At 60.4% G+C, this 52135-nt stretch carries 67 protein-coding genes (1 of these 67 cut by a window edge); 37 read left to right on the top strand and 30 right to left on the bottom strand.

The window, feature by feature from the left end:
• Positions 1-204: 204 nt before the first annotated feature.
• Both istA and istB read left to right on the top strand, forming a co-directional pair.
• On the top strand, positions 205-1719 hold the full coding sequence (istA, locus tag ACTJJX_RS21665; RefSeq protein ID WP_146537839.1) for an IS21 family transposase: 1515 nt from the start codon (positions 205-207) through the stop codon (positions 1717-1719).
• 17 nt (positions 1720-1736) lie between these two features.
• Complete coding sequence (gene istB / locus ACTJJX_RS21670) at positions 1737-2492, top strand: IS21-like element ISPpu7 family helper ATPase IstB (RefSeq protein WP_045107743.1); 756 nt, start codon at positions 1737-1739, stop codon at positions 2490-2492.
• On the opposite strand, the gene ACTJJX_RS21675 is transcribed toward istB, so the two are convergent.
• From ACTJJX_RS21675 to ACTJJX_RS21700, 6 genes are all read right to left on the bottom strand, one after another.
• Positions 2484-4019, bottom strand: a complete 1536-nt coding sequence (locus ACTJJX_RS21675; protein WP_440782020.1) for a hypothetical protein — start codon at positions 4017-4019, stop codon at positions 2484-2486. The two genes, istB and ACTJJX_RS21675, sit on opposite strands and share 9 nt — an antisense overlap.
• Before the next feature lie 12 nt (positions 4020-4031).
• The gene (locus tag ACTJJX_RS21680; protein ID WP_023082725.1) at positions 4032-5447 is read right to left on the bottom strand and encodes a hypothetical protein; all 1416 of its coding nucleotides are present in this window, start codon (positions 5445-5447) and stop codon (positions 4032-4034) included.
• A 42-nt stretch (positions 5448-5489) separates the two neighbouring features.
• The gene (locus ACTJJX_RS21685) at positions 5490-6518 is read right to left on the bottom strand and encodes a helix-turn-helix transcriptional regulator (RefSeq protein ID WP_003150515.1); all 1029 of its coding nucleotides are present in this window, start codon (positions 6516-6518) and stop codon (positions 5490-5492) included.
• Between the two features lie 639 nt (positions 6519-7157).
• Positions 7158-8051 carry a hypothetical protein gene (locus ACTJJX_RS21690; protein WP_023082722.1) on the bottom strand — a complete coding sequence of 298 codons (894 nt, stop codon included), beginning with the start codon at positions 8049-8051 and terminating at the stop codon, positions 7158-7160.
• Positions 8051-10612, bottom strand: a complete 2562-nt coding sequence (locus tag ACTJJX_RS21695) for an autotransporter family protein (RefSeq protein ID WP_023082721.1) — start codon at positions 10610-10612, stop codon at positions 8051-8053. The genes ACTJJX_RS21690 and ACTJJX_RS21695 overlap by 1 nt, the downstream gene beginning before the upstream one ends.
• 196 nt (positions 10613-10808) lie before the next feature.
• Positions 10809-11255, bottom strand: a complete 447-nt coding sequence (locus ACTJJX_RS21700) for a hypothetical protein (RefSeq protein WP_003150509.1) — start codon at positions 11253-11255, stop codon at positions 10809-10811.
• A gap of 138 nt (positions 11256-11393) precedes the next feature.
• On the opposite strand from ACTJJX_RS21700, the gene ACTJJX_RS21705 reads away from it, so the two are divergent.
• Positions 11394-11741, top strand: coding sequence for a helix-turn-helix domain-containing protein (locus tag ACTJJX_RS21705; RefSeq protein ID WP_003150507.1), 348 nt, complete (start codon positions 11394-11396; stop codon positions 11739-11741).
• A 29-nt stretch (positions 11742-11770) separates the two neighbouring features.
• On the opposite strand, the gene ACTJJX_RS21710 is transcribed toward ACTJJX_RS21705, so the two are convergent.
• The 7 genes from ACTJJX_RS21710 to ACTJJX_RS21740 all read right to left on the bottom strand — a co-directional run bounded on the left by ACTJJX_RS21710 (position 11771) and on the right by ACTJJX_RS21740 (position 16452).
• Positions 11771-12106, bottom strand: coding sequence for a hypothetical protein (locus ACTJJX_RS21710; RefSeq protein WP_003150505.1), 336 nt, complete (start codon positions 12104-12106; stop codon positions 11771-11773).
• A gap of 85 nt (positions 12107-12191) precedes the next feature.
• Positions 12192-12374, bottom strand: coding sequence for a hypothetical protein (locus ACTJJX_RS21715; protein WP_003150502.1), 183 nt, complete (start codon positions 12372-12374; stop codon positions 12192-12194).
• 46 nt (positions 12375-12420) lie between these two features.
• On the bottom strand, positions 12421-13341 hold the full coding sequence (locus ACTJJX_RS21720) for a recombination directionality factor (RefSeq protein ID WP_003150500.1): 921 nt from the start codon (positions 13339-13341) through the stop codon (positions 12421-12423).
• Between the two features lie 79 nt (positions 13342-13420).
• Complete coding sequence (locus ACTJJX_RS21725) at positions 13421-14425, bottom strand: YqaJ viral recombinase family nuclease (RefSeq protein ID WP_023082720.1); 1005 nt, start codon at positions 14423-14425, stop codon at positions 13421-13423.
• A 131-nt stretch (positions 14426-14556) separates the two neighbouring features.
• Positions 14557-14958, bottom strand: a complete 402-nt coding sequence (locus tag ACTJJX_RS21730; protein ID WP_023082719.1) for a hypothetical protein — start codon at positions 14956-14958, stop codon at positions 14557-14559.
• Between the two features lie 154 nt (positions 14959-15112).
• Positions 15113-16081 (bottom strand): DUF932 domain-containing protein, encoded by a 969-nt coding sequence (locus tag ACTJJX_RS21735; RefSeq protein WP_023082718.1) that lies wholly within the window; start codon positions 16079-16081, stop codon positions 15113-15115.
• 98 nt (positions 16082-16179) lie between these two features.
• The gene (locus ACTJJX_RS21740) at positions 16180-16452 is read right to left on the bottom strand and encodes a hypothetical protein (RefSeq protein WP_228381288.1); all 273 of its coding nucleotides are present in this window, start codon (positions 16450-16452) and stop codon (positions 16180-16182) included.
• A 418-nt stretch (positions 16453-16870) separates the two neighbouring features.
• On the opposite strand from ACTJJX_RS21740, the gene ACTJJX_RS21745 reads away from it, so the two are divergent.
• A complete protein-coding gene (locus tag ACTJJX_RS21745) occupies positions 16871-18841 on the top strand; it encodes an ATP-dependent nuclease (RefSeq protein WP_023082716.1) in 1971 nt (656 codons plus the stop codon).
• On the top strand, positions 18838-20757 hold the full coding sequence (locus tag ACTJJX_RS21750; RefSeq protein WP_023082715.1) for a UvrD-helicase domain-containing protein: 1920 nt from the start codon (positions 18838-18840) through the stop codon (positions 20755-20757). The genes ACTJJX_RS21745 and ACTJJX_RS21750 overlap by 4 nt, the downstream gene beginning before the upstream one ends.
• A gap of 93 nt (positions 20758-20850) precedes the next feature.
• Here ACTJJX_RS21750 and ACTJJX_RS21755 read toward each other — a convergent pair whose 3' ends face one another.
• From ACTJJX_RS21755 to ACTJJX_RS21835, 17 genes are all read right to left on the bottom strand, one after another.
• Positions 20851-22107: an integrase domain-containing protein gene (locus ACTJJX_RS21755; RefSeq protein ID WP_031668879.1), complete on the bottom strand. Its 1257-nt coding sequence runs from the start codon at positions 22105-22107 to the stop codon at positions 20851-20853.
• Between the two features lie 324 nt (positions 22108-22431).
• Positions 22432-22821, bottom strand: a complete 390-nt coding sequence (locus tag ACTJJX_RS21760; protein ID WP_126453026.1) for a hypothetical protein — start codon at positions 22819-22821, stop codon at positions 22432-22434.
• Positions 22818-23435: a type II toxin-antitoxin system MqsA family antitoxin gene (locus ACTJJX_RS21765; RefSeq protein WP_071575326.1), complete on the bottom strand. Its 618-nt coding sequence runs from the start codon at positions 23433-23435 to the stop codon at positions 22818-22820. The genes ACTJJX_RS21760 and ACTJJX_RS21765 overlap by 4 nt, the downstream gene beginning before the upstream one ends.
• A complete protein-coding gene (locus ACTJJX_RS21770) occupies positions 23432-23689 on the bottom strand; it encodes a hypothetical protein (protein ID WP_023123406.1) in 258 nt (85 codons plus the stop codon). The genes ACTJJX_RS21765 and ACTJJX_RS21770 overlap by 4 nt, the downstream gene beginning before the upstream one ends.
• A gap of 420 nt (positions 23690-24109) precedes the next feature.
• Positions 24110-25252, bottom strand: a complete 1143-nt coding sequence (locus ACTJJX_RS21775) for a tyrosine-type recombinase/integrase (RefSeq protein ID WP_320535495.1) — start codon at positions 25250-25252, stop codon at positions 24110-24112.
• Between the two features lie 202 nt (positions 25253-25454).
• Positions 25455-25784, bottom strand: a complete 330-nt coding sequence (locus tag ACTJJX_RS21780; protein WP_023127405.1) for a hypothetical protein — start codon at positions 25782-25784, stop codon at positions 25455-25457.
• Positions 25777-26496, bottom strand: coding sequence for a hypothetical protein (locus ACTJJX_RS21785; RefSeq protein ID WP_023127404.1), 720 nt, complete (start codon positions 26494-26496; stop codon positions 25777-25779). The genes ACTJJX_RS21780 and ACTJJX_RS21785 overlap by 8 nt, the downstream gene beginning before the upstream one ends.
• Positions 26493-26684 carry a hypothetical protein gene (locus ACTJJX_RS21790; protein WP_003085682.1) on the bottom strand — a complete coding sequence of 64 codons (192 nt, stop codon included), beginning with the start codon at positions 26682-26684 and terminating at the stop codon, positions 26493-26495. Before ACTJJX_RS21790 ends, ACTJJX_RS21785 begins: the two co-directional genes overlap by 4 nt.
• Complete coding sequence (locus tag ACTJJX_RS21795) at positions 26684-26806, bottom strand: hypothetical protein (RefSeq protein WP_023127403.1); 123 nt, start codon at positions 26804-26806, stop codon at positions 26684-26686. The genes ACTJJX_RS21790 and ACTJJX_RS21795 overlap by 1 nt, the downstream gene beginning before the upstream one ends.
• On the bottom strand, positions 26803-27870 hold the full coding sequence (locus ACTJJX_RS21800; protein WP_320535496.1) for a hypothetical protein: 1068 nt from the start codon (positions 27868-27870) through the stop codon (positions 26803-26805). Before ACTJJX_RS21800 ends, ACTJJX_RS21795 begins: the two co-directional genes overlap by 4 nt.
• Positions 27867-28202: a hypothetical protein gene (locus ACTJJX_RS21805; protein WP_058131138.1), complete on the bottom strand. Its 336-nt coding sequence runs from the start codon at positions 28200-28202 to the stop codon at positions 27867-27869. The genes ACTJJX_RS21800 and ACTJJX_RS21805 overlap by 4 nt, the downstream gene beginning before the upstream one ends.
• 2 nt (positions 28203-28204) lie before the next feature.
• A complete protein-coding gene (locus tag ACTJJX_RS21810; RefSeq protein ID WP_023123400.1) occupies positions 28205-28435 on the bottom strand; it encodes an Arc family DNA-binding protein in 231 nt (76 codons plus the stop codon).
• A 79-nt stretch (positions 28436-28514) separates the two neighbouring features.
• Complete coding sequence (locus tag ACTJJX_RS21815) at positions 28515-29282, bottom strand: Rha family transcriptional regulator (RefSeq protein ID WP_021205286.1); 768 nt, start codon at positions 29280-29282, stop codon at positions 28515-28517.
• Entirely contained in the window at positions 29279-29545 is a 267-nt protein-coding gene (locus ACTJJX_RS21820) for a hypothetical protein (RefSeq protein WP_058032686.1), read from the bottom strand. Before ACTJJX_RS21820 ends, ACTJJX_RS21815 begins: the two co-directional genes overlap by 4 nt.
• A 519-nt stretch (positions 29546-30064) precedes the next feature.
• Positions 30065-30298: a hypothetical protein gene (locus ACTJJX_RS21825; protein ID WP_021205288.1), complete on the bottom strand. Its 234-nt coding sequence runs from the start codon at positions 30296-30298 to the stop codon at positions 30065-30067.
• A gap of 2 nt (positions 30299-30300) precedes the next feature.
• The gene (locus ACTJJX_RS21830; protein WP_033869211.1) at positions 30301-30681 is read right to left on the bottom strand and encodes a response regulator transcription factor; all 381 of its coding nucleotides are present in this window, start codon (positions 30679-30681) and stop codon (positions 30301-30303) included.
• A 154-nt stretch (positions 30682-30835) separates the two neighbouring features.
• Positions 30836-31495: a LexA family protein gene (locus ACTJJX_RS21835; protein WP_033869212.1), complete on the bottom strand. Its 660-nt coding sequence runs from the start codon at positions 31493-31495 to the stop codon at positions 30836-30838.
• Positions 31496-31604: 109 nt separating this feature from the next.
• Between ACTJJX_RS21835 and ACTJJX_RS21840 the strand changes: the two genes are divergently transcribed.
• From ACTJJX_RS21840 to ACTJJX_RS21995, 32 genes are all read left to right on the top strand, one after another.
• Entirely contained in the window at positions 31605-31910 is a 306-nt protein-coding gene (locus ACTJJX_RS21840) for a helix-turn-helix transcriptional regulator (RefSeq protein ID WP_126590151.1), read from the top strand.
• Positions 31907-32245, top strand: a complete 339-nt coding sequence (locus ACTJJX_RS21845) for a hypothetical protein (RefSeq protein WP_019396629.1) — start codon at positions 31907-31909, stop codon at positions 32243-32245. Before ACTJJX_RS21840 ends, ACTJJX_RS21845 begins: the two co-directional genes overlap by 4 nt.
• 340 nt (positions 32246-32585) lie before the next feature.
• Positions 32586-32903: a hypothetical protein gene (locus ACTJJX_RS21850; RefSeq protein ID WP_126590152.1), complete on the top strand. Its 318-nt coding sequence runs from the start codon at positions 32586-32588 to the stop codon at positions 32901-32903.
• Positions 32900-33187 carry a DUF3077 domain-containing protein gene (locus ACTJJX_RS21855; RefSeq protein WP_003119033.1) on the top strand — a complete coding sequence of 96 codons (288 nt, stop codon included), beginning with the start codon at positions 32900-32902 and terminating at the stop codon, positions 33185-33187. The genes ACTJJX_RS21850 and ACTJJX_RS21855 overlap by 4 nt, the downstream gene beginning before the upstream one ends.
• Positions 33184-33492 (top strand): hypothetical protein, encoded by a 309-nt coding sequence (locus tag ACTJJX_RS21860; protein WP_019396626.1) that lies wholly within the window; start codon positions 33184-33186, stop codon positions 33490-33492. Before ACTJJX_RS21855 ends, ACTJJX_RS21860 begins: the two co-directional genes overlap by 4 nt.
• 8 nt (positions 33493-33500) lie before the next feature.
• Entirely contained in the window at positions 33501-33764 is a 264-nt protein-coding gene (locus tag ACTJJX_RS21865) for a hypothetical protein (protein ID WP_260601412.1), read from the top strand.
• On the top strand, positions 33761-34252 hold the full coding sequence (locus ACTJJX_RS21870) for a hypothetical protein (protein WP_169878841.1): 492 nt from the start codon (positions 33761-33763) through the stop codon (positions 34250-34252). Before ACTJJX_RS21865 ends, ACTJJX_RS21870 begins: the two co-directional genes overlap by 4 nt.
• On the top strand, positions 34249-35013 hold the full coding sequence (locus ACTJJX_RS21875) for a Rha family transcriptional regulator (RefSeq protein WP_034034632.1): 765 nt from the start codon (positions 34249-34251) through the stop codon (positions 35011-35013). The genes ACTJJX_RS21870 and ACTJJX_RS21875 overlap by 4 nt, the downstream gene beginning before the upstream one ends.
• Positions 35010-35240: a hypothetical protein gene (locus ACTJJX_RS21880; RefSeq protein WP_003085718.1), complete on the top strand. Its 231-nt coding sequence runs from the start codon at positions 35010-35012 to the stop codon at positions 35238-35240. Before ACTJJX_RS21875 ends, ACTJJX_RS21880 begins: the two co-directional genes overlap by 4 nt.
• A complete protein-coding gene (locus ACTJJX_RS21885; protein WP_058164400.1) occupies positions 35237-36076 on the top strand; it encodes a helix-turn-helix domain-containing protein in 840 nt (279 codons plus the stop codon). Before ACTJJX_RS21880 ends, ACTJJX_RS21885 begins: the two co-directional genes overlap by 4 nt.
• Complete coding sequence (locus tag ACTJJX_RS21890) at positions 36057-36872, top strand: ATP-binding protein (RefSeq protein ID WP_024928447.1); 816 nt, start codon at positions 36057-36059, stop codon at positions 36870-36872. The genes ACTJJX_RS21885 and ACTJJX_RS21890 overlap by 20 nt, the downstream gene beginning before the upstream one ends.
• On the top strand, positions 36869-38266 hold the full coding sequence (locus ACTJJX_RS21895; protein ID WP_015648202.1) for a replicative DNA helicase: 1398 nt from the start codon (positions 36869-36871) through the stop codon (positions 38264-38266). Before ACTJJX_RS21890 ends, ACTJJX_RS21895 begins: the two co-directional genes overlap by 4 nt.
• Positions 38263-38541, top strand: a complete 279-nt coding sequence (locus ACTJJX_RS21900) for a hypothetical protein (protein ID WP_015648203.1) — start codon at positions 38263-38265, stop codon at positions 38539-38541. Before ACTJJX_RS21895 ends, ACTJJX_RS21900 begins: the two co-directional genes overlap by 4 nt.
• Complete coding sequence (locus ACTJJX_RS21905) at positions 38538-38927, top strand: antiterminator Q family protein (RefSeq protein WP_023124656.1); 390 nt, start codon at positions 38538-38540, stop codon at positions 38925-38927. The genes ACTJJX_RS21900 and ACTJJX_RS21905 overlap by 4 nt, the downstream gene beginning before the upstream one ends.
• A 453-nt stretch (positions 38928-39380) precedes the next feature.
• Positions 39381-39716: a phage holin, lambda family gene (locus ACTJJX_RS21910; RefSeq protein WP_003119044.1), complete on the top strand. Its 336-nt coding sequence runs from the start codon at positions 39381-39383 to the stop codon at positions 39714-39716.
• Positions 39713-40330, top strand: coding sequence for a glycoside hydrolase family 19 protein (locus ACTJJX_RS21915; protein WP_282503358.1), 618 nt, complete (start codon positions 39713-39715; stop codon positions 40328-40330). The genes ACTJJX_RS21910 and ACTJJX_RS21915 overlap by 4 nt, the downstream gene beginning before the upstream one ends.
• Positions 40330-40800 carry a lysis system i-spanin subunit Rz gene (locus ACTJJX_RS21920; protein WP_058198605.1) on the top strand — a complete coding sequence of 157 codons (471 nt, stop codon included), beginning with the start codon at positions 40330-40332 and terminating at the stop codon, positions 40798-40800. Before ACTJJX_RS21915 ends, ACTJJX_RS21920 begins: the two co-directional genes overlap by 1 nt.
• Positions 40797-41540 (top strand): hypothetical protein, encoded by a 744-nt coding sequence (locus ACTJJX_RS21925; protein ID WP_058148004.1) that lies wholly within the window; start codon positions 40797-40799, stop codon positions 41538-41540. The genes ACTJJX_RS21920 and ACTJJX_RS21925 overlap by 4 nt, the downstream gene beginning before the upstream one ends.
• A gap of 151 nt (positions 41541-41691) precedes the next feature.
• Positions 41692-42237: a terminase small subunit gene (locus ACTJJX_RS21930; protein WP_015980902.1), complete on the top strand. Its 546-nt coding sequence runs from the start codon at positions 41692-41694 to the stop codon at positions 42235-42237.
• Positions 42209-44188, top strand: a complete 1980-nt coding sequence (locus ACTJJX_RS21935; protein ID WP_015980903.1) for a phage terminase large subunit family protein — start codon at positions 42209-42211, stop codon at positions 44186-44188. The genes ACTJJX_RS21930 and ACTJJX_RS21935 overlap by 29 nt, the downstream gene beginning before the upstream one ends.
• Positions 44179-44394 carry a hypothetical protein gene (locus tag ACTJJX_RS21940; protein ID WP_015980904.1) on the top strand — a complete coding sequence of 72 codons (216 nt, stop codon included), beginning with the start codon at positions 44179-44181 and terminating at the stop codon, positions 44392-44394. The genes ACTJJX_RS21935 and ACTJJX_RS21940 overlap by 10 nt, the downstream gene beginning before the upstream one ends.
• Complete coding sequence (locus tag ACTJJX_RS21945) at positions 44394-46040, top strand: phage portal protein (protein ID WP_033985256.1); 1647 nt, start codon at positions 44394-44396, stop codon at positions 46038-46040. Before ACTJJX_RS21940 ends, ACTJJX_RS21945 begins: the two co-directional genes overlap by 1 nt.
• Positions 46012-48093, top strand: a complete 2082-nt coding sequence (locus tag ACTJJX_RS21950) for a ClpP-like prohead protease/major capsid protein fusion protein (RefSeq protein WP_320535499.1) — start codon at positions 46012-46014, stop codon at positions 48091-48093. Before ACTJJX_RS21945 ends, ACTJJX_RS21950 begins: the two co-directional genes overlap by 29 nt.
• 66 nt (positions 48094-48159) lie before the next feature.
• Entirely contained in the window at positions 48160-48477 is a 318-nt protein-coding gene (locus tag ACTJJX_RS21955; protein WP_003129701.1) for a DUF2190 family protein, read from the top strand.
• Positions 48474-48803, top strand: a complete 330-nt coding sequence (locus tag ACTJJX_RS21960; protein ID WP_010791970.1) for a hypothetical protein — start codon at positions 48474-48476, stop codon at positions 48801-48803. The genes ACTJJX_RS21955 and ACTJJX_RS21960 overlap by 4 nt, the downstream gene beginning before the upstream one ends.
• The gene (locus tag ACTJJX_RS21965; RefSeq protein WP_015980907.1) at positions 48800-49270 is read left to right on the top strand and encodes a hypothetical protein; all 471 of its coding nucleotides are present in this window, start codon (positions 48800-48802) and stop codon (positions 49268-49270) included. The genes ACTJJX_RS21960 and ACTJJX_RS21965 overlap by 4 nt, the downstream gene beginning before the upstream one ends.
• A gap of 3 nt (positions 49271-49273) precedes the next feature.
• The gene (locus ACTJJX_RS21970; RefSeq protein ID WP_015980908.1) at positions 49274-49468 is read left to right on the top strand and encodes a DUF7210 family protein; all 195 of its coding nucleotides are present in this window, start codon (positions 49274-49276) and stop codon (positions 49466-49468) included.
• A 1-nt stretch (position 49469) separates the two neighbouring features.
• The gene (locus tag ACTJJX_RS21975; RefSeq protein WP_015980909.1) at positions 49470-50222 is read left to right on the top strand and encodes a hypothetical protein; all 753 of its coding nucleotides are present in this window, start codon (positions 49470-49472) and stop codon (positions 50220-50222) included.
• Positions 50223-50303: 81 nt separating this feature from the next.
• Positions 50304-50825 (top strand): GspH/FimT family pseudopilin, encoded by a 522-nt coding sequence (locus ACTJJX_RS21980; protein ID WP_050397059.1) that lies wholly within the window; start codon positions 50304-50306, stop codon positions 50823-50825.
• Between the two features lie 71 nt (positions 50826-50896).
• Positions 50897-51424, top strand: coding sequence for a DUF4124 domain-containing protein (locus ACTJJX_RS21985; RefSeq protein WP_071534544.1), 528 nt, complete (start codon positions 50897-50899; stop codon positions 51422-51424).
• 64 nt (positions 51425-51488) lie between these two features.
• A complete protein-coding gene (locus tag ACTJJX_RS21990) occupies positions 51489-51791 on the top strand; it encodes a phage tail assembly protein (protein ID WP_031630424.1) in 303 nt (100 codons plus the stop codon).
• Positions 51792-51893: 102 nt separating this feature from the next.
• On the top strand, positions 51894-52135 hold the 5' end (the start) of the coding sequence (locus ACTJJX_RS21995; RefSeq protein WP_010791965.1) for a tape measure protein. The gene runs 2242 nt beyond the window's last position; the window shows 242 of its 2484 coding nt (coding positions 1-242); the start codon lies at positions 51894-51896; its stop codon lies beyond the right edge, outside the window.

Consider the following 52135-nt stretch of genomic DNA (forward strand, 5'->3'; position numbering starts at 1 on the left):
TGCGGATTCCACGGTCATCTGGCCACCCATTCCATGAGCATCTGACCACCGATTCCACGGTGATCCGGCCACCCATTCCACGCGCATCCGGCCACTGATTCCACGGCCATCCGGCCACTCAACCGGGCAGGCAGTAACGCAGGATTTCTTCACTACCATCGACCTCTTTTTCGAAGCAGAGAGGTCGTCGTGGAGCGTTTATCCATGCGTAAGATTCGCGAAGTACTACGTCTCAAGTTCGAGGTCGGACTATCGGCTCGCCAGATTGCGGTCAGCGTGCAGGTCGGTCGTGTCACCGTCGGCGACTACCTCAATCGTTTTGCCGCCAGCGGTCTCAGTTGGCCCTGTTCGTTGTCCGATGCCGAGTTGGAGCAGCAACTGTTCCCGCCGGCCCCGGCGGTTGCCAGTGAGAAGCGGCCTTTACCCGATTGGGCATGGGTGCATGCCGAACTGCGCCGCCCCGGGGTGACCCTGGCGCTGCTCTGGCAGGAGTACCGCCTGAGCCAGCCTCAGGGCTTTCAGTACAGCTGGTTCTGTGAGCACTACCGAGCCTGGCAGGGCAAGTTGGACGTGGTGATGCGTCAGGAGCACCGCGTCGGCGAGAAGCTGTTCGTCGACTATGCCGGCCAGACGGTGCCGGTTATCGATCGCCACAGCGGCGAGATCCGCCAGGCGCAGGTGTTCGTCGCGGTGCTCGGCGCGTCCAGCTACACCTTCGCCGAAGCCACCTGGTCGCAGCAGCTGCCGGACTGGCTAGGCTCCCATGCCCGCTGCTTCGCCTTCCTCGGCGGCGTGCCGGAGATCGTGGTGCCGGACAACCTGCGCAGCGCGGTGAGCAAGAGTCACCGCTACGAGCCGGACATCAACCCCAGCTACCGCGATCTGGCCGAGCACTATGGCGTGGCGGTGGTGCCGGCGCGGGCACGCAAACCGCGCGACAAGGCCAAGGCCGAAGTCGGCGTGCAGGTGGTCGAGCGTTGGATCCTCGCCGCACTGAGGAATCGGCAGTTCTTCTCCCTGGATGAACTCAACACGGCCATCGCCGGGCTGCTGGAGCGGCTCAACCAACGCCCGTTCAAGAAGCTGCCGGGCTCCCGGCAGTCGGCCTTCGACAGCCTGGATCGTCCGGCGCTGCGCCCCCTGCCGGAGCAACCCTACGTCTACGCCGAGTGGAAGAAGGCGCGGGTGCACATCGACTACCACGTCGAGGTCGATGGGCATTACTACTCGGTGCCGTATCAACTGGTGAAGAAGCAGCTGGAGGTGCGCCTGACGGCGCGCACCGTCGAGTTTTTCCACGCCAACCAGCGAGTGGCCAGCCACCTGCGCTCAATGCACAAGGGCAGGCACAGCACGCAGGCCGAGCACATGCCCAAGAGCCATCGCGAGCATGCCGAGTGGACGCCGCAACGGCTGATCCGCTGGGCCGAGCAGACCGGGCCGAACACCGCCGGCGTGATCCGGCACATCCTCGAACGGCGCATCCATCCGCAGCAGGGCTACCGGGCCTGCCTGGGCATCCTGCGCCTGGGTAAAACCCACGGTGAGGCGCGTCTGGAGTTGGCCTGCCGTCGCGCCATCAGCCTCGGCACGTGCAGCTACAAGAGCCTCGAATCGATCCTGCGCCAGGGGCTGGAAAACCTGCCGCTAGCTCAAACCAACCTGCCGCTGCTGCCGGACGACCACGCCAACCTGCGCGGATCCGCCTACTACCACTGACCCCAAGGAATCCCACCATGCTGCCCCATCCGACCCTGGACAAGCTGCAAACCCTGCGCCTGCACGGCATGCTCAAGGCGCTGAATGAACAACTGAAAACCCCGGACATCGACAGCCTGAGCTTCGAAGAACGCCTCGGCCTGCTGGTCGACCGCGAGCTGACCGAACGCGATGACAAGCGCCTGAGCAGCCGCCTGCGCCAGGCCCGGCTCAAGCACAACGCCTGCCTCGAAGACATCGACTACCGCAGCCCGCGCGGACTGGATAAGGCGCTGATCCTGCAACTGAGCAGTGGCCAGTGGCTGCGCGACGGCCTCAACCTGATCATCGGCGGCCCCACCGGTGTCGGTAAAACCTGGCTGGCCTGTGCCCTGGCCCACCAGGCCTGCCGGGAGGGCTACAGCGTGCGCTACCTGCGCCTGCCACGTTTGCTGGAAGAACTGGGTCTGGCCCATGGCGACGGCCGCTTCGCCAAGCTGATGAGCAGCTACGCCAAGACCGACCTGCTGATCCTCGACGACTGGGGCCTGGCCCCGTTCACCGCCGAACAGCGGCGCGACATGCTGGAGCTACTGGACGACCGCTACGGCCAGCGCTCGACCATCGTCACCAGCCAGATGCCGGTGGACAACTGGCACGAGCTGATCGGCGACCCGACCCTGGCCGACGCCATCCTCGACCGCCTGGTGCACAACGCTTATCGGATCAATCTGAAGGGTGAATCAATGCGCAAACGGACGCAGAAATTGACGACGCCGGGCACCTCAGACTAACAATGCCACCCCTGCGTCGCTGCGCTCCGACTGCCCGGCCGGATGGCCGTGGAACAGGTGGCCAGATGGCCGTGGAATGCCTGGCCAGATGAGCGTGGACTGGGTGGCCGGATGGTGTGGAATCCGCAGCCCTTCGATGGCTTTCTGGCACAGCGTCAGCAGGTAGAACGCGTCGAGCAACCAAGTGTAGGTTTCGTCATCGCTCTTGAGCAGATCCTGCAAGATCGGAAGGTAGTCCTGCGCCTTGCGAGGATTGTCCGCCAGCGTTGCGATTTCACCCGGCACCTGCGGGCATCCGGCTTTGTGCGCCAGCAGCTCGAGAAACTCTCGGCCCTGCCTGCTCAATGCCCCTGAGTTCTCGATGCACAGGGCGAACAGCAACAGATAATTGTGTCGAGCTTCGCGGTCATCCGTGGTGTCGAAGAAGGAGTGAGCATTGATGTCCGGCAGCGACGACACCAGCGCCACCGTTTCGGCGTGGGCGTCTTCTATGGCCTCGCCGGGCAGCGCGTTCAGGCCGTGCTGATCCTTGTATATTTCCAGAGTCAGCAGGCTGCCGCCGATGATCTCCTCAATCAGGTCGCGCATCCTGTACTGGGTGTAAAGACCGGAAAACGCCTTGCCAAAGAATCTGGAAATAATTCGTTCGCGTTTTTCGTCACTATCACAGACTTCACCGTCCGAGATCATGTCGATGATGCGGTCATACTCGTCGGAGAGGTAATACAGCGAGTTGAATGCCAAGCCTGAGATGTTTTTCTGGATGAAGTAGGAGTCGGCGACATGCTCCTCGAACGACAGCTCGATGACGGCGCGATAGCGTTCGATGCTGGTGGCTTCGATTTGGTCGATCAAGTCAATGATGAAGCTCAGCAGCTCGACTTCTTCGTCGCAGTCCACGTCCAGCTTTTCCAGCGTGACGATGAGGTGGTTGATGTCTTGCGCAGTCAGCGCGACACCGGGATGGCTGCGCATGAAGTCATACGCGAGGTTGAGCACCAGTAGCGCCTTGGGCATCGACTTGAAGCGGCGCTTGTTCGCTTCGATATTCAACGACCATTGGTGAAAACTGGTGTTGTTCTCGACCCGGATCAGACGACGGTTGATCTTGTCGACCGCCTGGAAGAGGAATTCGCGGGTTTCGATGATGTATTCGTTCATCGTGCCCAGGTTGTTGCGGATCACCGCAATACTCTGGGCGTTGATCAGGTTCTGCTGTTGCAGTTGCTTGAGGTAGTGCCAGGCGAATTTCTGCATGTGCAGCGCGTCGACCTGGTTCTGCAACTGGTTCTGACGACTCTTGCCAGTGAACGCACTGGCAAACCGCTTGAAGAATCCGCTTTCGGCTTGTTGCTTCAGGCGCTCTTCGCTGCAGGTGATCAGCCGCGAGGCATCCACCGCCAGTTGCTGGGTCTGCGCGGCGTTGTTCCGGTGCTGGGCGACGAGGGCCTCAACCGCCTCCTGCTCCGAGGCATCCAGCGGCTGTTGGAAGATTTCCTGGGGTGCTGCTTCGACCGTTTCGCTCATTGAAAATACGCCTTAAAGATTATCGATCAGGTTCTTCAACTGTGTGCTTTGGGCTGCCATGGTCTTGACCTGGCCGGCGAAATGTCGCTCGGACAGATACAGCCCCTTGTGGAACTCGGCATAGAAAGACTGCGACATCTGCAGGTATTCCAGCGAGTCGTGCATGATCATGGCGTTACTCGCCACGTGTTCGGTGGCTTCCAGCGTCAGACGGAAGCTTTTCTCAATGTGATTGTCGATGGCGATGCTCATGGCCATCGTGGTGATTAGGCCGCCGATGATGCCGCCGACCAGCGCGCCGATGGGACCACCAAGAGCACCCACCGCGGCGCCCACTGAGCTGCCGACGACGGCGGCGCCGGATTGCAGCAGATTGTGACCGGCCCGGGTTTCTAGTTCTTCGCGGGTGATCTTGCCCGCCGCGAACAGCACCACGTTCTGGACCACATCCACCGCGCACACTGCCGCCGCCGCCACGCCGCTGTTGGCGAAGGTGCGCTTGAAGGCAGAGCCTGCGAACAGCGTCGGCAGGTTACGTGCCGTGATGCTGACCGTCGCCGTGGCGACACCCGCTTTCAGCGCACTGTCGCCGGCGGCGATGGCGGTGTTTTGCAAAATCAGCAAGGTTGCTTGTTCTGCCGTGATCTCGCCGTCCCGTACACGTTTGATCGACTGGAAAGTGTTGATGCTGCCCGCGATGACGGTGGTGATCACCGCCGCCGAGCCCGCCGCGCGCAGGCTCTGCTGGACAGTCGCCTTGTTCAGGTAACCGTTCTGCATGTTTTCATGCAGTTCCTTGCCGGTCTTGCTGCCACTGCCCAGGTGTTCGGCGTCCCGCTTGCTCAGCGGCGTCGACTGGGCGCCCTCGACGTCGAGATTAGCCGTAGTCTTCTCACGTACCTTTTCTGCGGCATTGGCCACCTCTGGACGGGTTTGCTGGTTGCGCAGCATGTCGCGTTTCGCGGCATCTTTGATCTGCTCGATCTGATCTGCGGGACCGATAAAGGCATCGCTGTCCCGGTACTGGTGAATGCCATCCTTAGTGGACCTGAAGGCCTTTTGGGTGGCATCGCCATTCTTGAAATATTTCAGTTGCGCGCCGAGCAACTGCTCATCGCCTTTCATCACGACGATGTCATGGGTTGTATGGTTCTTGGCGAGCGGGGTATTGGTAAAGTTATCGGTGAAGGCCCGGACGTCCTTGTCCTTGAGGATGGCGTCCAGGTTGAACGATTCGGCGTGCCAGGTCTCGGCCGCGAACCCGCCTTTGATCGCGCTGTTCTGTGCCGTTCCGGCAATCTTGTCGATGATGACGTTTGCGTGGCTGATCTCGGTCAGCATGTGGCCAATCTTTTCCGATGCCTGCGTAGGCCAGATCGGACAGAGGCTGACTGAGTTGTTCAGTGCCCTTTTACGTTCGTTGTCCATGGAGCTTCCTTCATCAACATATGGAGGTCCACCACCGCGTTATCACGCGTGAGGCGAGTAGTCAGGCCCTGAATAAAAGGTGCGCAAGTTGCCTAGCTTCTGTTGGATTTCATCGACCCAGACCTGCGGCGCGTGGACCCGGATGTTGTCGTTGAGCCCGAAGATCCACCATAGGGTGTCCCGGTCCAGCGCAACCTGGGCATGCAACCTCTTCCAGGCCTGATTGGGCAGATCGCTCAGACTCTGCACGGTGCTCAGTGGCGTCTCGCTGAGCAGGGCGGCAATCTGTGGATGTACGTCGGCGATCAGTTCGACCTGCGTTTCGGCCTGTCGATGGCTGAAAATCCCGGTGTCGATGTAGTCATCGACGTCGAATGTGGCGTGCGACTCTGCCGCTTCATCCAGCACTCGAACCTCGCGGATGCGATGCAGGGCAAACTGGCGCAGGTCGCTATATCCATCGACAGACGCCAGCAGATAGCTGACGGCGTGTCGTGACACGAGGCCTGCTGGATGTAGGCGCAGCCGCTTGAGCTCACCTTTGCTTCGGCTTTGGTATGCAACATCCAGCTGCTTGCGCTCCAGGAGGGCGGTGGAAACCTGATCCCATACCGTCGGAGCAATCACTGCGGGTAGCAGGGTTTTCCCGTAGGGAATTGCCCGAACACGCCTAGCCCAATCCGCCAGGCCATTATTGCCCAGGCTGCCAAGGAAGTTTCGGGCCCGCCGGAACTGCGGACTCAGTTGATCCAGCACCGTCTGGGGCAACAAGGTGTTCAGATGGCTTTCCGACAGGTACAAGGCAAGCGCGGTGGGAGCATCCATGTCTTCCAACTTCAGTGGTGCGTCTCGTGTGAAACTCCAGCGGAATGGGGTTTCGCTATCGTCACACTGTAAGGAGAAGGGAACAGACAGCCGGTTCAGGTCGCGCTGGATGGAGCGCAGAGTTACGGAAAAGCCTTTATCGCGGAGCTTTTCGAGAAGGGTTGGTGTTGCGATGCGCCGAGGCTCGGTGGGTATCAGTCGCAATAATGCGAATAACCTGAGCAGCGTATCTTTCGCTTGGGACATGAAGACTACCTTGTGCTGAAATGCGACTTATCGCCAACGTTCTGGCGTCAAGTCAGTGCCGATGCTAGCGGCTTGAGTGGCATTGTGCCAGCTCTTGCCTGTGAAATCAGACCGGGTCCCACTCAGCGGGGCGTTATAGCTTTATGCCGGCTGTGGGAGGACTGAAGATGCTCATTCACATGGAAGGAGACTGACGAGCCTCTTTCTCACGTTTCAGTTCGTTGTATTCGCAGTACAGCTCGTACCCTTTCTTCAGCACTACAATGAGGCCGATTGCGGCAAACAGATTTTTCATTGGAAGCTCCTTTGGTGGATCCTCGATAGATTTGCTTGAAGGGGCGACAAGTTGTGTCGCTTGCTCTTGGGCAGGATCACTGCTTATTGACACTGAGGAATTGCTCCAAGCGCGTCCTGAGAATTTCCTTATGATTAGCGCCGCGACGTTCAAGCGAAGGGCTATGGCAGTTGGGGCAGGTGATGAACCAATCGCGTTCCAGTACCAGCACATCGCTCTGGGGAAAAATGGTCTTTTTCCAAGAGCAGCACGCGCAGGTGAGGGTGAAGGGAGCGGGTGGGATTGGCATAGCAGTCATCCCGTGACTATTGGATGACGCCAGACTGCCAGCAGGTCGCGACAGATCATGTCGCCTCACTTGATCTGAGTCTTGGCTGAACACAAGGCGAAGGTTGTAGTGCTGGAGTGAGGGGCTGTACCCAGCGCTTCCATGCGACTTCCCAGTCAGTATCGTGGCTTGCTCCCGGTATATGGATGCATTCGATATGAGAGGGGGAGCCGAGAGCCCTCCGGTAAAGGTCTGGCAAGCGACTTGGAATAACAGTGTCTCGCTGTCCAACTAAATGCCGCTGAGGCAACGACACGAGTTGACTACGATAGTCGAGCGGATCTAGTGAGCCGTTGAGTGGCGAGAGCCCTTTCAGTTCTGCCCAAAGCCGCGGGCTGAGGTTGCCCGCCAGCGTCTGAACCTGAGCAACATCATCCCGCTGAGCTGCCAGCAGCAGTGCCAACGCCGCACCCCCGGAATACCCCACCAGCTCGTATTCTCGATTGCCGTAGCGTTGTTTCATCTGATCCAGCGCCTGGCTGAGGCTGGTGACAACCTCCTGCGAAAAGCGCCGATCAGTCCAGAGGGCAGGTTCGCAGGTCGGTGCCATGACGAACTGACAGGGCCGCGCCAGATAGGCATTCGGCGTCGGATCGTCCACTGCCAGACGTGCCACCAACAGGTTGTGCGGACTCGGATCCAGGCTGGGTTGCGTGGCGGTGGCCCAGGCATGGCCATCGCCTTCCAGATAGACGCGCAGACGAGTGGGGGCCGTGGTGCCCTTCGGTGCCAGCATGGCGAGTGGGAACGGCTGCCTCGGCAGTATCTCCAGTTGCCGCCCATGCGCATTCGCCAACTGCTGCAACGCCTCGCGAGGCGACTGGCACCCGGCGAGAAGGGTGCCAAGCAGTACCGTGAGGGCTCGAAGAAAACCGGCCCACCTGCGTGGGCCGGAAAGGTAGAGGTTCATCAGAAGTCGTAACGGACCTTGGCGGTGAAGGTGTCGGCATTGAAGTCGGTCTTGCCGGTGTAGTCGTAGCTGACACCAACCGTGACCGCACCCAGATGGTAGTCCGCACCGACACCCGCTTCGTAGCTGTTGCGCACCGCCTTGGCACCTTGGCTCACGAAGGGCGTGCCACCCAGCACAAAGGTCGAGGTGCTTTGGGCTTCGTCCGCGGCGAAGTCATGGTAGGCCATCAGTTTGGCTTGCGGCTGCAGGTTGCCGTTACCGACCTGGAAGTCTCCGGCTACCCGCACACCAGCACCGAGTTCCGCCACTTCGTAGCGTTGGCTATCCACCTTGAGCGCTGCCGACGAGCCTTTCTCGTGGTAGCCATCGATATCGACGCGGGCGTAGCGGGCGGCCAGGCGCGGCTCGACCAAAAACTGCTCGTTCAGGTGATAGGTGTAGCCACCGACGACGTTGGCTCCCAGGACCTGACTGTCGTAGTCGCCTTTGGCCGTGGTGCTGGCGATGCGTCGCTTGCTCTCGTTGTCGTTGAGCCCATAGCTCAGGTTGGCATCGACGAAATAGTTGCCCTGTTCGAAACCGCTGTACAGGGTGAGAGCATTGCCGTCGACATCGGTGGTGTTGCCGCTGTCGCTGTTCACGCTGGTGTGCAGGAAGCTGTAGGCCACGCCCAGGGTCAACTGGTCGGTGAGCTTGCCATCGGCGCCGATGGCGATGCCGCGGCTGTAGGCGTTGAAGCCGGCCACGCCGTCACGCAGATCCTGGTTGGCATCGCTGTACAACGCCTGGGCCCAGAGGCCAGTGTTCTGCAGCACATCGCCAGAGGACGCACCGCGCAGGCTGCTGGTGCGATTGCCGGTGACGTTGCTCACCAGCGTCTGCCCACTGGTGGCCGCCTGGGTCGCACCACCGTTCACCTCGGGGGCGAGCTGCTCCGTCAGCTTCTTCAGCGCTGCCGGATCCTGCGAGGCATTCACGTAAGCCTGGAACACCGGATCGTTGGGACTGCTCTGCGCCAGTCCAGTAATCACCTGGCTGAAGGCCGCGCCTGCACGTTGGGCGTTGGCTGAACCGCCAATCTGACCGATTACCTCATCGACTTCGTCCTGGCCCTTGGTGCTGACCTTGGCCAGGATCTGGTTGTCGCCACTGCTGACGGTGTCGACGTTCAGCAGGGCCGAACGGCTGGTCACGCTGACGCCGTCATCCTGCAGGGTGCCGGCTTGGACCAAGGTGTAGGTCGTGCCCAGGGCCTTGAAGTCGCTGCCCTGGGCCGCCAGCTGGATCTGCGAGCCCTTGGCGAACTCCGCGGTACCGGATACCGCGACCACGGCCTTGCTCGGATCCGTGGCCGTGCTCAGGTTGAGTCCCAGCGAGGAGTTGCCGGCCACATCCAGGTTGCCCTGAATGGTGGTGTGCGGCTGAGCGAATTCCAAGTGTGCCGGCGTGTTACCCGCATCGCTGCCGACATCCAGCCAACCGCCGTCCTTCAGGCGGATGTTCGCGCCATCGATGCTGGCGTCGGTGCCGCTAAAGGTCACGTCGCCGTTCACTTCGATATTGGACAGGTCGATCAGGTTGCCGGTGATGCTGCCGGCATTCCACACCAGGTGCACGCCGCCACTGGCCTGGGAGGCATCGATGGCTTCGTCCTGGGAAATCAGGGTGCCGCTGTTCTGGATGACCAGGGTATTGCTGGCATTCGCGCCGTCGATGTCGAAAGCGCCCACCTCGATGGCGGCATCGTCAGCCTGGATCGTGCCGGTGTTGAGAACCTGAACCGGCGCGCTGGCAAAACTCACACCGTCGAGACGCAACGCGGTTGCATCGTCGCCGCTGGCCACGATGCTGCCATGGTTCTCGATTCCGCCCAGGTCCACTCGATCCGGGCTACCCATGTCGTCGTCATAGGTGGCGAGAACGCCCGTCGATTCGGTACCGCCGACCTGGATCAGGCCGTTGTTGATCAGCTTGCCGTCGATGGTGCCGCCCTTGAGCTGGATTCCCGTGGCCTCGTCACCATCGGCGAGGATCTTGCCGCTGGCGGCGTTGATCAGGTCGCCCTGCAATACCGACTGCCCGGCTAACTTGAGGCCGCGGATGCCGTCGCCCTCGAGCACACCGCCGGCCACCTGCAGGGTGCCTTCATTGACCAGGTTGCCATGGATGATGGCCGGATCGATGAGCAGTCCGGTGACGCCAGCGCCATTCACCGTGATGCTGCCTTTGTTCTGCAGGTTGCCGAACACCTCAGTCGGCGCGTCGATGGACGAGGGATTGTCGTCGTCACCCGCGTAAGACAGGTCGACACCATTGAGGTCATCGCCCGTGGCCTGCACCTGGGCGTTGAGCACCAGGTCGTGGTTGAAGGTGTCGCTGTAGAAGCGAAGGGGCTGGTCGCTGCCCGTGAAGGCGCCGGTCACTTCGGTGCTGTCGGTGTAGGTGTTGCCTTCGCTGTCCAGGCCGCTGTTGGTCAGCGTCAAAGCGTGTGCGGCGAGGGGCAGGGCGCTGGCGGAAATCGCCAGAGCGAGCAGTGTCTTGCGATATTTTGGAGTCATGAGTGCTTTATCCCTAAACAGTATTTGGCGATTTGTTTTTTATTTTTTGTTTTGCGGAGACCTCTTTTCGAAAATAAAAAGTTGGGTGGTGACTGCGCAGCCAAACTTGGCTGCGCAGTTGGTGGAGTGATTGGTTCGGTTTGATGAGGATCTTTCTTATTGTTTAACTGCGACGCGACAACTTGCGTCGTTCTGCCTACCAAGCAGAGCGACAGAGGTTTTTCTTGCTAGTCAGGGGTTGGAGAACCTGGGGAAGGTTCTGAGTCGGGAGCGTCACCGTCTGGCCACCGGCGCTGAGCTGCAGGGTGCGGGCCTTGCGCAGCGCGGCCCAGAAGCCTGGGAAGCTGGAGCTGCAGGCTTCGCAGTCGGTGTAGAAGGGATTGCTGAAGGTGGTGCCGTCGACGATGACGTCGAAGCCATCCTTTTCGGAGGAGTAGCGCTTGCCGGCGAGGGTGGCGTAGGCGGAGACGGGGCTTTCGTCATCGTCCGGGCAGGCGATGCTCAACTGGTTGTCGTGGCCGTCGTCGACCAGGTGTTCTTCGACGCCCTGGGTGTAGCTGGAGGTCCATTCGGAGGTGCCGGCAAAAGCTGTGTTGGTGGCCAGCCAACTGAGGAGAGAAGCCAGAAGCAGTTGCTTGTGCATGGGGACGATCCCTGTATCGAGTGAAGAAAGATCACCAATAAAGTCGAAAATCAACCTTTTGAGGTGATTCTCGACTTGTGATGTTCTTCATGTCAATGAGGTGGTGCCCAACCATTCAAGTTGAATGGGAGAGGCATCATGGTTGGTACGGATCAGAAAGCACTGGCTGAAGCGGTAGGGCGGGCGATTGCCAAGCAGCGCATGCGCTGCGGGATGACGCAGGACGAGGTGGCGGAAATCCTGGGCGTTGGGAATGAAGCGGTATCCCGCATCGAGCGCGGAATCGTCATGCCCAACATTGCTCGGCTGTTCGAGTTTGCGACGATCTTCAACTGCAACGCGATGGAACTGCTGAGCGAGGCCAGCTTGCGCCCAGATGACCAGGCCTCGCGGATCAGCGGATTGCTGAATGTCCTGGGGGAGGGCGACCGTCAGTTGGTCGTGGAGATGGTGGAGCGGTTGAGCGAGCGACTCAGTCGCGGGTGAGGGGGGGTACTTCAGCCAGCAGAATTGAGCTAGCGGCGCGGTACGGGCTCTTCGTTGTACTTCGCCCCGCAACGGAGGCAGAGGCAGTCGTACTCCATGAACTGGAAGCGGCGCACGTCGCGAATGAAATCGCCGGTGCTGTTCCAGTTTGCCGCCGCGCCGCAGATGCCATCGAGCATCAGGTTGAACGCGCGCTCCAGCGGGCTCTCGCAATGCAGGTCCGAGGTTATCGGCTGCTGCCGGGCAGGTGACTGCTGGATGCCGCGCAAGAAACCGTCCAGTGTGCCCATCAGCCTGGCCAGCGCCTTGGCGGCGTCCTTGGACAACACCACGGAAGAATTACAGATCAGGCACCGTGTGATCATGGTGAGTGCTCCTGTTAGGCGGAAAGTTGAGATGAGAAATCGGCGAGTAGGAGCCCCGACGGCTCCTGCTTATGCCGTCACGGGACTAGAAGGAAATGCGGAGCCCGATCCGTTGGAGGAGTCGGTGGAAGAGGACCAGCGCCAGCACGATGACTAGCGCCAGCGGCCAAAAGCGCAGCATGAGCACCAGCAGCGCAACGGCCACTGCACAGCTGGCCAGCACGCCGATGAACACGAACAGCAAACCAATGAAGCGCACCAGGTTCATGGCGCAATCCTCCTCGTAGATTGAGTGATGGGTGATGCCGCGGACATCAGTCCGCGGCATGTTGGGCACGAGCTTCGGCGCGGGCTTTCAGCAGCGCCGACAGGGTGGGTTTCGGTGTGGCAGGTGGTTCCACTACAGGAGCGGCCGAAGGGGGCGATTCAGGAGTCGGCTCCGGAAAGAACTCCTCGACGATGGCCCCTGTCTCCTCGTCGCTGTCCTCGAAGGCTCCGTTGGCAAAGCCCAGCCGTGCGGTGGCATCCAGCGCCACCTGGTCGAAGCCTGAGGCCTGGCGTGCCTCATCAAGTTCTCGCGCTTGTAGCAGTGCTTCCTCCATCGACAATCCACTGCGCACCGTGATGTCGACGTAGAAGATCGGCGAGCCGTGGCTTTGCCGGGTGGACTTGCCGCGCAGGCGCAGCTCCAGCGGCAGACACGCCAGGCGGTTGCCCGAGATCGCCTGCAGGTACTGCAGCCGGGCCGCCAGGGTGCGGATGCTGTTGAAGCCGGTGGTGCGGAACACGAAGCTGCCCAGCGGATCCTCATCGCCGATGGCGACGTTGAGGCGACCGTAGGGTTTGCAGGCACCGCCCTTGGCCAACGGACAGCCATCCGGCGAAGGGCAGGGCAGCGAGGCGATGCCGTCCTGGCTACGACGCTTGCAGGTTTCGCCGTTGCCGACACATAGTGGCCGCCCGGACTGCCGATCGAACAGACAGTACTCGGCACGGAAGTTCAGCTCCGGCGCGTTGAACAGCAGGCGGATCGGAATGCTGCGGATCTTGCCGCCCTGGGCCTTACGCAACTCCTCGTCCAGGGGATGGGGTAGCCAGCCATCGCGGAGCTGGACTTGCGAAGTGAGGGTGAATTGGTCGTCCTTTTCCGGCAGACGCTTGCCGTTCTTCTCGACGACCTTGCCGATGGAAATCCGCCCGAGCACCGGCGGGGTAATGGCCAAGCCTTTGAGCATGGTGGTTCTCCAGTGGATGAATAAAAAGACCACCTCGGCGCAGGGGGAGACGCCGAGGTGATCAAGGGGGGAATCGAAATCAGGTAATCAGGAAGCGCCGGCTGCCGACCTTGGTGGTGGGGTAGCGCACCAGCAGGTAGGGCTTTTCCTTGAGCAGCCGCGGTACATCGAGCACCACGCTGTCCTTGGCCTTGCGCCAGGACACCGCGCCGTTGGCGAACAGCGCCCGGCTGGCATCGCCCATGGCCTGCTGCAGCTGCTGTTTCAGTTCGGCCTCGCGCTTGCTCTGGACTTCCAAGCTGGCGCGGACGGCCTGCAGTTCATCGAAGGCGGCCGACAACAGTGGGTCCTGGGTGAAGTCCAGGGTGTGACCGTGGTCCTCCGGGTACAGGCATCGCAGGGCCTGCTCCGCCGACTCGGAACCATCCGCCGGCGGCGGCGTATCGCGTTGCACGTAGCCCCAGAAGTCGCGTTCCAGCTCGATCAACCGGGCGATGAGCTCGTCGTCGCGCTCGATGCGATGGATCTCCAGGTGCTGGCCACCGAGCAGCACGGCCACGTCAGCCGCCTGCTTACCGGTGACAGCTAGCTGGTGCATCACCTGCAACTGCACGTACACCGGCACCCCTTCCTTCCAGAGACGGGCTCCGTTGATGCCGGCGGTCTTGCATTCGAGGATCTGGACGTCGCTGGCGCCGGTCACCTCACGGTCGATGTTGGCCAGCATCCAGTCCTGCTTCGGATCCGGATGCTGTAGCACGGCATTGATCCGCCGCACTCGGTTGCCGGTACGCCGGGCGTAGTGGTTGGCGACGATGGGCTCGAGGATGTTGCCCCAGTAGGTCGGGCTTTCCTCGTCGTTGGGATCGCTCTTGGGCAGCCCGGCATCGCGGCCGGTCTTTTCCAGCCAGAGCTCCAGCTGCGACTTGTAGGGATTAAGGCCGACCGCGGAGGCAGCGTCCGAGCTGCCGATACCGTGCTTGCGTACGGCCAACCAGTCATCGCGAGACAGATCCTTGGTGCCGACCAAGCGCAGGGCAGGGCGTTGTCGCGCCCTGTTGGGCGTGGAATGAACATGAGTCATGAGGATTTTTCTCCGGACATAAAAATGCCCGGCCGGCAGAGCCGGTCGGGCATCGGGGGAATGAAGTGGGCAATGGTCGTCAGGCCATCAACGGGAGGACCGCATCCAGGCGGCGCTGCGATCACTCCCGCTTACCGGGCTACAGCGCCGGCTGTGGCGGTCGCCGACTGACGTCGCCGTGCATGATGGGCACGAACCTTCTCGCGCCAGCCGGGTGAGAGTTCCTTGGCCATGCCGAGATAGCGCAGCGGACAGCTGTAGTAGTACGGCGCCATGGACTCATCCATGGCTTTGTAGCCCCACTCGCCGCCACTGCGTTGCAGCAGGTCGCAGCGGATAAAGCGCATCGACTCGCCAGGCGCGAGGTCAGGATGGACACCGGTAGCTTTCGCCGTCACTTCGGTGACCGACCACAGCACATTGCCGCGCAAGGCATGCACAAGTACACGAACACTGGCTCGTGCGGTGTCTTCGGGGCGGATCAGATCTTGGATCAGCTCTGACCGGGTACGGGATGAGAACAGCCAGCCCATGAGAGAGGCCTCCAATTAAACACCGGAGTCCACTCCACAGGAGCGGAACCCCGGCGGGTGGAAGGGAACGCCCAACGCAGCGGTACCTGCGAGCCATTGCTGTCGTCGCAGGACCGCTTGGACAAAGAGGGATAACGGAAGGAGAGAACTGCTGTCAGGCCACCAACTGCAGGGCCGCCTCCAGGGCACGCTGCTTGATCACCGCTCCTTGGCCGAACCAGGCCGAGTCCATGCGGTACTCGTTGCTGCGCGCACGGCGCTCGTGGTCGACGTACTCGGTGACGGCATTGAGCAAGCCCCAGGCAGTGCCGTTGGCGGCTTCCAGTTGCGAGCCACGACCGCGGCCTTCGTACAGGCTTTGCACCCGACGCAGCGCACGTTCATTCGGCAAGGCATCCGGTAGCGGATTGTTGGGCTGGGCATCGCAGAGCACCTGCATGAAGTAACCCATCGCCTCATGCCACTGCACCTTGCGCTCGGCCAGGTGGCGCATGCGGTACATGAACTCGTCCCATTGCGAGACGGCAATGCCGAGTTGTTTCTTCACGGCCTGGGCATCGAAGCGCGTGCTGTGCGGCACCTTGATCGCCCGGATAGCGCCGTCGACAGCGATGGTCAGGGTGTTGTTGCACACCACCCGCACTGTGGTCGGCGTCGCCGTGGTGGCCAGGGTGCCGTCGCAGGAGGTGGCCAGCAGCAGGTAGCCGTTGACCAGGTCGTTGCCCTTCAACGAGGTGTTCTGCCCGGTGCGCGCCAGCGCCCAGAACTTGCGGCCGCCCTTGAGCACGCCGGCGGTTTCCAGTTCGTAGCCGGAGACCTGGGTGAGGTCGCGGTAGAACTCCAGCACTTCCCGCGGCTGCACTACCTGATAGCGTTGGGACACCACCGAGAGCGGCGCCTTGGTGTCGGAGCGGTAGAGCACCTTCTGCTCGGGGAAGGAGTGGATGCTGCCCAGGTGGCCGACCGCGTCGGCTTTGAAGTGGACCGGGCTTTCCTGGATCTGCCAGTCCATGCCGGCCTCACGCTGCCAGACTTCCAGCGGTTGTTTCGGAGAGAGACGGCTGCCCAGACCGTGCCAGGGGGCTTCGCCGACATAGGCCATACGTTCGATGAGATGAGCCATGATGAATTTCCTGTGAGCAATAGCCGGCATAAAGCGCTGCGCGACGCGCAGCACCGGCGGAAGGGATGAAAGGGAAGAGGAGCGAAGAACGAAGCCGATCAGGTCGGCAGGTTGAAACGATGCCCGCAGATCAGGCAGAGGTTGTTGGCGAGCACGTGACGATCCAACTGGTCGCCGAGCTGGGCACCGAGCGCACAACCGCCGACGCCACCGGTCAGGCCGCCGAGAATGGCGCCGGACAGTGAACCGAGGGTGATGCCCAGCGGACCGGCAATGGCACCGACAGCTGCGCCGGCTTGCCCGCCAGCAAGAGCGGCGGATGCACCACGCGCTGCGCCACCGACCGTGCCGACCAGGGCACCGATCTTCATGGCGGGATGCAGGGATGCGATCTTGGGGGAGTTACAGCGAGGACACTGCAATGACATGGCTGGAGAGCCTCCATGGTGGATATGTCATTGCAGTGATGTAGTGCTGAGATTTTTTCCAATCGAATGGCTGCTTTATGAGCGGTTCATCCATCGTCTTGCTCGGCTGCAGTCGACCCCATATTGGTCGCGACAGGCTAAAAACATCTGGGGATTCACCAGCCGACAATGGCTGTTTCCGACCCATAGTGTTGGTTACAGCATCAATGACCTTAGGGCGATTCGGTTTGTGCTTCCTGTTGCTTGTTCGGGACTAGGCGACATGGAGAGCTTGACTGCTTGCGGTTCTGGACATGTTCCCTTGCCATAACATAGCGTTGCCAGGCAACGACGAAGCGACGTAACTGAAGAGGCTGTGAGCATGTATTTGAAGCGCATCCGAGCACATAACTTTCGTGCGTTTGGCGACGGCACTACAGCGCCCGAACTGGACTGGGAGCTGAATCCCGGCCTGAACATCTTGGTTGGTGAGAACGATGCTGGGAAGACAGGGATAGTAGAGGCTATCCGCCAGGTCCTGCTCACTACTAGTTACGAGAGCGTCCGGCTCTATGAGCAGGATTTCCATATCCATGGGGCTGAAAGGGCTGAAAGCCTCTTCATCGAGGCCACGCTGAGCGGTCTTTCCAAGGAGCAGGAAGGGGCTGTGCTGGAGTGGTTGACGCTTGAGGCGGATGATACCTGCTCACTCATTGTTCACCTCCACGGTAAGTTCTTCCCCGCGCAGTCTTCGAAGCGGGCTCGTGTGGAAATCATTGTGCGTGCAGGTAAGGACGGCATCGGACCAGAAATTGGCTATGCAGTTCGAGAGCTCATTCGCGCAACCTACCTGCGTCCGTTGCGTGATGCGGAGGCGGAGCTTCGGCCAGGGCGCCAGTCCCGTCTCTCGCAAATCCTTGCTGCTCACAACGATATTTCTGGGCAAGAGGTCAACGATTTCTCCAAGACTGCCCCTGACGCGGTGCCAAGTAACTTGGTCGGGCTTATGGCCTTCGCTCAGCACCATCTTGGCGAGCATAAGGTTATCAAGGGAGTACAAGAGGACATCAACAAAAACTACCTTGGCCAGTTCTCATTCACGGGTGATCAGTTGGAGTCGAGAATTCGAATCGCCCCTGATCTGTCCCTGACACCAATTCTGGAAAAGTTTGAGTTGGCGCTCCTGCCTGGCGGTTCGGTGCATCCGGACGAGCGTTGTGCTCGGGGCCTGGGTTACAACAATGCCCTTTTTATGGCTACCGAGCTGGTTCTACTTCGTGACGGCGATGAACTCGCTTTGCTTCTGGTAGAGGAGCCTGAGGCGCATTTGCACCCACAGCTCCAAGATCGGGTCATGGAGCTACTGAAGCAGCACTCCAAAGAGCCAGCCAGCGGGGAGCGGCGTGTGCAAGTAGTGATGACTACACACAGCCCGTCCTTGGTCTCGGGCGCAGACATTGAGACGATGACGATGGTGCACAAAAGCCAGACGTATCCGCTAGCGTCCGGGCACACGAAGCTGAAGAAGACCGACTATTCGTTTTTGCAGCGCTTTATTGATGCTACGAAGGCCAACCTGTTTTTTGCTCGTGGCGTGATGATGGTCGAAGGGCCGGCTGAGGCGATTCTTATTCCTACGCTCGCGGAAGCGTGCGGCCGGTCGTTTTCGAGGCACGGCGTTTCCATTGTGAATGTTGGAAACGTCGGTCTGTACCACTACGCACGTATCCTGCAGCGCCAGATCCCTAATCCTGAGTACCCAGTCCCGGTTGTCTGTCTCACCGACCGTGACATCGTTCCTGATGTCGCCGATTACGTGAAAAAGCCAGGCAAAGGTAAGCGATTCGATGCCGACTACGATGCTGCTGAGGTGGCCGACGTCGTTCAGCGGAAGAAAAACCGAGCCCAGGGAGGGAATACCATCGTCTGCGTATCGGATCGATGGACCCTGGAGTACGACCTTGCGCTGAGCGGCTGTGCGGAGGTGATGCACATTGCAATCTCCTTGGCCGAGATTGCTAAGAGCAAAGACGAGAGCCTCAGTGATGAGGATGAGACGCTTGCCAAGGCCGCGGCCATCGAGTCATGGGGGAAACTTCAGGCAGCCAATCATACAGCGGAGAAGCTGGCATCCATCGTCTATCAGCCCCTTTATGAGAAAAAGGCTTCCAAGGCCATTGCTGCGCAATACGCCGCCCAGTTGCTGGCATCTGGAGACTATGGGAAGGGTGAGGAGCTTTTCCAGAAGCTGCCTCCGTACCTCCAGAACGCACTCTCTCATTTGACTACGCCATCGGTCGCAAAAACGGCCGCGGCGGCTGAAGCCGGAGCAAATGAAGGAACACTCGCATGACAGCAGTTCTCGTTGAATTACAGGATTTGGACCATCTGGCGCAGCTCGTCCCCGACCTGAGTTTTGACGACAAGGAGCGACAAGATGCGCTGCTTGAGAACGGCTCCAAGGACTTCAATGCAGTCCCTGGAAGCGGGAAGACTTCCCTGCTTGCGGCTAAGCTCCTGCTGCTTGCGAAGAAGTGGCCCCATTCTCATAAGGGCATCTGCATTCTGAGCCATACGAATGTAGCTCGCGAGGAAATTACGCGCCGGTTAGCTAAGTCGGTAGAAGGTTCTAGGTTGTTGGCCTATCCACACTTCATTGGCACTATTCACGGCTTCGTAAACCAGTTTTTGGCGATGGCTGTACTGCGCTGCCAGGGGCTCAAAGTCGACCTAATCGACGACGATGTTTTCGCGAAGAAAGCGTGGTCGCTTGCTATGACTAGGCGCTATGGGACATTGCGCGCTTGGCTCGACAGGCAGTCCAACGCGGAGGAGTTGGTTAGTACGCTCTATTACCGGGGCTCTACGTTCGACGTCGTTTCAGAAAAGGGGAAACTACCGAGCGCAGGCACCGCCACATACCAACAGGCGGTTGCTCTGAAAAAAGCGCTCGCGGATGAAGGTGTCTTTCGACATCGCGACATGTTCGCCTATGCGGAGCTTGCGATCACTGACCACCCACACCTTTTGGACGTTGTGCATCGGCGCTTCCCGATGGTCTTCATTGATGAGATGCAGGATACCTCATGGGAGCAAGAAGACATCCTGAATCGTCTTTTCGATGATCGCTCGGTAGTGCAGCGCTTCGGTGATGTCGATCAGAAAATCATTTCCGGAGACCCGGATTCCAACAAAGCGACTTTTCCACGCAATGGTCATGGCACGGTCAGTACCAGTAAACGCTTCGGAAAACGTATAGCAGAGGCGGTAGCGAGCGTTCGCATCAGCCAACTGCCTGTCGTAGGAGAGGCAGCGGATGTTTGCAGCCCGGCTCTGCTGCTCTACAAAACTTCAAACACCAACCAGGTCGTCTACCGCTTTGGCGAGCTCGTTCTCGACCGCTTCGCTGACGCTGAGCTGACGAATTTCGCCGTCCGAGCGATGTGCGCTCGTCGAAGTGGACAAGGAAATGTGGATCCTGGCCGCCATTTGGGAGACTACTGGCCAGCTTTTGAACGAGCGCAGCAGTTGTCCTCCCCAGAGAACCTGCACGTACTCTTCCAAGGCCAGCCTACCTGGCGCCAACGGCCCACATTGGTTGAGCGCGTTACCGAAGTGCGACGAGGGGTGTTGCTGGCACTGCGAGCCGCAAAGGCGCCGGTGGCGGAGGGAGTTCGCGATGCCCGTGCACTACTTCGTGCAGTGAAGGAGCAATTCGGCGATGCAGTGCCGTTGCAGGCGCTAATCCGCGAGTTGTCATTGAGCTACTCCTCCCCAGTCTCATTTGGTGATCAAGCAGCGCTCGCCTCAAAGATGTATGCGTATTTGGCTCATCTTCTCCCACCCCAAATGACATTGGAGGCGTTTACTGGACTCCAACTCTTCAGCCAACCTGCGATGGACGACGAACATGCTGATGGTGAGCTTCCGACGGTTTGTACCGTTGCGCATTCTGGTCGTGAGCTGGTGTATAGACTGGGTACTGTCGCCGGCATGAAAGGGGAAACACATATTGCTTCGCTAGTGCTGGAGTCATACGGTGGCACTAGTCGCCGCTTCGACCTGCAGATGGCGCTTCCGTTTATCGCAGGCATCGGCAAGAAGTTCGACAAGCTCACAGTCACCCAGCAGGCACAGATGCGAAATCTCTACGTAGCAATGTCCAGACCAACTCAATTTCTGTGTCTGGCTACTAACGAGTCTCGTGTGGATGCTCAAACACTTGCTGCGTTGGTGGCCAAGGGCTGGGATATTGATTACGTGACTTAAATACCACGCCGTTGTCACGACGTATCCGAGGCCGCCAGGCTCACGGTTGAGGAGTTGCGCGGGGTCCGCTCGTGGTTGGCCGCGGCCTATTGATCAGCGTATCGAAACGACCTTTCTGTCTCTATCTTCCTTGATGGCTGATATGGACAGATTTCCGGTAGCTGCCTTCTGAATGTGCTCGCTCCACCAAGCCATCATCGGACGCCTTCGCTCGATGTAGTCTGCCCGGTTGTAGGCGCTACGAACCTCGTCCTTGTCGACGTGGGCAAGCGCTACCTCGATCAATTCAGGATCCCAGCCATGCTCGTTGAGGATGGTGCTTGCCATCGAGCGCATGCCGTGGCTAACCAGGCGTCCTTCGAAGCCCATGCGCTTCAGCGCCATGTTGGCAGTCTGGCTGTTGCAGTGGGTGCGGGGGTTCCGGTCTGCGGGGAACACATACTCCCGATGTCCACTGTAGGGTTTGATCACTTCCAGAAGCGCCAGAGCCTGCTCCGTTAGCGGGACAATGTGCGTACGGCGTTTCTTCATGCGTTCCGCAGGAATCGTCCAGATCTTCTTCTCGATATCGATGTCCGCCCAGCGAGTAGTTGCTGCCTCGGCTGGCCGAGTCATGGTGTGAAGCTGCCATTCGATCAGACAACGGGTCGTCCTTTTGATGCTGGCATTGGCGATTGCCACCATGAGCTCTTTCAGCTCATCGGGGGGGAGCGCCGCCATGTTCTTCTTCTTTGGTTTCTTGAAGACGGAGCGGATCCCGCTGAGCGGGTTCGCGTGAATCAGTCCCGAGTTGACCCCGTAGGTCATGATCTCGTTGAGCCGCTGCGTCAGCCGTTTAACGGTCTCAAGGCTGCCCTTGGTTTCGAGCGGTCGGAGCAGGTTGATGACTTTGGGGGCATTGATGGCGGAAATCGGCGTGGTGCCCAAGTCGGGGAAGATGTGCAGCGTGAGGGAGCGCCAGATGTCTTCGGCGTAAGCTTGTGTCACCGCATCCTTTTTCAGTTCATACCAAGCCGTTGCCACATTCTGGAATGTGTGCTCGGTAGCCGCTTTCTTGGCCTGCTGCTCTGTATTCCGTTTCTCTTTGGGGTCGATGCCGTGGGCGAGGAGTTCACGTGCCTCAACGGTGCGCTTACGGGCTTGCGCCAATGAAACTTCGGGGAAGGTTCCGAGGCCCATGTTGATCCGGTTCTTTGTTACCGGGTGGCGGTAGTTGAAGTTCCAGAGCTTCGAGCCATTGCTTCTCACTCGCATCTGCAGGCCGTCACCATCGCTCAGGACATAGTCCTTCTCCTGAGGCTTGGCGGCTTTGACCTTGAGATCAGAGAGGCGGGTAGCTTGGGCGCACATGAGGTATTCCAGGGACGGTTTCTGTATTCCAAAAATTACCAGTGGATGGCTTGGAATACCACTTGGAATACCGAATATCATGGATCCTGCTGGACGCTATCGGATCGTGATGACGCTGAAAGCCCCGTATTTGCTGGGTTTCAGGCACAAAAAAAGACGTCCGAGGACGTCTTTAGATGGTTATTTGGTGGAGCCGGGGGGATTTGAACCCCCGGCTAAGGCTCTTGATACGCGGGCTGTAGACCTAAAGTTGGCATTAAGCTGTCATTTAGCTTTCCGTAGCGGAAGACTTGCAGGACAGCTGAAGATCAACCACTTATTCTATTACTCTATGATTTCAATATCGAATTCTTTGGAGTACTTCTGACCATCCAAGCTTAGCGTCAATGAGTGCTTGCCTGACTCCTCAAAGCGCACCCCAAGAAACTTCCCAGCTACTACGACTGTGTCGGCGGATTTCTCTGGAACTGGCGCGATCCCCTCGGCAACCGTTTTTCCGGATGGGGATTCGACGAGAATTTCAAGCTGTTCCGGTGCCTTCACATTTGGGAGTTCGCCATATACCGCGATGGAGTGAGTGGCATAGGACTTCCCTTGGGTTTTTTTTAATTTTAATGGGTGTGCAGTGACGCCAATAAGAGAGAACTTATCATCTACCTCGCTGCGGACATCTTCACAAATTATAAGCAAATAATTAGCAGGTTTTTTTTTCATAGCGACCAACTTGCGGAAATCGAGGTTCTATTTGCAAATGTTATCGTATTACTCGAATTTGAATCCGATACGGCAGTATCAAACGTGGGGCTTGAGAAGCCCAAGCAATCCTTGACGAAAGTGAGGATTCCGCTTTCGGCCTTCTCTCGTGGACTAGGAATGCAAATTTTTACTTGAGCACTTGTGAGAGCTTTCCGCTGCTGATCCGCTTCGATTAATGTCTTAATTATTTTTGGGTGCTGATCTAGAACTTTCAGCATGTTGTCAATCCCAACGGACTGTCTAGTGGCTCCGCTTTCATATTTAGCGAAAGCGTTTCCACCACCGCCTATCAACTGCGATGCCGCCCGCTGTGAAAGTCCAAGCTTTTTTCTTATTCTGATAATCTCAGTAGTCGTGAGTAGTCCATCGACAGCGCGCTGAAAGTTAATGTTAATCAGTTTGTTGTGTTTGCTTTGTGCGTGCAGTGCAACTTCTGATTCGCAAGTTTCGCATCTTGACGACTGGAAAACTTCCACGCTGCAAGTTACGTTTTTATATGAAATCTCTTTTGAGAACGTGTAAGGTCGCAGCACGCCGGAGCAGCAAACTGGACAGGTCTCTAAGTTTTTCATACGTAATCTCTATGGACCGAAAAAAAGAGCAAGATATTTCCAAGCTTGTTAACACTGAATTTAATATAATATTTCAACTGGGCTAGATCCCTTTCCATGGGTAGTCTCTCAGCTTTGGTGATCCTGTAGGCGTCAGCTTCAAACCAGGGACTTTTAGGCGATGCTTTGCACCATTCCGAATCATGGTAATGCTTGGATCGCAGCTCCAGCACTAATCCGGCCAAATCCTCTTCGTCCATGCAGTAGTCGATCATTTCAGAGCTCGCATTCTCTGTGACGACGCGAATTGCTTTGTGTCTCTCACTGTGTACCAGGTTTTGCACTGTCTTCAGGTCATGGCATGGTCCGTCATGGATTTTTCTTTCCTGGTCCGTAGGATGATGGCTCTGTGGTGGCTTACGCGGTGCAGTATTAACCATAGTGGGTACAAATGCTAGACGATGAAGAGGGGGGAAGGTTCCCGTTCGGCAGAAATGCTTAGGTCCGCTCGGCAAGCTTGTTCAACCCTATTTCCCCCTGAAATTAGCCCATCTAACTGATTTTAAGTGACTTTTTCAGTTGGCTTCGTCCTGACTCTGCAGGGCTTAGAGCAATGATATCGTTTTGATGGCTGCCCCGGTAGCTGTCGTTGTACCTGTCGACGATTAGCGGTTCACGCTGTGGCTCTGATGAGCTCACGTCATCGTGCTAGAAGTCTGATCCTGGGCGGCTCCGGAGCCGCCGCCCGTCTTGATTTCATCGTTCCAAAGCCTTTCAGCGCGGGTTCCAGCTGCAGAGTCCAAACTAGGCATCCATCGACCATAGATCCTTGCGATCATCGTCCAATCGCTATGCCCCATCTGCTGCGCCACCCACATTGGATGCTCACCAGCAGACAGCATCATCGAAGCGTAGGTGTGGCGCGTCTGGTATGGCCGGCGGTAGCGCACACCGGCCTTCTTCAGCGCATAAACCCAGAGTGTTTTCCGGATCGGTCCGTCGCCGGCCCATCGCCCGCCCGTCCTTGGGTTCTGGAAGACTTCCTGGTTGGCCAGGTAGGTGAATGCCTTCTGCGCTTTCAGGGCTTCCATCGCAGGTCCGAGCAGCTTGATGCAGCGCCGGCCGGAGGTGGTCTTCGTCACCTCCGCTTTTCCCTTGGCTGCCTGGGTCATGGCGCGGGTGACGCGCACCTCGCCGCGGAGCCAGTCAATATCGCCCCACTCGAGGCCGACGAGTTCGCTGGTGCGCATCCCCGTCCAGAATGCGAACTGCACCAGGTTCCGCCCTTGACCATCGAGGGCACTCAGAATCGCCTGCTGCTCTTCCGGCGAGAATGGGTCCACGTCGTCGTCCTTGACCTCTCCCTTCCTTGCGTATGTCCAGCCGGCGAGGGGGTTGCTGTCGATCAGTTCCTCTTCCATCGCATCACTGAGGGCCGAGCGTAGGCAGCTCTGGATATTGCTGAGCGTCTTGTTGCTCACCTCCAGGGTATCCAGCCAATCCTTGACGGCCTTCCGCCTCAGGTCGACCACCATGACGGGCCCTAGGGCCGGCACCAGACGAAGCTCTACAATCTTCCTGTAGCCCTCGAAGGTACTGCTGGAGACGTGCTTGCGCTTCGACTCAAGCCATCGGCCAAGGAATCCCGCAACCGTCTCGCGTGACGCCTCAGGCGCAAACTTGGCGGCGCGCGGAGATCCAGGAAATGTCACCGAGTAGTCGAAGGTACCGGCGGCGATCGCATGTTCGATAGCCGCCTTGTGCTGCTCTGCTCGCTTCAGGTTAGTGGCGGTGGGCTTGAGCGAGATGCGCTCCCGGCACCTGACGCCGCGATACATGAACGTGATTTCGATACTCGAATCAGAGACCGCCCTGACTCCCCGCCCATCTCTACCCATGCTTCATACCCCTCTACATCAATAAGCGTCCGGCCATCCGGTGCTTTTTTCCATATCTCGCCGAGGCGCCAGATTCCGTCGCGGATCTTCGAGCGCACGGCGTCTTCGGTGTAGCCAGACTCGCTGGCGAATTTTTTAACAGTCAGGTAGCGCATTCCTGAGGCCTAGGCTTGAATGCAAGCCCCTCCCAGCGGCCGGATGGGCCGCGAATCTCGCAGCGCCGAACGTAGGCCCGGCGTTTCTTACTGTCGAACAGTGCCTGGCAGGCATCCATTTGCTCACCGTCGTTCGTCATTGCCAGCAGTCTGGCGCGGTCACCGCTGTTGACGAAGACAAAGCCGTCTTTGACCTTCCCGAATCCACTGGTCCGGTATAAGGCCCAGCGCGCCCCTGCTTTCTTGCCGCCCTTCGACCCTTCGGTCAGGTAGAACGCAAACTCTCCCCTCATCACGCGAAGCAGGGTTCTAGCCATGGCGACCCCCACCATCTTTCGCCACTACCGAATACGCTTCCGGCTTTCGCTCAACCGTGCGGGTCGATCCGTCCTGGCTGTGGACGGTGAGTGCCGGCCGCCGAATCTGCACCGTTCCATCTGGCGCCATCTCCTGCCGCGGGGCGCCGTAGAAAGGGCCACCCGGGGCGAACGGATCGGGGATTGCCGACGGATTCTCAAGCAGGAACTTATGGAACAGGTTCTGGACCGCTGCGGTAAGGGGCCCCGTGTTCCCTCGGTTGGAGCGGCCGCTCTTGTGGTCTGCGCTGTCCTCGAACTCCCCGCCAATCCAGAGCAGGCCGCCAACGATTCCGGCGTCGCCCGCGCAGGCCTCGGCAGCCTCGGCACGGTGGGCATGATTCACCCCCAGGAGGTCGCACAGATCGTCGAACGACAGGGCCTGCTCGATCATGGCTGAGTTTCCGATAAGCCAGGCACCGCTCTCCTCCATGGCTTGTCTCGCAGCTCTGGTGCGATCCAGATATGCCGCTCGCTCGCGCTCAAGCGCCTGCTCGGTGAACGGCATGCCCTTGAGGAGCCTCCGACACACCTGGCGATACTCGGCGAAGCTGGTGTTGCGATCGGCGCACACCGCGCGGACGAACATCCGGAGGGCCGCCAAACGGACGCGCAGGTTACGGCGACTGTCGGCGTAGATATCGATCAGCCTGTGCAACGTTGCGCCCTTCATGACCGGCTCTCCTTGTTCGTGTCGCAGATCCGCAGGTCGACGCCGCAGGCCTGGACCAGTTCGGTCAACTCGCCGAGCTTGGTGTTGGGGTTCTGCATCGCCTGGCCCAGGCGGACCAACTGCTGGCCGAGGGTGGCGAGCGGGGTAGGGCGATACCCTGGTGGTGGCGGAATATCGGAGCCTCTCATCACTGGCATACCTCCCAGATGAACAGGGTCTTGAACGGCTGGAGTGCGGCGCCGGCGGCAACCGCAGCCAGGCCAAACAGCGCGACGAGTGCGATGGCGGTCAGAGCCTTGCGCATGGTCATCGCTCACCTCCAGGCGCTGGGGCTGCGGCAAGGAGTCCGCGATAGACACATGCCAGGAAGTCGCGAACCGCACCCCGATCCGGGAAGTAGTACTCGGTATCCTCAACGAGATAGCCGTCCATTCCGTCCTCGCTGTCGCGGCGCGCGTCCAGCATTTCCGGGGTCGGCTCAAGCGGTACCAGCTTCCACCCCGACGGCACGTTGTGCTGACCCAGGGCGGTCTTCAGTTGATCCTCCAAGCGCTTGGCATAGCCGCGAATGCCTTGCACGGTCCAGCCACCATCGATGGCGTCTTGCGGCAGCCCTTCGCAGATGCGTTCGAACTGGCGCAGGAGCTCGACTTCGGCCAGGGCAGCATCTCGCTCTTTTTCGCAGCGCCCCCAGCCGTTCGTTGCGCTACCGAGCTTGAAGATCAGCTCGGTATTGCGCTCTCGCTGAGATTGAAGTTCCGCCTTCAGCGCCCCGACCTCGGCCAGGGCGACGTCGTGTTCTTCCAGCAGCTTTGCGCGCTCGGCGATGTACGCCATGACATCGGAACGAGATCTCCCGGCGGCTTCTTGCCAGTCTGCGACTTCCGCCTGCAGGCGCCTCAGCTCATTGACCGCCACCTCGACGGCTTCAATCACCGGCACGCCGACGTAGCCGTCCTCGATTGCCACGCGATCAAGCCAGCGTTCCAGAGTTTGGAGGCTTTCGGCCAGTTCGCTGTCGCCCGATCCCGGCGCGGGGTGGGGGCGCTCGCCGGCATTACCCGGTCCGGAAACAGGTTCGCCGCCAGGATTGCCCGGTTCGGAACTCGCTCCAGCGCCGTCCAGCGCGGCCAGTGCGATCTGTCGCATGTTCGCCGCCGGCATGTTGTCCTGCTCGGGACAGGGGAACTCGGCGATGGTGCGGAGCGCCAGGAGGGCGCGCTCGAGCGGATACTCTTCTGCAGCCTCGGCACCGACCAGGTGCTTCGCTACCGTTTCCCGGATGACGCGCAGCGCGTTCATGGCTTGGAGCGAACTGCCGTCCTGGCCGAGCTTGGCGGTCAGATCGATCTGTTTAAACAGGGCATGGGTCATAGGTCACCCCCTTGCTCGGCGCTGCGCACTGCCTGGTAGGCGAGGGCGTAGCAAGCCATTTGCACCAGCAGGCTTGAGGCCGCGAGTGCGGGGTGATCCGTGAGGGCCAGGGCCGCCACGTGCAGAGCGCCAGTAGGGATGGAGAGCCAAGGGCGGGCGAGTAGGTTCGCCGCTCCTTGCCCCTTGATCCCGCCGGCGAATATCAGCAGCCAGCAGAGAACGTTCGTGGCCGCCGCGACATAGAAGGCGAACCGGTGGATCGACCCCTGACCGAAGTACAGGCACGCGCTGAGCAGCAGGCTGATCACGGTGCCGATGAGTGCTTGCTTCATGATCAGCGATCTCCGGCGGCAGCGGTCAAGGCGTCGAGTAGCGCATGCTTTCGGCGCTGGCCATGCAGGTACTCGCGCAGGGCAACGACGATCAGGGAGTTCATGCTGCGCTCGTCTCGCTTGGCCTCGGCTTCGACCTCGGCCCTCAGGCCGTCCGGCAGACGGACAACGAACTTGTCCATGTCCCGGCTGGTGCTGGTCGGCAGTTCGGTTACAACGGTTGCTCGTTTCATAGTTTCTCCAGGGCGAGCAAGGGCCCGCCGGCATTTGTGGCTTTGCCAAAATCGGTTGGGTTATGGGTTTATTGGTGCGTCAGGGGCATGCCGAACTTGCACCCCCTTCGGTGATCCGGTGTTGGTGATAACCGAACAGTCCGTCCAAGTCGATGTCGTACACCTCCTTCCAGGCATCCGCAGGCCACGCCCGGACACGGCCATAGAGAGGGTCTTCGACATAGTTGGGCTGGACTCCGTGGGAATCGCACCATGCACGCAATTTGCGCCAGGCCTGCGGGTCGAATTGAGTCTTGGTGAGGTTCTCTACTGCCTTGACCGTCGCCTGCCGGGTACCACGCCCGAGTTCATCTGCAAGACGACGTGCCTCGCGGACGGCGGCGGAAGCCGATGCCATTGCAGTGGCCTCTCGCCGGGAGCCGATCTCTGCCTTGGTGGCGATGGCGTGGTCGCGCTCTTCGATGGCCTTCTGCTCAGAGCGCTTGGATTCCAGTAGGTGCTCCAGTGCCTGGATGTAGTCACCGGGGAGGGCCGGGAGCGTTTGCTTGGCCCGTGCCTCCAACTCGTGCAGTCGATCCAGGCATTTCGCGCGGAGCGGAATGCTGTAGCCCGTCAGGAGGATTTCGACCTCGCGGCGGGGCAGATTGAAGCAATGCTGGAGCCGCCCATAAGCGTCCGGGACATCTCCTGAAAAGTCAGGAGATCTTCCGTCGGCGTCGATCTGATATCCGAGCTCAAGGAGCATCTTGCGAATATCGGCAATGACGTTGTCATGGCGCTTTCCAGTCAATTCGGCAATCTCGCGGCTCGACATGGTGACGGCGTTGGTTGTGGTGATCAGGCTCATGCTGCAGCCCTCCTTTCGCGAGTGGCTTCGAGCATTGCTTTCAACTCGCCTACCTGGCCATCGAGCAGACTTCCCCAGTCGTCGGCCAAATACTGGCCAACACCGGCCAGGCGCTTGTTGTGGGACGGGAACTGTTCGGCCTGGTAGATCGCCCGGAAGATGGCGGACAGGTCGTAGAGGGTGCTGACGGCGAGCTCGATGGAATCGTAGGCCTTGGTGGCCAGGTCGAATGCTTCGGGCGCAACTTGGGTAGGGCTTGCCATTGTGGGGGAACTCCATAGCTGATTAGGGAGCTGCCACCGACCGTCGCCAAACGGAATAGGGTGGCAGACCGCGCGGGGTTGGCGAACCGGGGCTATGGAACCCGGCAGACCCGAAGGTCTCCCCACGCGATCTGCCATAGAGAGACACCGGGTAGCCGGTGCACGCCCAAACGGCAGGCACAAAAAAAGCGCCTGATGTTGGGTTGGCGCTGTCGCGCCATAGCCTGTCGGGTCGCCAAACCCGGCCACTGAATTTGCAGTGACGGGCCGAGCATAGTCCCGACTGTGAACAAGGGTCAAGTTCATCTCGTTCTCCGCGATTCAAACCGGCGATTTGCCGGTTTTACCCATCTGCCGGTATCCACCGCACAACCGCCTCAGTCGAAGCGGCTGTACGCTGGGTTTCCAGCCCCTGCCACGCCAAGCCAAGCCGTTCTCTGCCACGCCAGGCCAAACCCGGCCAAGCCACGTGATGCCTTCGCACCGGACAGCACTCCACCTGAAGCGCTCGCCGCTGCGTCAGATCAGCCCTCTCTGTTGCAGGTCGTTCAGTTCTGCGTCCGCAAATGCGGCCGCCGCCTTCAGGTCTGCCACGGTAAGCTCGTCGAGCGTCTTGCCCAGGCCCTGGATGTGCCGGGCGAAAGCGCGCTGTGCCGGCCCGTTGTAGCCATGGCAGAAGTCGGCCGCTGCGCGCAGTTCACCGTCGAGCTGCAGCGCCAGGATGTTGAGAGGATCGTTTCTGTCCCAGGCCATGATCACGCCACCCAGGCCACGCCATCGCGGCGAGCAGTCAGACGAGTTTCGATCTTCCTTTCGCCGCCACGGCGGCTGCGCATCATGTGGTCATCGTTGAGCAGTGGCTGACCGGCGACGAGGAAGGCGAGGGCGATCACGGCGGGCGAGATCAGGCCTCGACGCATGGCCTCGGCGACCAGTGCTGCGCGACGGGTGACGCCGAGCTTGGTGGTCGCCGCCAAGACGCGCTTACCCACTGTGCCCGGCTGCATGCCCAGGTCGCGGGCCAGCTCCTTCGAGGTACGACCCGCCGCGATGCCCAGGACGCACTGAAGCTCACGCAGGGACAGGCCCTTGCCGAGGAAGCCGGTGAAACCGTGTGCGGTGATGGTGGTGTCCATGTTCAGTGCAATGCTCCCGGCGGAAACGATCAATGAGCGAACATTACGATATGTAATCGATGGGTGCAATACTTTTCGTAATCTAAAATATTACAGATGTGAAAAAGCCCGCTAGGTTGCGGGCTTGTGATGCGAGGAGGGTATGCGGATCGGTCTATAGGCCGATCAGTTTTGCGTCAACGACTCGGCCAATTATGGCCCAGTCATCGTCCATCTCGATGAGCTTGTAAGCAGGATTTAGAGGGGACAGGTACCTAGTGCCTGCATCATAGATGTATTGCTTGAATGTCGTTTCGCCATCCCTATGCTTGGCTACGTAAAACTTACCGCTTACCAACTCGAAACCTTCAGGTCTGATGAGGATGGCCATGCCCGGAGGGAAGCTTGGGTACCCATCCGAAACCATTGACTTTCCTTTCACGGTCAACCAGTAACCATTTTCACCTGCGTTTTCCGTGGACTCGATCATTTCTTCGCCCTGTCCAGGGGCAAAAATATCAGGCGACTCTGCCCTCTCTCCAGCCGCTACCCAACTAATTAAGGGGTAGCTCCTGGGTTTGCGGCTTGGCTGCAGCATGGGGGCTACATTGCTTTGGCCGTCGAAGGCATCGTCTACCGCAACCAGCCTTATCCCCAGCGGAGCAAGGTCCAGAGCTTTTAGGATGCGCTCGAGCGTTGGGACATCAGGTGAACGCCTTCCACTGAGCCAGTGCGCTACCGCCCCTTGGGTAACGCCAAGGCGCTCGGCCAAGACCGACTGGGTGATACCCATGTCCCGCATTCGTTTTTTTGCCGTTTCAATCCAAGTGTTCATGAGGCAAAAGTACGCTCTGTAATCGATAGTTCAACTCACGCTCCGTAATAATCTCTTGCTGCTGGCGATTACTTATCGTAATGTTTCCGCAGTGTGCAGGAGACCGCCAATGAACAACCTCAAGTCGCTCAGGCTTTCAGCAAAAATCACCCAGCGCGCGCTGGCGAAAGAGATGCGCGTGACGCAGGGAGCCATTGCGCACTACGAGTCTGGTCGAAGGGTTCCCAGCTTGAGTGGATGCAGGCGAATCGTCCACGCCCTGGAGCGTCTCGGTGTGCGCTGCTCGCTCAGCACCGTCTTCCCGGATCAGGTAGAGCGCTCCGCCGACCTTGAGCCCATTCTGCCGTCCGATTCCCGCCTCGGGCAGTGCGCTGATGCTGCTGTGCAGGCATCCAGTGCCGAGGTGGCGCCGTGACTTTCCTTTCGAAGATGGCTCGCTTCCTCGGGCTGGATGTTCAGCGTGATCTGAGCGTTGACCTTGGAATGAATTTGCTGCTGGCGGATGACCTGGAGCGGAATGCTCAGATCATGTTGCAGCAGGCTACCGAACTCCGCCGTGCCATCCGGCCTTCGATCGTTCTTGAGCTTCGCGAGGATGGCCTTGTCGTCATTTCGGGCTGGATGGGCGGAAGGCACGATTCGACCTACCGCCCGATGCCACTTGATGAAGCGATTGGGGAGATCAGTTCTCTGGCCCAGGAGCTTCAACAACAACCTCACCTTTCGAGTTCCGATGAACATGCTCGCTGAACTCGATATTCACCATCGTCTGACCTCGCCACTTGACGCGGTAGAAGGTCAGGCCGCTGAAGCCTACGCGGGTGTCTTTGGGCAGCGCGTTAAGCGTGTCTAGGAGGGACTGTAAATCGATGGTCGGGATTCTTTCTTCAGCAGCGTCAGTCATGCCAGGTCTCCGTGGCCGTTCTGTGTGGAATCAAAACGATACCACGGAGTGTCCTGGCGCCACTTTGCGGCCCGGCTGACTTTTCACTGGGCAACAAAAACCCCGCCTAGCCGGGCGGGGTTCAGTCGGTAGTCGTTCGTAGCGACTGCCTGGATATCAATTTGTCTTTCGAAGGACGAATTAACTATGCAACAGAAAACTCAAATTGCGCAACCCCCGCGCTCTGCTCATCAACTCGCATCAGACCTGCTGGATGGCCTCGAAGCCGCTGTTGAGACCGTCAAGGGGCTGCGCGCCATCCTTGCACTGGTCCGTAGAGATGAGCAGTGCAGCAGTTACCTCAAGGATATCTGCACGATAGGACTCGGTCAGGCCGAGTTCGTTGGTGGGAACCTTGAGGATGATATGAAACAGGCCGACGCAGAATTGTTCGAACTGGAGCGTGTCGCGGCCCAATCCGGAAATGCTGAAAACGTGTCGCGACACGCAGGCGGTGCAGTATGAACGCGCTTCTGAGAGCTCGCCCTATTGACCCGGAGAACAGCTTCTTCAAGGTCAACCCCGGACTTTCCAAGCGGGAAGCCTTGGACGAGGCCAGCGTCATTCTGGCCGGACTCAGCGACATCCTCATCTCCCTCGTCGAGGGTAGCCCCATGGATGGCAATGGCTACCACGCGCTGGCGTACCTGAGTGATGCGGCAAAGGCGCTGGTGGATGCCGCCATCCCTCTGCCCGCGGAGGAGGCGGAAATCGCCGCTGCGCTCAATGCAAAGGAGCGCCGCCAATGAACCTCGCGACACTGCTCAGCAATCAGTGCTCCCCGGTCCCCGATGAAGTTCTGACCGATAAGCAGATCCGCTCCATCAAGTTGGATCGTGGTACGGCTCGCCACGCGGCTCAGAACATGGCGCTTGGTGTCGCCGCAGTCGGGAAACTGCTGGCGCTTACCAGTGCAGAAGGCGAGCTCGATCAGGAGACCGCCGAGCGTCTCGGATGGTTCTTGGAGGAGGTTGGCGGTGCCATCTTCCAGTTGGCGGAGTTCGAACAGGTCTGTTCTGCTCGAATCGATCGGCAGAAGGAGGCTCAGCAATGAGGGCCACGATGGGTATCAGCTTCCGGGCAACTGCGCCGGTCGATCTTTCGACGGGAGATCAGAAAACGAATGTCCTGTGCGTGATGGATGACATTGATGCCGACCTCGCGCTGGACAGCGCCACCGATCTTCTGGACGCGGTGATTGGTGGGCTTCAGGAAATCGTGAGCGAGCCGAGCGTTTCTTCCCAGGTTTCGCTGATGCTTCACGCCGTCGAAACAGCACAGGCGCTGGTCCGCGCCGCCCTGGAGGGTGTGGAGGTGCCGGCATGAGCTCTGTGTCTGATGCAAAACGCCCTCGTCGAGGCAAGAAGCCACAGGGGATATCTCTCCACCCGCGCGCCAAGGAAACTTGGCAGCGCTTGCCCTTCGTAGGCAAGGACCATGGTCGCTACTCAATGTGGGATGTTCCTCTGACCGGTAGTTACCTCACCGGCCTTGAGGCAGGTAAGAGTATCGCGCATATCTACCTGAAGTATGTCCGGGATGTGGATGACTGGATGGCTTGCGAGGTGCTCAGGAGCATGGTGCGCGATTTGATCGCCAAAGCGCCTTCGGACGAGCAAGAGGAAACTGTCAAACGCGGCCAGTTCGCGGGGTTCATGGGCGAGATATTCAACTGGCTCAAGGTGTCCGCCCAGTTTGCCGGAAGCAGTCTAGACCGAGTGGAAGACCAGGACCTGGTAGATCGGGTGAACCATTACCTGGATGCAGGCGTAGCCGATGCAATAGATGCGGCTATTGAGAGGGCTTCGACATGACTGACCTGACCTCAATTGGCGTCCAGGCCGCCACCATGACCAGCCGCGAGATCGCGGATCTTGTTGGGTCGCGTCACGACAATGTCCGCGTGACCATTGAGCGGCTGGCCGAGCGCGGGGTGATTGCTTTACCTGCAATGCAGGAAAAACCCACCGCTGGCCGCCCCACTCAGGAGTACGTCTTCACCGGCGACCAGGGCAAGCGCGACAGCATCATCGTCGTCGCCCAACTCTGCCCGGAGTTCACCGCCCAGTTGGTGGACCGCTGGCAGGAACTGGAACAGCAGGCATCCCGGCCACTGACCGCCGCCGAGCAATTGCTGGCCAGCGTGCAACTCACCGTCGATCTGGAGCGGAGACAGCGGCAGACCGAGCAGCAGGTGGCAGCGCTGACCGAAACCGTCGGTGACATGGACCGATCGCACCCGCTGCTCGACTCGATCCCCAACGGCATGGAAAGCATCACCGCTATCCGTCAGCGGATCGGAAAGCAGTACGGCCTACCGCCCAGGGTGATCGACGCGGTGGTGCGCGAAATGCCGCACAGCCCGCGCCCCTTCGCCATGGTGCGCAGCAAGCACGAGGAACTGAACGCGCGCCCCTACGCGGTCTGGGCAAAGGCCGAGATCAGCAGGGTGTTCGAGCGCTTCGCGCGCGGCTGCACCTTCGTGACCCAACACCGAGCCACGCACCCGGATTTCGGCGCCGGCCGGGAGCGCTTCCAGATGCGCGGCACCCCTTCGCAGGAGATCGGCGAATGACCACACAACCGAAACCGGGCCGGATCACCACTGGCCCCAACGGCCGCCCGGTGATCGCCGGGCCCTGGCCGTCCTACCGTCAATTCCGCGACCTGCCCGAGCGTGAGCGTTGGGTGCTCTACGGCCACGCCAAGGCATGCCGCGGTGCGCTTGAAGACCAAGGGTTCCTCATGGCCGAGGGATACCACGACTTCGTGAAGCGCGTTACCGAGGAGTTAGACATATGAGCGTTCAGGCCATGACCTGGGCACTGGAGCAGCAGGTCGTTACCGATGCCGCCATGAGGCATGTGCTGTTGTGCTTGGCGAACTATGCCAACGAGGCGGGAAAGGGGGCGTTCCCTTCTATCGCCACGCTGAGCAGTGATACAGGGCTATCCGAGCGGACTGTCCAGTACAAGCTCCGGTCCCTCGAGGAGGCTGGTGTTATTCGCCGTGGAAACCAGGCAATCGCTGCCGCTTACATCTCGCACCGGGATCGCCTGCCGATGGTGTACGACCTCTCGATGGAACGGGGTGCAACGGTTGCACCGGGTGCAAATGACGACGTAACGGGGTGCAAACCACGACGTAACGGGGTGCAACTGACGACACAACGGGGTGCAACGGTTGCACCCGATCCGTCACTTAACCACCAAAGAACCACCAAAGAACCTAAAGAGCATGTCCAAACCGGCGAAACCGGTTCGGACGACGTGGGTGATCGGAAGGGAAAAACCGAGTCTGGGAAACGGCCGGCCAAGCCCAATCCTCTGGATGGTTTCGAGGAGTTTTACCAGGCCTACCCAAAGCACAAGGATCGAGCGAAGGCGGAGAAGGCTTGGCGGAAGATCGACCCTGCTCTGCACCCTGTGATCATGGCGGCGCTTCCGAAGCACTGCCGACAGCGTGATTGGCTGAAGGACAACGGCCAGTTCGTTCCGCTGCCGGCCAGTTGGCTCAACGGGCGACGATGGGAAGACGAGATAGCCCCTGATGCTGGCCCGGCATCGAACTTCACCAACCTCCCCAAACACACCCCCGACATGTACCAGGACCGCGACGATGGCAGAGCAAATTTTTAACTTCTGGCGTAAACCCAACCGCAAGAGCGAAGAAAGCCCTTCTCTTCGCTGCCCGGTTCACGGTGACTACCACGCGATCCAGGTGGAGCAGTTTGATGGCAGCTACTTGACTTGGTCTTGCTCACGGTGTGTTTGGGATGGGGTGAATCGCGGGCCGGGGAGCGAGGAGTTTTCGGTGGCTCTGGCTGAGAAAACCCAACGCAAGATCAACGAGTTGCTGGTTGGCTCTGGCATCCCCGCTCGCTACCGGGCCAGCACTTTCGAGACTTACCGCACCGATGGCAAGGCGGAGAAGGCGGCGGTGCTGGAAGCATGCCGGGAGTATGCCGAGCGATTCGTGGAGAACTTCCAGGACGGCCGCTGCCTCTTGCTCCTGGGCAACCTTGGGACGGGCAAGACCCATCTCGCGTGCTCAATCGTCCAGTACGTCGTACGGAACCTTCAGGCCCAAGCAGTGATCACCTCGGCGTCGGAAATAATCCGTGTGGCTAAGGGGGCGATGAATCGGGCAGCGAAGTACACCGAACGGGACGCTCTCGAAGAGCTGGCGGGCTTCGACCTGTTGGTGATCGACGAGCTCGGCGCGCAGAGCGGTACCGAGTACGAATTGGGGCTGCTCCACGAGGTGATTGACCGCCGGTATCGGGAGATGCGGCCTACGGTGGTGGTTTCGAACATGAGCGCGCAGGAGGTCGCCAAGTACATCGGTGATCGTGCGGTGGATCGTCTCCGCGAGAACGGCGGCAAGGCTGTTGGTTTCACCTGGGGCTCCGCTCGCCGGGAGGTTCTGGAGTGAGCCGAGAGCTGTACAGCGAAGAGGCTGAGTTCGGCGTGCTCGGCGCTATCTTGCAGTCCGCGCTCCAGCAGAATCAGGAGCTGGTTGACGAGGCCTTGTCCAGCGTGACCGCTGCCGATTTCTACTTCGAGGATAACGCCGCGCTGTTCCAGGCGATCAAGGATTGCTACGAGGAAGGGATTCCCGTCGATCCGGTGACCGTGGGAGTGGTCCGCGATGTGCTGCCCAGCGGCGCGAAGCTCATTCCCTATGCCGGGAACATTGCCCGCAATGTGCCTTCGGTGGCGAACTGGAGGACGTACGTCCGGCACGTCCGGGAGCGGGCCATCCTGCGTTGCTTGATCGACACGGCCGAGTCGGTGAAGGCCTCCGCCACGGATGACCGACCGTTGCCTGAGATCATCGCCAGAGCGCAGCAGGCGATGGCGGACCTGCGCGACCTCGATGACGAGGCGCCGAAGTACAAGCGGCTCGACGAGGTGATGCTCAAGGCTGTCGACGTTATCGACGACAAGTTCAACGGCCGCGCGCCTCAGTGGCCCGGCACTGGCCTGGCCGATCTCGACAAGCTGGTGCGCGGCATCCGCCCTCGGAAGCTCACCGTTATCGCCGGCCTTCCCGGCAGTGGCAAGACCACACTTGCCCTGCAAATCGCCCAGTACAACGCCTGCGAGGCGGGGGAGCCGTGGCTGGTGTTCTCCCTGGAAATGCCCGAGGAGGAGTTGGGCGTGCGCTCAATCGCCTCGCTGGGCGGAGTGGACCTGAAGCGCCTGGACGATCCGCAGCAGTTGGGTGACGACGACTGGCCGCGCATCACATCTGCGGTGGCCAAGGCCAAGGGGGCGCCCTTGTTCATCTGCGACGATCCCAACGTGACCGCCAGCCAGATCCGCAGCACCGCGCGGCGTGTCAAGCGTGAGCACGGCCTGGCCGGCATCGTCGTCGACTATCTGGGCCTGATTCCACCAGAGGCGAAAGGGCGCACGCGCAGCGAGGAAGTGGGCAAGACCAACAAGTCGCTGTTGCGCCTGGCCAAGGAGCTCGGCGTTCCAGTCATCGAGCTGGCGCAGCTCAACCGCGACTCGACCAAGCGCCCCGGTAAGCGCCCGCAGTCGAGCGACCTGCGCGACTCGGGGGAGATCGAGGCCGACGCCAGTTGCATCCTGATGGTCCACCGGGACATGGATAGCGAGGCCGGCCAGAACGGCATCACCGAGATCCTGATGACCAAGTGCCGACACGCGCCGCCGGGCATGTGCCTGCTCCAGCAGCAGGGCATGTACGGACGATTCGTCAACTTCGCCGGCCCACGCGAGATGAGCCAAGAGGAGGTCGAGATGGGGCGTAGCTACTTCGCCAACAAACACGGCAAGAAAAAGGGGAAGGCCGCATGAGCAACGTACAACCGATGGCACCCCGCAAGGTCATGACCAGGCTGGAGCGGGAGTTTCTCAAGGTGGCCGGCCAGGAGCTGGCGCAGGTCAAGGTGGGCGGTGCTGCTGCCTTGGCTGCGCTGCTGGTCATGATCGCCAACTGGCACGGCGACCGCGGCACTCTGGGCTTTCACGACTATGGCCGGCTCTGGTTGCTGGACGGCAATGCGAAGGGCGCGGCGGTGGAAACGCTGCTGCGCGATCTGTTTGGCCTGAACGGTCCGGGGGCGGCATGAGCAGAACTCGAACCTACGTGGACAAGCTGCTGGGCGATACCGAGTACCTCCTCGAGCAGTGGGGGTGGTGGCGAATGGATGGAATGGGGGTTCCCGGATATGTGTCGCCGGCCGCCGCTATCATGAGCCAAGCCATGCCAATGTCGAGCCCCAAGGCCTACCATGTCACTGACGATATGGCCTTGGCCGTCGACCGGGTCATTGCTCGACTCATCGACAGGGCGCCGCAGGCCGGCGACTTCGTGTGGCTCTACTACGGCGCGAAGTGGCCGGCCCTGCGCATCGCGCGTGAACATCAGATCGGCGAGGCCAAGGTCAGGGAGACGTTGAAGCTGGCGGTGGGCTGGATCGATAGCGCCCTGGAGCGGTTCCGCGAGAGCGCTTGAAGAAATAGTTTTACGCGCGGAATGAAGGGTGTTTTCATACCAGCGTGAATTGCTGTGAACGCAGCGTGACGCACTCGAAACCCGGCCCTGGCGCCGGGTTTTTTATTGCGTTGTCAGGTCTGGCGCGGCATCATCAGGCCCCCGTCTGACTCGATGTTTTCCTTCCTTGGCTTTCAGCGAGATGGACGGGAGGCCCGGAAGATCCCCTCTCCCGGGCCTTTTAGTTTCCGAAGGTCGAAACTCGGTAGACGGCAGTCTCACCTGCCACATCGGGCTGTAAGCAAAGTGACGGGTTACCGACCCGCAAGGCCTTCACCCTTTGCGATATCCAATCAATGCAGGTGGAGCGCAGGATGCGCACGGGGTAGTGGCCCCTATCCACCCGCACCCATTCCTGGCCCAGCCCTCGCGCTGGGCTTTTTCATTTCCGCCCCGCCGAGGGGATTCGAGACCATGAAAATGCCCGACAAAGACCCCATCACGTGGGCTGCGCTGCTGGCGTGGCTGTCTGCGCACTATCCGCAGCTGTACGCCGCCGGCCTGTCCTTTGTGGTCGCGCTGACCCGGGTGATCTACGGCGGTGGAACGCGGCGCCAGGCGCTGCTCGAGGCAACGCTCTGCACCTTGATTACCTTGGGCCTGATTCCGGTCCTTGAGTGGTTCGGCCTGCCACAGAACATGGCTACCGCTGCTGGGGTGTTCACCGGTTTCCTAGGGGTGAAGAAGATCGCCGAGTTCGCTGATCGGATCGCCGACTGGAAGTTTCCGCGCCGGGGGGCTGGCGAATGAAGATCACCGCTGACCAACTCGACCGCGCTACCGGGTGCGGTGCTGCTACTGCCTCGACTTGGGTTGAACACATCAACGGCGCCATGGCCCGGTTCGAGATCAACTCGCCCGAGCGTGTGGCGATGTTTCTCGCCCAGGTCGGGCACGAAAGCCAGAGTCTGCGCCGATTGGTCGAGAACCTGAACTACTCCGCCGAGGGTCTGCTCAAGACCTGGCCGAAGCGGTTCACGCCGACCGAGGCGAAGCAGTACGCCCGCCAGCCAGAGCGCATCGCGAACCGCGTCTATGCCAACAGGATGGGCAATGGGTCGCCGGATACGGGCGATGGGCATCGATACCGTGGTCGTGGCCTGATCATGATCACCGGCCACGACAACTACGCCGAAGCTGCACGCGCCCTAGCGCTGCCGCTGGTGGCGCAGCCGGAACTGCTGGAGCAACGGACCTGGGCAGCCATCGCAGCGGGTTGGTTCTGGCAGTCGCGCGGTTTAAACGATCTGGCTGATCAAGGCCGATTCGAGCGGATCACGCTGATGATCAACGGCGGCTACAACGGCGCAGACGACCGTGCGGCTCGCCTCGGTTGGGCGCGCGCTGCCATGGCTGGTGCGTGATGAGGTGGTCTCCGTGGTTGGTGGTGGCGTTGGTGGCGGCTCTGGTGTTCTGGCGGCTCGATCACGTGACCGCCCAGCGTGATGACCTGCAGGCCGCCCTCAAGCAATCCGTCGAGACGGTCACCGCCATGGCCCAGCAGGCCCAGCGCGACATCCAGGCGCAGGTCCAGACCGATGCCCTGGCCCGAACCTACCAAGCAGCACTACAGGCCTCCCATGAAGAAAACCAATTGCGCCGCGATGCTATCGGCACTGGTGCTCGCGTCGTGTACGTCAAAGCCCGCTGTCCCGCAGACGGAGTGCACCAGGCTCCCGGAGCCTCCGGCAGCGCTGATGCAGGAAGAGCCGTCCTTGCTGCCGCTGATGGACAAGTTGTTTCTGATCTCCGAGCCGGAGTCGAGCGCCGCGAACTGATGATTGAGGCGCTGCGTAAGCATATCGCCGGCCTGCCGAGGTATTGCAGAAGATGATCAGCATCAAGCCGGAAGGGTTCCAGCAGCAGCTCGCCGACCTGACTGAGCTTGAGCAGCGGCAGATTCCGTACGCGACAGCCACTGCGCTTACGCGGACCGCGCAGGGCCTGATGGATCGATTGCGCGATGAGATGCGTGTCGTGTTCGACCGCCCGACCCCGTACACCCTGAACAGCCTGCTCATGGTGCCAGCCAGGAAAGACCGGCTGGAAGCGCGGGTTTGGTTCAAGGACGAAGCGGACGGTGCGCAGCCTGCATCGGTGTGGATTGCCCCCGAGGTCTACGGTGGCCCGCGTCGCAACAAGCCGGCCGAGCTTCAGCTCAGGGCCAAGGGGATACTGCCCGAAGGCAAGTACGTGGTGCCTGGCGCAGGCGCGGACCTGGATCGCTACGGGAACATCAGGCGCGGCCAGGTCACCAAGGCATTGAGCGGCATTCGCGGCTTCACTCAGGCCGGGTACAACGCGAACGCCACCGATAGCAGACGGAGCAGGGCGAAGGGTAATGCTCGCCGCTACTTCGTCATGACCCGTAAGGGCCAGCCCATAGGCATTGCCGAGCGCACAGGCCGAGGCCGCGATGCCGTCTCGATCATCATGGCCTTTGTGTCTCGCCCTTCGTATCGCCGCCAGCTGAGCTTCTTCGAGATCGCGCAGCAGTACGCCGACGAGAACCTGCCGCGTGAGTTCGAGGTGGCGATGCGCGGCGTTGCTGCTCGGTTCGCTGCGAGGCGCTGATGGATGCACCAAAGTGGTGCGAATTCTTATTGTCCAGCACAAGTTTAAAAGTTCTTCGGGTCCTCCCGGGGGTGCCCCCGTCAGAGGGTAATTCGAGCCCCGCGCGCCAAATATGTATGACCTTTTTTCGGAGGTTGGTTGTTGTTTTGTCATGAGCACAGAAGACCTCCAAAAAAAGCGCGGATGGCTGAACAAGTCCGAGATGGCCGCGAGCCTCGGGATTTCTCCGCAAGCCTTTGATAAATGGGGCGTTGAGCCTGCCGCCAAGATCGGCCGCGAGGTGTTCTATACCGCCCAGGCGGTGCTACAGAATCGCCTCGATCATGTGACCCAGAAACAACAACCTGAGGGCCTAGATGCGGAAGGTCTCGACCCGCTCGCTGAAAAGAAATTGCTACAGGAGCGCCTGCGACTGACGACTGCTCAGGCTGACGCCCAGGAGCAGAAGAACCAGGTCCAAGCGAAGACCCTTGTTCCAACTCCGTTCGCCACCTTCGCTCTTGCCAGGATCGCGTCCAAGATCGGCTCGAAACTGGAGACGGTCTGCAAGACGGTCCGCAGCCAAATACCCGATACACCGCCGTTGGTGCTGGAGGCCTTTGAGCGCGAGATAGCGCTGGCCCGAAATCTGGCCGTGGAGTTTGCTGAAGACCTACCGGAAATCCTTGATGAGTACTCTGCCACCCTGGATGAATGACCTACGGAAAGCGGTCGATCTAGGTTTGCAGGGGCTGTACAAGTCGCCGCCGATGACGGCGGTGGAGTGGGCGGAAGATCCCGACGACGGTTTCTACATGTCGGCGGAATCCTCGTACAACGAGGGCAAGTGGAAGACGGCGCCATTTCAGGTCGCCATCCTGAACGCCATGGGTAACGACCTGATTCGGGTCGTAAACTTCGTGAAGTCGGCACGCATCGGCTACACGAAAATGCTGATGGCCAACATCGGCTACAAGATTCAGCACAAGCGCCGTAATGTGCTGATGTGGAGCCCGACTGACCCAGACGCCGAGGGGATCAGCAAGAGCCACGTTAATGGCCTGATTCGCGATGTTCCGGTGCTGCTGGCGCTGGCCCCATGGTATGGCCGCAAGCATAGCGACAACACGCTCGACACCAAGGTGTTTGCAAACCGGCGGACCCTTTGGACGCTCGGCGGCAAGGCTGCTCGCAACTACCGTGAGAGATCTGCCGACGAGGTGATCTATGACGAGCTGTCGAAGTTCGACGCCGATATTGAAGGTGAAGGTTCCCCAACGTTCCTTGGCGACCAACGTCTGCGCGGTGCTGTTTACCCGAAGTCCATCCGTGGATCGACGCCTGGTACCGAGGGCCAATGCCAGATCACGAAGGCGGCCGATGAGTCTCCGCGTCGCCTGCGGTACTACATCCCGTGCCCGCATTGTGGGCATGAGCAGACGCTGAAGTGGGGCGGTAAAGATTGCGCCTTTGGGGTGAAGTACATCGCGAACGATCTAGGCGAGGCCTCTTCAGTTTGGTACGCCTGCGAGAACGAGCGGTGCAGCGGGACGTTTGAGCACCACGAAATGGTGGTTGCCTCCGAGCGAGGCCGCTGGAAGTGCGAAGTGTCGGGGGTCTGGACGCGGGACGCTATGGAGTGGTTCGGCCCGGATGACCAGCCGATAAGGACGCCGCGTTCCGTCGCATTCTACTGCTGGGCCGTGTACAGCACGTGGACCAGCTGGCTTGACCTGATCGACGAATGGCTGAAGGTCAAGGGTGATCGCGAGAAGCTGAAGACCTTCACCAACACCATCCTCGGCGAGGTATGGGTTGAGGACGAGGGGGAGCGGGTGGAGTGGCAGACACTCTATGCCCGCCGCGAGAACTACCCGAAGGTGCCGCCGCAAGCGCTTGTCCTGATGGGCGGAATCGACACCCAGGACGACCGCTACGAGGGCCGCGTTTGGGCTTTCGGCCTGGGCGAGGAGGCATGGCTTGTTCACCGTTTCATTCTGACCGGCGATCCGGCCAGCGAGGAACTGCGGCGCAAGGTGGGCTTGGAAATTCATCGGCAGTTCACTCGGGCTGATGGCGTTCCAATGCGTGTCGAGCGTTGGTGCTGGGATGCTGGCGGCCACTATTCCGATGAGGTAGAGGCCGAGAGCATCAAGCATGGCGTGCACTGGGTGGTTCCGACTTTCGGGGCCAGCACATACGGCAAGCCAATCGCCAACTTCCCGAAGCGCCGCAAGCGCAAGGTCTACAAGACCGAACTGGGCACCGATAACGCGAAGGAGCTGATCTACAGCCGCCTGCGCATTGATGTGCCCATCCCGTGGCAACCGACGCCGGGCTGTGTGCACTTCCCGATCGACAGCGACATCTGCGACGAAGACGAACTGAAGCAGATCACCGCCGAGAAGAAAAAGTCGGTGATGGCGAAGGGTGTTCGCGTCCTGCGATGGGACTCCGGCGGGCGCCGCAATGAGGCGCTGGATTGCTTCGTGTACGCCCTTGCCGCGCTGCGCATCAGCCAGCAGCGCTTCGGCCTCGACCTCGACCAGTTGGAGCGCGTGCGCGTTGATCCCGTGCCGGAGCCGGTCGCCCAACAGCAACCTTCGAACGATAACCATGCCAGCACCTCCCAGGGCTGGCTCAACACTGGAAGCGGACCATGGCTCTGACAGCGCAGCAGATGCTCGACAAATACCTGGAGGCCGAGGCCGCCGTACTGGAAGGTCGGACAGTGATCTTCAACGGACGCACCCACACCATGGAGGATATCGAGAAGATCCGCGCCGGACGCCGGGAGTGGGAGCGCCGCGCAGCCGCAGAGCAGGACCGCGCCGCCGGTCGCCGTCCTGGCCCAGCGCTGGCGGAGTTCTGCTGATGAACCTGATCGATCGACTACTGGAACCCTTGGCCCCCGAGCTGGTGGCTCGGCGCCTAGCCGCTCGCGAGGCAATCCAGGCGTATGAGGCTGCCAGGCCAGGGAGAACCCACAAGGCCAAGCGTCAGCCGCTAGGCGCCGACACCTCGCTACAGAAGTCTGCGGTCTCTATGCGAGAGCAGTGCCGGAAACTGGACGAAGATCACGATCTGGTTACCGGCCTGCTCGATCGCCTCGAGGAGAGGGTGGTGGGCGGAAGTGGTATCGGCGTGGAACCGCTGCCGCTGCGCCTGGATGGCTCGGTGCATGCCGAGTTGGCCATGGAGATCCGCAGCGCGTGGGCCGAGTGGTCACTCTCGCCGGAAACCTCTGGTGAGCTGACGAGGCCCCAGGTAGAGCGGCTGATGTGCCGCACCTGGCTGCGCGATGGCGAGGGCCTGGCGCAGAAGCTGATGGGACGAGTCCCGAACTACACGTTCGCCACGTCGGTGCCTTTCGCCCTGGAGCTGCTGGAGCCCGACTACTTGCCCTTCAGCTACAACAACCTGTCGAAGGGTATTGTCCAGGGTATCGAGCGTGACACCTGGCGCCGGAAAAGGGCCTATCACCTTCTCAAGGATCACCCCGGCAACCTGCAGACGCTGGGCGGCAGCCTGGCGGTGAAGCGCGTCGAAGCGGAACGGATCATCCACATCGCCTACCGCAAGCGGATCGGCCAGAACCGAGGCGTGCCGATGTTGCACGCAGTGCTTATCCGCCTTGCCGACTTGAAGGACTACGAGGAGAGCGAGCGGGTGGCGGCGCGCATCAGTGCTGCCCTGGCGATGTATATCAAGAAGGGCAACCCCGACAGCTACTCGGTGGAGCCCGGCAAGGACCGGAAGAACCGAACGATCCCCATCGCCCCCGGCATGGTCTTCGACGACCTCGAGCCAGGCGAAGACGTTGGGATGATCGAGAGCAACCGGCCGAACCCCTTCCTTGAAGGTTTCCGCAACGGCCAACTGCGGATGATCGGGGCCGGCACTCGCAGCACCTACTCCTCGGTATCCAGGGCCTACGACGGCACCTACTCGGCGCAGCGCCAGGAACTGGTAGAGGGCTGGCTGGGCTACGACCTGCTGCAGCACGAGTTCATCGACTACTGGTGCCGGCCGGTCTATCGGGCCTGGCTGCAGATGTACCTGTTGGCTCGGAAGGAGCGCCTGCCCGCCGACGTTGATCACCGCACTCTCTACGCGGCGGTCTACCAGGGGCCGGTCATGCCATGGATTAACCCGATGCATGAGGCCAACGCATGGGAGTTGCTGGTCAAGGCTGGCTTCGCCGATGAGGCGGAAGTTGCCCGCGCCCGTGGTCGAGATCCGCGCGAGCTGAAGAAGTCGCGTGAGACGGAGATCAAGGCGAACCGGGCGGCCGGCCTGGTCTTCAGTTCGGATGCCTACCACCAATTGGTCAAGTCCGGGATGGACCCAGTTGAGGCGGTGCAGAAGGTGTACCTGGGCGTCGGGAAGATGCTTACCGCCGACGAGGCTCGCGAACTCGTCAACAGATACGGCGCCGGCCTACCCGTGCCTGGCCCGGATTTCCCCAACGAGAGCAACAATGGAGGCGCCGATGGGCAGCCATCAAACCCTGATCCATAAAAACCTGATGCTGCCGATGGCGGCGGCGCTGACTGAGGCCAACGCCCCGCATGAGTCCTGGTACAGCATTAAGGCTGCCGGTCGCGGCGTCGCCGAGGTGTTGTTGTACGACGAGATCGGCGTCTGGGGCATCACCGCGCTGCAGTTCGCTCGAGACCTCAAGGCAATGGGCGACCTGACCAAGATCAACCTGCATATCCACTCCCCGGGCGGCGACGTCTTCGAGGGGACGGCGATCTATAACCTGCTGCGCAACCACCCGGCCAGCGTCGACGTGTACATCGATGGCTTGGCTGCCTCGATGGCCTCAGTCATCGCCATGGCCGGCGACACCATCTACATGCCCGAGAACGCCATGATGATGGTGCATAAGCCCTGGGGCATCCAGGGCGGCGATGCGGACGACATGCGCCGCTATGCCGAACTGCTCGACAAGGTCGAGGACACCCTGGTCATGGCCTATGCCAACAAGACCGGGAAGTCCGCCGACGACATCAAGGCGCTCCTCAAGGAGGAGACCTGGATGAATGGCCGAGAGGCCGTCGCTGCCGGCTTCGCCGACCAGCTCACTGAGCCGCTGCGAGCGGCCGCTCACCTTTCCTCCAAACGCATGCAGGAGTTCGCCCACATGCCCGAAGCTCTGAAAACCCTACTGGCCCCGCGCGCCCAGACCCCCGCCGCGCCGGCCAACACTCCCGCGCCGACTCCGGCACCGGCCGCGCCGGCGGCTCCCGCGGCCGCTGCCCCAACCGAGGCCGATATTCGCGCCCGCATCCTCTCCGAGGAATCTGGTCGCCGCAGCGCAATCACTGCTGCCTTCGGCGCGTTTTCCACCGGGCACGCCGAACTGCTCGCCACCTGCTTGAACGACATGAACATCACCGTCGACCAGGCGCGCGAGAAGCTGCTGGCTGCCATTGGCGCCGACACCCAGCCGGCTGCCGCCCTGAGTGGCGGGGCCCACATCCATGCCGGCAACGGCAACCTGGTGGGTGACTCGGTGCGCGCGAGCGTGCTGGCCCGCATCGGTCGAGGCGAGCGCCAGGCTGACAACGCGTACAACGGCATGACGCTCCGCGAACTGGCCCGCGCCTCGCTGGTCGATCGTGGGATCGGTGTGGCCTCGCTCAACGCGCCCCAAATGGTCGGCTTGGCTTTCACCCACACTTCCAGCGACTTCGGCCTGATCCTTCTGGATGTCGCCAACAAGTCGGTGCTGGCTGGCTGGGAAGAGGCCGAAGAAACCTTCCCGCTGTGGACCAAGTCCGGCATTCTCACTGACTTCAAGCCGGCGCGCCGCGTCGGGCTGGGCGAGTTTTCCTCGCTGCGTCAGGTGCGTGAGGGCGCCGAGTACAAGTACGTCACCCTCGGCGAGCGCGGCGAGCAGATCATCCTGGCCACCTACGGAGAGCTGTTCAGCATCACTCGTCAGGCGATCATCAACGACGACCTGCAGATGCTCTCGGATATCCCGTTCAAGCTGGGCCAGGCTGCCAAGGCCACCATCGGCGACCTGGTCTATGCGGTTCTGACCGGTAACCCGGCGATGAGCGATGGCAAGGCTCTGTTCCATGCCGACCACAGCAACCTGCTCACTGGCGCGGCTTCGGCGCTTTCCATCGACAGCCTGAGCAAGGCCAAGACCCAGATGGCCACCCAGAAAGCCCAGGTAGAGAAGGGCAAGGGGCGCACCCTGAACATCCGTCCGGGCTTCGTTCTGACTCCGGTGGCACTCGAGGACAAGGCCAACCAGATCATCAACTCCGAGTCCGTGCCGGGCGCCGACGTCAATAGCGGCATCGTCAACCCGATTCGCGCATTCGCGCAGGTGATCGGCGAGCCGCGCCTGGACGATTCCTCGGCGACCGCCTGGTACATGGCTGCCAAGAAAGGCTCTGACACCATCGAGGTGGCCTACCTGGACGGCGTCGATACTCCGTACCTGGAGCAACAGGAAGGCTTCACTGTCGACGGCGTGGCCAGCAAGGTCCGCATCGACGCCGGCGTGGCGCCGCTGGACTTCCGTGGCCTGCAGAAATCCAACGGCGCCTGATCGGTGCCAACTCCCGAGCCCCGCATCTAGCGGGGCTTTCTGTTTCTGCCATTAGGAGAATCAACCATGGCGAAGAACTATGTGGAGGACGGCAACGTCCTGACTCTCATCGCGCCTGCTGGCGGCGTTCAATCTGGCGTGCCGGCGGTGATCGGAGACCTGGTGGTGGTGCCGCTGGTAGATGCCGCCGCGGGCGAGCCGTTCGCCGGAAAAACTGGCGGCGTCTGGAGCCTGCCTGCTGCCGCTGGCCTGACCCAGGGTGCCAAGTGCAGCGTGCTCGATGGGGAACTGGTAGCTGCTGCCACTGCCGACTCGGTGGCGTTCGGCAAGATCACCGAGCCCACCGTTGACGGCTTCGCGTCGGCGATGCTGATCCAGCAATGAGCGCGCCGGGCCGTTTTGGCCGGCTGATCCAACGGCTCCACGAACGTGGGCAACAGCGGTTATCTGATGCCGTGGGCGAGTTCCGCGGCATCGGTCGTCCCCCGATCAGGGGGATACCGCTGCAGGTCGACCGAAACCTCACCTACGAGGGACCTGATGGGGTTTTCATCACGGACAAGGTTGGGATCAGTTGGCTGGCGAAGGACGTTCCCACGGCATCGCGTGGCGACCTCTTCGTCATCGGGTCGTCGCGCTATCTCGTGGAAAAGCTCATTGCGAACGACGGTTGGTTGCTGACGGCAGCAACGATCGAGGAGGAAGCATGAAGCCGAACGTGCTCACGATCGGCCGCTTGGCCTTGCTGGCGCGCCTGCAAACCATCACGCCAAACCAGGGATACCGGACAGACGCTGGCACTCGTGTGCTCTCCGGGTGGTTTAACGAACTGGTCAAGGAACGGCACGAGGGCTTTCCGCTGATTGTCGTCCAGCCCGGCAAGGAGCAGCCGCCGGAGCATCTTGATGCCGCCGTTCGCTTCCATCGCGGCTTCGACGTGGTAGGCGCGGTGCAAGGTGGGTATGACCACTATGAGGAGGCTCTGGAGGACCTACAGCTAGACCTTTTGGCGTGCCTGATGCCTGCCCCCAAGGGGCAGTTCCTGCGCTGGCTGCCCCGAGAGCGCGGCATTACCGGGCTGACGTTGGGGGCGCCTGAGCCGTACCCGCCGGGTGATGGAGTGGCCGCTGCCGTGATTCGAATCCCTGTCTATCTGAAAACCATCATCGAGGGGTAACCCATGAAGAGCGATCCCCAGGTGCCGGCCACGGTCGACGCCGCGCCTCCGGCTGCGCTGAACAAAGCCGTCGAGGTCACCCTGGCCAAGGTGCATTGGCACCAAGGCGAGGAGAAGGCGGCCGGCGAAAAGATCAACGTCAGCCCTGACCAGGTTGAATTCCTGCGCCGCGAAGGCGTGATCAAGAAGGAGGCCTGATATGGCTATCGAGAAAGAGACGTATGTGATCGGCGGACCCTTCAAGATCCGCGAGTCTGGCGCCACCGCACCCTTCCAGTTCGCTGGCCTGGTGTCCACTATCCAGCAGACCATCGAGACCAACGAGATCACTCTGCCGGATACCACCACCCCGCAGGGTGGTGAGTACGATGCCGTTTCGCGCATCACTTCGGTCGGGTTGTCGATCAACTTCCGCGAACTCAAGACCAGCATTCTGGCTGCCTTAGTGTGGGGGGACGCCACCAACGTTCCTTCTGCCACCCATACCGATGAAGCGCACACCGCCGTTCCGGGAGGCACGATCGCGCTCGACTTCATGCCGCTGGAGATCACCAGCGTGAAGAGCGATGACGGCACTACGACCTACGAAGAGTTCGACGACTGGAACATGACCGGCGCCGGCATCGAAATCGTTGAAGGGGGTGCGATCTCTGCGGCCACGCCGATCAAGGTGACTTACAAGTCCGCCACCGTCGATGTGATCGAGGCGCTGACCAACAGCGGCAAGACGTTCGAATTCCTCTTCGAGGGCGAGAACGCCGCTGGTACTCAGCGTCGCATCCAGGCGCGCTATTTCCGGTGCCGCCTGAACCCGTCGAGCCAGCAGGATTGGATCAACACCGAAGACTTCCTGGCTGCCGAGGCCACTGCCAAGGTGCTGATGGACCCGACCAAGGTCGGCGCTGGAAAGTCGAAGTACTTCAACATCAAGAAGGAACTGGCGACGGTGTGACGCCGTTCATGCCCGGCAGGGACGCCGGATGTGGGCTCGCCCGCGTGGTGCTACAGTTGCGCCATTTAGGGAGGGGTTGAAATGTACTCTAGGTCGCGCGGATTTTCCCTTATCGAGTTGATGGTTGTGGTCGTACTCTTGGCCGTTTTGGCATTCATGGCCGTTCCGAGCTTTAAGGCTATGCAGGAGGGGAACAACCATCTAGCCGGCAAAGAAGTTTTTCTCCAGCACCTGGAATTTGCCAGGTCCTATGCGCTGTCAAAAAAGACAACTGTCGAAGTCTGTGCAGAAAGTGGAGGGTGGACTGACGGATATATCGTCCGCACTGATTCTGGTAAGACTGTTTTGCTTAAGGAAAATAAGTATAAAAACATCCATCCAGTTGGAGCGTGGAAAGGCTCTATGGAGTCTGGGTGTGTGCGATTCGTATCCAATGGGAGCGCACCCGCGGTGCCTGCCCCGGCGGGGGAGTATTACGACTCTGGTTTCTTCGGTGGTGAAGAGCTGGACAAGGCTGCTTGGCGGGTGACGTTCAAGCCGTCTGGCTGGAACTGCACTGAGAAAGATCCTAAAGACCCTAAGTGCGCCAAGAAACCAACCTGATCGCCGGCTTGTGTTCTTGGTAATGGCCTGTTGATGCTAAAGTGTGAAGCGGTTCCAATGGAGAGTCGCTTATGACACGGATTTTTCCCGTTCTCGCCTTGCTTCTTGCGGTCAGTTCTGCCAGTGGGGCGACGGTCTTTAAGTGCGTGGGCCCTGACGGAAAAGTCACTTTTACCCAGCAGAATTGCCCTGACAACCAATCGCTGAACGATGTGGTTTCTGCCACCAACCAGCGCCCAAGCGGGTCAGGTGCCTCGGCTGTCATGGCCAAGCCCAAGCAGCCATCAGGTCGTACCTATAGAGGTAGTCACCAGGTCGGCAGCGGAGTGATCGTCGTCGGTGGTTCGTCGCCAAGCCCTACGTGTTCCACAGGACTCTCTGAGCGTGACCTTCGCAAGGCCAAGGTCCAGGGCAAGGTCGTTCCTGGAATGTCCAGGGAGGACGTGGAAAGCATCTACGGGAAGGTGAACCGCAACGGCAGTACCGCCGGCGCGGGTGCTGTCACCTACTGGAATGACAAGTATGTTGACCAGACGACCGTTTCGTTTGATCGTAACGGATGCGTCCAGGGTTCATACCAATCGGGCCACAAGAACTAGCCGATATAACGCTTTTTAAACAGCCCCGCCATTCGGCGGGGTTTGTGCTTTCTGGAGGGTTGAAATGTCCAGCTTTACTGCAAGTAGAGTTGTAGATATTGATGGCGTTGAGTTGACCGTGCGGGAACTTAGCGTTGCGGATGTTCGAAAACTAATGCAAGAGGTCAGTGACCAAGACCTCGTCAGTAATGCTCTCTTCGAAGATATCAGGCTTTCCGATCTGTGCCTGATGACGTCGGTTACGGAGAGCCAAATTAACGATCTCCGGCCGAGCCAACTCGCCAAGTTGCGGGATGCATGTAAAGAGGTGAACCCGCATTTTTTCGGAATGCTGGGCCGTCTCTCGAAACTCCGCGACAAGCCTTGAGGAGTTTGGAGCGCGCCATTTGCGTTCTGGTGAGGCTTGGGCATCACCAAGTCCTTGAATATCCCTGGTCGCTGTTCTTGACCGCGCTGAAGGCTGAATGAAATGGCTGACGTAAAGATCCGGCTGACTGCTGACCTCGATGATGCGCTGCGCGAGGTGTCAGGTTTCCGCAAGGAATATGCCGAACTGGTCAGGCAAGTCGCGCAACCTCTCAAGCGTTTAAACGATTTCACTGCTCTCGAAAGCACCCTTGAGGACACGCAACGCCAGGCGCGCTCGGCGCGCGAGCAGATCCGCACGCTCGGCAATGAGCTGGCATCGACGATCAGGCCAAGCCGCGAATT

It is taken from the genome of Pseudomonas sp. 22490, from assembly GCF_052044465.1.
GTDB classification, from domain to species: Bacteria; Pseudomonadota; Gammaproteobacteria; order Pseudomonadales; family Pseudomonadaceae; genus Pseudomonas; species Pseudomonas aeruginosa.

What these genes read in the sequence shown, in the direction of transcription:
- istA (WP_146537839.1), top strand. Translation starts at nt 205, where the DNA reads ATGCGTAAGATTCGCGAAGTACTACGTCTCAAGTTCGAGGTCGGACTA.
- istB (WP_045107743.1), top strand. Translation starts at nt 1,737, where the DNA reads ATGCTGCCCCATCCGACCCTGGACAAGCTGCAAACCCTGCGCCTGCAC.
- ACTJJX_RS21675 (WP_440782020.1), bottom strand. Translation starts at nt 4,019, where the DNA reads ATGAGCGAAACGGTCGAAGCAGCACCCCAGGAAATCTTCCAACAGCCG.
- ACTJJX_RS21680 (WP_023082725.1), bottom strand. Translation starts at nt 5,447, where the DNA reads ATGGACAACGAACGTAAAAGGGCACTGAACAACTCAGTCAGCCTCTGT.
- ACTJJX_RS21685 (WP_003150515.1), bottom strand. Translation starts at nt 6,518, where the DNA reads ATGTCCCAAGCGAAAGATACGCTGCTCAGGTTATTCGCATTATTGCGA.
- ACTJJX_RS21690 (WP_023082722.1), bottom strand. Translation starts at nt 8,051, where the DNA reads ATGAACCTCTACCTTTCCGGCCCACGCAGGTGGGCCGGTTTTCTTCGA.
- ACTJJX_RS21695 (WP_023082721.1), bottom strand. Translation starts at nt 10,612, where the DNA reads ATGACTCCAAAATATCGCAAGACACTGCTCGCTCTGGCGATTTCCGCC.
- ACTJJX_RS21700 (WP_003150509.1), bottom strand. Translation starts at nt 11,255, where the DNA reads ATGCACAAGCAACTGCTTCTGGCTTCTCTCCTCAGTTGGCTGGCCACC.
- ACTJJX_RS21705 (WP_003150507.1), top strand. Translation starts at nt 11,394, where the DNA reads ATGGTTGGTACGGATCAGAAAGCACTGGCTGAAGCGGTAGGGCGGGCG.
- ACTJJX_RS21710 (WP_003150505.1), bottom strand. Translation starts at nt 12,106, where the DNA reads ATGATCACACGGTGCCTGATCTGTAATTCTTCCGTGGTGTTGTCCAAG.
- ACTJJX_RS21715 (WP_003150502.1), bottom strand. Translation starts at nt 12,374, where the DNA reads ATGAACCTGGTGCGCTTCATTGGTTTGCTGTTCGTGTTCATCGGCGTG.
- ACTJJX_RS21720 (WP_003150500.1), bottom strand. Translation starts at nt 13,341, where the DNA reads ATGCTCAAAGGCTTGGCCATTACCCCGCCGGTGCTCGGGCGGATTTCC.
- ACTJJX_RS21725 (WP_023082720.1), bottom strand. Translation starts at nt 14,425, where the DNA reads ATGACTCATGTTCATTCCACGCCCAACAGGGCGCGACAACGCCCTGCC.
- ACTJJX_RS21730 (WP_023082719.1), bottom strand. Translation starts at nt 14,958, where the DNA reads ATGGGCTGGCTGTTCTCATCCCGTACCCGGTCAGAGCTGATCCAAGAT.
- ACTJJX_RS21735 (WP_023082718.1), bottom strand. Translation starts at nt 16,081, where the DNA reads ATGGCTCATCTCATCGAACGTATGGCCTATGTCGGCGAAGCCCCCTGG.
- ACTJJX_RS21740 (WP_228381288.1), bottom strand. Translation starts at nt 16,452, where the DNA reads ATGAAGATCGGTGCCCTGGTCGGCACGGTCGGTGGCGCAGCGCGTGGT.
- ACTJJX_RS21745 (WP_023082716.1), top strand. Translation starts at nt 16,871, where the DNA reads ATGTATTTGAAGCGCATCCGAGCACATAACTTTCGTGCGTTTGGCGAC.
- ACTJJX_RS21750 (WP_023082715.1), top strand. Translation starts at nt 18,838, where the DNA reads ATGACAGCAGTTCTCGTTGAATTACAGGATTTGGACCATCTGGCGCAG.
- ACTJJX_RS21755 (WP_031668879.1), bottom strand. Translation starts at nt 22,107, where the DNA reads ATGTGCGCCCAAGCTACCCGCCTCTCTGATCTCAAGGTCAAAGCCGCC.
- ACTJJX_RS21760 (WP_126453026.1), bottom strand. Translation starts at nt 22,821, where the DNA reads ATGAAAAAAAAACCTGCTAATTATTTGCTTATAATTTGTGAAGATGTC.
- ACTJJX_RS21765 (WP_071575326.1), bottom strand. Translation starts at nt 23,435, where the DNA reads ATGAAAAACTTAGAGACCTGTCCAGTTTGCTGCTCCGGCGTGCTGCGA.
- ACTJJX_RS21770 (WP_023123406.1), bottom strand. Translation starts at nt 23,689, where the DNA reads ATGATCGACTACTGCATGGACGAAGAGGATTTGGCCGGATTAGTGCTG.
- ACTJJX_RS21775 (WP_320535495.1), bottom strand. Translation starts at nt 25,252, where the DNA reads ATGTATCGCGGCGTCAGGTGCCGGGAGCGCATCTCGCTCAAGCCCACC.
- ACTJJX_RS21780 (WP_023127405.1), bottom strand. Translation starts at nt 25,784, where the DNA reads ATGGCTAGAACCCTGCTTCGCGTGATGAGGGGAGAGTTTGCGTTCTAC.
- ACTJJX_RS21785 (WP_023127404.1), bottom strand. Translation starts at nt 26,496, where the DNA reads ATGAAGGGCGCAACGTTGCACAGGCTGATCGATATCTACGCCGACAGT.
- ACTJJX_RS21790 (WP_003085682.1), bottom strand. Translation starts at nt 26,684, where the DNA reads ATGAGAGGCTCCGATATTCCGCCACCACCAGGGTATCGCCCTACCCCG.
- ACTJJX_RS21795 (WP_023127403.1), bottom strand. Translation starts at nt 26,806, where the DNA reads ATGACCATGCGCAAGGCTCTGACCGCCATCGCACTCGTCGCGCTGTTT.
- ACTJJX_RS21800 (WP_320535496.1), bottom strand. Translation starts at nt 27,870, where the DNA reads ATGACCCATGCCCTGTTTAAACAGATCGATCTGACCGCCAAGCTCGGC.
- ACTJJX_RS21805 (WP_058131138.1), bottom strand. Translation starts at nt 28,202, where the DNA reads ATGAAGCAAGCACTCATCGGCACCGTGATCAGCCTGCTGCTCAGCGCG.
- ACTJJX_RS21810 (WP_023123400.1), bottom strand. Translation starts at nt 28,435, where the DNA reads ATGAAACGAGCAACCGTTGTAACCGAACTGCCGACCAGCACCAGCCGG.
- ACTJJX_RS21815 (WP_021205286.1), bottom strand. Translation starts at nt 29,282, where the DNA reads ATGAGCCTGATCACCACAACCAACGCCGTCACCATGTCGAGCCGCGAG.
- ACTJJX_RS21820 (WP_058032686.1), bottom strand. Translation starts at nt 29,545, where the DNA reads ATGGCAAGCCCTACCCAAGTTGCGCCCGAAGCATTCGACCTGGCCACC.
- ACTJJX_RS21825 (WP_021205288.1), bottom strand. Translation starts at nt 30,298, where the DNA reads ATGGCCTGGGACAGAAACGATCCTCTCAACATCCTGGCGCTGCAGCTC.
- ACTJJX_RS21830 (WP_033869211.1), bottom strand. Translation starts at nt 30,681, where the DNA reads ATGGACACCACCATCACCGCACACGGTTTCACCGGCTTCCTCGGCAAG.
- ACTJJX_RS21835 (WP_033869212.1), bottom strand. Translation starts at nt 31,495, where the DNA reads ATGAACACTTGGATTGAAACGGCAAAAAAACGAATGCGGGACATGGGT.
- ACTJJX_RS21840 (WP_126590151.1), top strand. Translation starts at nt 31,605, where the DNA reads ATGAACAACCTCAAGTCGCTCAGGCTTTCAGCAAAAATCACCCAGCGC.
- ACTJJX_RS21850 (WP_126590152.1), top strand. Translation starts at nt 32,586, where the DNA reads ATGCAACAGAAAACTCAAATTGCGCAACCCCCGCGCTCTGCTCATCAA.
- ACTJJX_RS21855 (WP_003119033.1), top strand. Translation starts at nt 32,900, where the DNA reads ATGAACGCGCTTCTGAGAGCTCGCCCTATTGACCCGGAGAACAGCTTC.
- ACTJJX_RS21860 (WP_019396626.1), top strand. Translation starts at nt 33,184, where the DNA reads ATGAACCTCGCGACACTGCTCAGCAATCAGTGCTCCCCGGTCCCCGAT.
- ACTJJX_RS21865 (WP_260601412.1), top strand. Translation starts at nt 33,501, where the DNA reads ATGGGTATCAGCTTCCGGGCAACTGCGCCGGTCGATCTTTCGACGGGA.
- ACTJJX_RS21870 (WP_169878841.1), top strand. Translation starts at nt 33,761, where the DNA reads ATGAGCTCTGTGTCTGATGCAAAACGCCCTCGTCGAGGCAAGAAGCCA.
- ACTJJX_RS21875 (WP_034034632.1), top strand. Translation starts at nt 34,249, where the DNA reads ATGACTGACCTGACCTCAATTGGCGTCCAGGCCGCCACCATGACCAGC.
- ACTJJX_RS21880 (WP_003085718.1), top strand. Translation starts at nt 35,010, where the DNA reads ATGACCACACAACCGAAACCGGGCCGGATCACCACTGGCCCCAACGGC.
- ACTJJX_RS21885 (WP_058164400.1), top strand. Translation starts at nt 35,237, where the DNA reads ATGAGCGTTCAGGCCATGACCTGGGCACTGGAGCAGCAGGTCGTTACC.
- ACTJJX_RS21890 (WP_024928447.1), top strand. Translation starts at nt 36,057, where the DNA reads ATGGCAGAGCAAATTTTTAACTTCTGGCGTAAACCCAACCGCAAGAGC.
- ACTJJX_RS21900 (WP_015648203.1), top strand. Translation starts at nt 38,263, where the DNA reads ATGAGCAACGTACAACCGATGGCACCCCGCAAGGTCATGACCAGGCTG.
- ACTJJX_RS21905 (WP_023124656.1), top strand. Translation starts at nt 38,538, where the DNA reads ATGAGCAGAACTCGAACCTACGTGGACAAGCTGCTGGGCGATACCGAG.
- ACTJJX_RS21910 (WP_003119044.1), top strand. Translation starts at nt 39,381, where the DNA reads ATGAAAATGCCCGACAAAGACCCCATCACGTGGGCTGCGCTGCTGGCG.
- ACTJJX_RS21915 (WP_282503358.1), top strand. Translation starts at nt 39,713, where the DNA reads ATGAAGATCACCGCTGACCAACTCGACCGCGCTACCGGGTGCGGTGCT.
- ACTJJX_RS21920 (WP_058198605.1), top strand. Translation starts at nt 40,330, where the DNA reads ATGAGGTGGTCTCCGTGGTTGGTGGTGGCGTTGGTGGCGGCTCTGGTG.
- ACTJJX_RS21925 (WP_058148004.1), top strand. Translation starts at nt 40,797, where the DNA reads ATGATCAGCATCAAGCCGGAAGGGTTCCAGCAGCAGCTCGCCGACCTG.
- ACTJJX_RS21930 (WP_015980902.1), top strand. Translation starts at nt 41,692, where the DNA reads ATGAGCACAGAAGACCTCCAAAAAAAGCGCGGATGGCTGAACAAGTCC.
- ACTJJX_RS21935 (WP_015980903.1), top strand. Translation starts at nt 42,209, where the DNA reads ATGAGTACTCTGCCACCCTGGATGAATGACCTACGGAAAGCGGTCGAT.
- ACTJJX_RS21940 (WP_015980904.1), top strand. Translation starts at nt 44,179, where the DNA reads ATGGCTCTGACAGCGCAGCAGATGCTCGACAAATACCTGGAGGCCGAG.
- ACTJJX_RS21945 (WP_033985256.1), top strand. Translation starts at nt 44,394, where the DNA reads ATGAACCTGATCGATCGACTACTGGAACCCTTGGCCCCCGAGCTGGTG.
- ACTJJX_RS21950 (WP_320535499.1), top strand. Translation starts at nt 46,012, where the DNA reads ATGGGCAGCCATCAAACCCTGATCCATAAAAACCTGATGCTGCCGATG.
- ACTJJX_RS21955 (WP_003129701.1), top strand. Translation starts at nt 48,160, where the DNA reads ATGGCGAAGAACTATGTGGAGGACGGCAACGTCCTGACTCTCATCGCG.
- ACTJJX_RS21960 (WP_010791970.1), top strand. Translation starts at nt 48,474, where the DNA reads ATGAGCGCGCCGGGCCGTTTTGGCCGGCTGATCCAACGGCTCCACGAA.
- ACTJJX_RS21965 (WP_015980907.1), top strand. Translation starts at nt 48,800, where the DNA reads ATGAAGCCGAACGTGCTCACGATCGGCCGCTTGGCCTTGCTGGCGCGC.
- ACTJJX_RS21970 (WP_015980908.1), top strand. Translation starts at nt 49,274, where the DNA reads ATGAAGAGCGATCCCCAGGTGCCGGCCACGGTCGACGCCGCGCCTCCG.
- ACTJJX_RS21975 (WP_015980909.1), top strand. Translation starts at nt 49,470, where the DNA reads ATGGCTATCGAGAAAGAGACGTATGTGATCGGCGGACCCTTCAAGATC.
- ACTJJX_RS21980 (WP_050397059.1), top strand. Translation starts at nt 50,304, where the DNA reads ATGTACTCTAGGTCGCGCGGATTTTCCCTTATCGAGTTGATGGTTGTG.
- ACTJJX_RS21985 (WP_071534544.1), top strand. Translation starts at nt 50,897, where the DNA reads ATGACACGGATTTTTCCCGTTCTCGCCTTGCTTCTTGCGGTCAGTTCT.
- ACTJJX_RS21990 (WP_031630424.1), top strand. Translation starts at nt 51,489, where the DNA reads ATGTCCAGCTTTACTGCAAGTAGAGTTGTAGATATTGATGGCGTTGAG.